43 protein-coding genes, 1 tRNA gene and 1 other RNA gene (1 of these 45 running past the window's edge) are annotated in these 57,671 nt (G+C 60.5%); 34 read left to right on the forward strand and 11 right to left on the reverse strand.

The features are described from left to right. Nucleotides 1–173 precede the first annotated feature (173 nt). From DW024_RS01555 to DW024_RS01570, 4 genes are all read left to right on the forward strand, one after another. Nucleotides 174–1,034 (forward strand): transporter substrate-binding domain-containing protein, encoded by an 861-nt coding sequence (locus DW024_RS01555; protein ID WP_118376813.1) that lies wholly within the window; start codon nucleotides 174–176, stop codon nucleotides 1,032–1,034. Next, nucleotides 1,034–1,687 (forward strand): amino acid ABC transporter permease, encoded by a 654-nt coding sequence (locus DW024_RS01560; RefSeq protein ID WP_006235606.1) that lies wholly within the window; start codon nucleotides 1,034–1,036, stop codon nucleotides 1,685–1,687. Before DW024_RS01555 ends, DW024_RS01560 begins: the two co-directional genes overlap by 1 nt. Further along, nucleotides 1,680–2,444 (forward strand): amino acid ABC transporter ATP-binding protein, encoded by a 765-nt coding sequence (locus DW024_RS01565; RefSeq protein ID WP_117877169.1) that lies wholly within the window; start codon nucleotides 1,680–1,682, stop codon nucleotides 2,442–2,444. Before DW024_RS01560 ends, DW024_RS01565 begins: the two co-directional genes overlap by 8 nt. A gap of 310 nt (nucleotides 2,445–2,754) precedes the next feature. Then, nucleotides 2,755–4,830, forward strand: a complete 2,076-nt coding sequence (locus DW024_RS01570; protein ID WP_118376814.1) for a translation factor GTPase family protein — start codon at nucleotides 2,755–2,757, stop codon at nucleotides 4,828–4,830. A 112-nt stretch (nucleotides 4,831–4,942) separates the two neighbouring features. Here DW024_RS01570 and DW024_RS01575 read toward each other — a convergent pair whose 3' ends face one another. The 3 genes from DW024_RS01575 to DW024_RS01580 form a co-directional block, all read right to left on the reverse strand. After that, nucleotides 4,943–5,908, reverse strand: a complete 966-nt coding sequence (locus tag DW024_RS01575) for a DNA/RNA non-specific endonuclease (RefSeq protein WP_118376815.1) — start codon at nucleotides 5,906–5,908, stop codon at nucleotides 4,943–4,945. Nucleotides 5,909–6,037: 129 nt separating this feature from the next. Further along, nucleotides 6,038–6,313 (reverse strand): substrate-binding domain-containing protein, encoded by a 276-nt coding sequence (locus DW024_RS10175; RefSeq protein ID WP_199576908.1) that lies wholly within the window; start codon nucleotides 6,311–6,313, stop codon nucleotides 6,038–6,040. A gap of 27 nt (nucleotides 6,314–6,340) precedes the next feature. Then, complete coding sequence (locus DW024_RS01580; protein ID WP_199576904.1) at nucleotides 6,341–7,048, reverse strand: LacI family DNA-binding transcriptional regulator; 708 nt, start codon at nucleotides 7,046–7,048, stop codon at nucleotides 6,341–6,343. A 414-nt stretch (nucleotides 7,049–7,462) separates the two neighbouring features. Between DW024_RS01580 and DW024_RS01590 the strand changes: the two genes are divergently transcribed. The 8 genes from DW024_RS01590 (at nucleotide 7,463) to DW024_RS01625 (ending at nucleotide 16,412) form a co-directional block, all read left to right on the forward strand. Then, nucleotides 7,463–8,935 (forward strand): PTS fructose transporter subunit IIC, encoded by a 1,473-nt coding sequence (locus DW024_RS01590; protein ID WP_118376817.1) that lies wholly within the window; start codon nucleotides 7,463–7,465, stop codon nucleotides 8,933–8,935. Between the two features lie 144 nt (nucleotides 8,936–9,079). Beyond that, on the forward strand, nucleotides 9,080–10,348 hold the full coding sequence (locus DW024_RS01595) for a class II D-tagatose-bisphosphate aldolase non-catalytic subunit (protein WP_055251764.1): 1,269 nt from the start codon (nucleotides 9,080–9,082) through the stop codon (nucleotides 10,346–10,348). A 125-nt stretch (nucleotides 10,349–10,473) separates the two neighbouring features. Then, nucleotides 10,474–11,157: a fructose-6-phosphate aldolase gene (gene fsa, locus DW024_RS01600; protein WP_118376818.1), complete on the forward strand. Its 684-nt coding sequence runs from the start codon at nucleotides 10,474–10,476 to the stop codon at nucleotides 11,155–11,157. Between the two features lie 62 nt (nucleotides 11,158–11,219). Beyond that, the gene (locus DW024_RS01605; RefSeq protein ID WP_118376819.1) at nucleotides 11,220–12,050 is read left to right on the forward strand and encodes a transketolase; all 831 of its coding nucleotides are present in this window, start codon (nucleotides 11,220–11,222) and stop codon (nucleotides 12,048–12,050) included. Further along, nucleotides 12,050–12,988, forward strand: coding sequence for a transketolase family protein (locus tag DW024_RS01610; RefSeq protein ID WP_118376820.1), 939 nt, complete (start codon nucleotides 12,050–12,052; stop codon nucleotides 12,986–12,988). The genes DW024_RS01605 and DW024_RS01610 overlap by 1 nt, the downstream gene beginning before the upstream one ends. Nucleotides 12,989–13,000: 12 nt before the next feature. Beyond that, the gene (locus DW024_RS01615; RefSeq protein WP_118376821.1) at nucleotides 13,001–13,453 is read left to right on the forward strand and encodes a PTS sugar transporter subunit IIA; all 453 of its coding nucleotides are present in this window, start codon (nucleotides 13,001–13,003) and stop codon (nucleotides 13,451–13,453) included. A gap of 243 nt (nucleotides 13,454–13,696) precedes the next feature. Beyond that, on the forward strand, nucleotides 13,697–14,347 hold the full coding sequence (locus DW024_RS01620; RefSeq protein WP_118376822.1) for an HAD family phosphatase: 651 nt from the start codon (nucleotides 13,697–13,699) through the stop codon (nucleotides 14,345–14,347). A 364-nt stretch (nucleotides 14,348–14,711) separates the two neighbouring features. Continuing rightward, a complete protein-coding gene (locus DW024_RS01625; protein WP_118376823.1) occupies nucleotides 14,712–16,412 on the forward strand; it encodes an ATP-binding protein in 1,701 nt (566 codons plus the stop codon). Nucleotides 16,413–16,545: 133 nt separating this feature from the next. On the opposite strand, the gene DW024_RS01630 is transcribed toward DW024_RS01625, so the two are convergent. Beyond that, nucleotides 16,546–17,424 (reverse strand): ATP-dependent sacrificial sulfur transferase LarE, encoded by an 879-nt coding sequence (locus DW024_RS01630; RefSeq protein ID WP_118376824.1) that lies wholly within the window; start codon nucleotides 17,422–17,424, stop codon nucleotides 16,546–16,548. Between the two features lie 173 nt (nucleotides 17,425–17,597). On the opposite strand from DW024_RS01630, the gene DW024_RS01635 reads away from it, so the two are divergent. Then, complete coding sequence (locus DW024_RS01635; RefSeq protein ID WP_118376825.1) at nucleotides 17,598–18,248, forward strand: HAD family phosphatase; 651 nt, start codon at nucleotides 17,598–17,600, stop codon at nucleotides 18,246–18,248. On the opposite strand, the gene DW024_RS01640 is transcribed toward DW024_RS01635, so the two are convergent. Further along, nucleotides 18,245–19,378 carry a LacI family DNA-binding transcriptional regulator gene (locus tag DW024_RS01640; RefSeq protein ID WP_233541301.1) on the reverse strand — a complete coding sequence of 378 codons (1,134 nt, stop codon included), beginning with the start codon at nucleotides 19,376–19,378 and terminating at the stop codon, nucleotides 18,245–18,247. The genes DW024_RS01635 and DW024_RS01640 overlap by 4 nt on opposite strands. A gap of 329 nt (nucleotides 19,379–19,707) precedes the next feature. Between DW024_RS01640 and glmS the strand changes: the two genes are divergently transcribed. Further along, nucleotides 19,708–21,555, forward strand: a complete 1,848-nt coding sequence (gene glmS, locus DW024_RS01645; protein WP_118376827.1) for a glutamine--fructose-6-phosphate transaminase (isomerizing) — start codon at nucleotides 19,708–19,710, stop codon at nucleotides 21,553–21,555. Between the two features lie 168 nt (nucleotides 21,556–21,723). Here glmS and DW024_RS01650 read toward each other — a convergent pair whose 3' ends face one another. Continuing rightward, nucleotides 21,724–22,425, reverse strand: a complete 702-nt coding sequence (locus DW024_RS01650) for a GntR family transcriptional regulator (RefSeq protein WP_233541302.1) — start codon at nucleotides 22,423–22,425, stop codon at nucleotides 21,724–21,726. A 193-nt stretch (nucleotides 22,426–22,618) separates the two neighbouring features. Between DW024_RS01650 and DW024_RS01655 the strand changes: the two genes are divergently transcribed. From DW024_RS01655 to DW024_RS01665, 3 genes are all read left to right on the forward strand, one after another. Beyond that, nucleotides 22,619–23,653, forward strand: coding sequence for a YeiH family protein (locus DW024_RS01655; protein ID WP_118376829.1), 1,035 nt, complete (start codon nucleotides 22,619–22,621; stop codon nucleotides 23,651–23,653). 266 nt (nucleotides 23,654–23,919) lie between these two features. Then, nucleotides 23,920–25,137: a helix-turn-helix domain-containing protein gene (locus DW024_RS01660; RefSeq protein WP_118376830.1), complete on the forward strand. Its 1,218-nt coding sequence runs from the start codon at nucleotides 23,920–23,922 to the stop codon at nucleotides 25,135–25,137. A gap of 240 nt (nucleotides 25,138–25,377) precedes the next feature. After that, a complete protein-coding gene (locus DW024_RS01665; RefSeq protein ID WP_147352036.1) occupies nucleotides 25,378–25,797 on the forward strand; it encodes a hypothetical protein in 420 nt (139 codons plus the stop codon). 130 nt (nucleotides 25,798–25,927) lie between these two features. Here DW024_RS01665 and DW024_RS01670 read toward each other — a convergent pair whose 3' ends face one another. Further along, the gene (locus DW024_RS01670) at nucleotides 25,928–26,455 is read right to left on the reverse strand and encodes a nitroreductase family protein (protein WP_117776813.1); all 528 of its coding nucleotides are present in this window, start codon (nucleotides 26,453–26,455) and stop codon (nucleotides 25,928–25,930) included. Nucleotides 26,456–26,745: 290 nt separating this feature from the next. Between DW024_RS01670 and DW024_RS01675 the strand changes: the two genes are divergently transcribed. The 4 genes from DW024_RS01675 (at nucleotide 26,746) to DW024_RS01690 (ending at nucleotide 31,444) form a co-directional block, all read left to right on the forward strand. Next, nucleotides 26,746–27,036, forward strand: a complete 291-nt coding sequence (locus tag DW024_RS01675; protein ID WP_118260475.1) for a CDP-alcohol phosphatidyltransferase — start codon at nucleotides 26,746–26,748, stop codon at nucleotides 27,034–27,036. Between the two features lie 178 nt (nucleotides 27,037–27,214). Continuing rightward, entirely contained in the window at nucleotides 27,215–27,715 is a 501-nt protein-coding gene (locus DW024_RS01680; RefSeq protein ID WP_118376831.1) for a MarR family winged helix-turn-helix transcriptional regulator, read from the forward strand. Further along, the gene (locus tag DW024_RS01685) at nucleotides 27,703–29,439 is read left to right on the forward strand and encodes an ABC transporter ATP-binding protein (protein WP_118376832.1); all 1,737 of its coding nucleotides are present in this window, start codon (nucleotides 27,703–27,705) and stop codon (nucleotides 29,437–29,439) included. The genes DW024_RS01680 and DW024_RS01685 overlap by 13 nt, the downstream gene beginning before the upstream one ends. Before the next feature lies 1 nt (nucleotide 29,440). Further along, nucleotides 29,441–31,444 carry an ABC transporter ATP-binding protein gene (locus DW024_RS01690; RefSeq protein ID WP_118376833.1) on the forward strand — a complete coding sequence of 668 codons (2,004 nt, stop codon included), beginning with the start codon at nucleotides 29,441–29,443 and terminating at the stop codon, nucleotides 31,442–31,444. A 112-nt stretch (nucleotides 31,445–31,556) separates the two neighbouring features. Here the strand turns inward: DW024_RS01690 and cysE are convergent, their stop codons facing one another. Further along, nucleotides 31,557–32,261 (reverse strand): serine O-acetyltransferase, encoded by a 705-nt coding sequence (gene cysE / locus DW024_RS01695; RefSeq protein ID WP_118376834.1) that lies wholly within the window; start codon nucleotides 32,259–32,261, stop codon nucleotides 31,557–31,559. A 224-nt stretch (nucleotides 32,262–32,485) separates the two neighbouring features. On the opposite strand from cysE, the gene DW024_RS01700 reads away from it, so the two are divergent. Together DW024_RS01700 and DW024_RS01705 are read left to right on the forward strand one after the other, a co-directional pair. Next, nucleotides 32,486–33,124, forward strand: coding sequence for a VTT domain-containing protein (locus DW024_RS01700; RefSeq protein ID WP_117640440.1), 639 nt, complete (start codon nucleotides 32,486–32,488; stop codon nucleotides 33,122–33,124). 298 nt (nucleotides 33,125–33,422) lie between these two features. Continuing rightward, nucleotides 33,423–34,475, forward strand: coding sequence for a branched-chain amino acid aminotransferase (locus DW024_RS01705; RefSeq protein ID WP_117582948.1), 1,053 nt, complete (start codon nucleotides 33,423–33,425; stop codon nucleotides 34,473–34,475). A gap of 561 nt (nucleotides 34,476–35,036) precedes the next feature. On the opposite strand, the gene DW024_RS01710 is transcribed toward DW024_RS01705, so the two are convergent. Beyond that, nucleotides 35,037–35,588 (reverse strand): LemA family protein, encoded by a 552-nt coding sequence (locus DW024_RS01710; RefSeq protein ID WP_082421874.1) that lies wholly within the window; start codon nucleotides 35,586–35,588, stop codon nucleotides 35,037–35,039. 211 nt (nucleotides 35,589–35,799) lie between these two features. On the opposite strand from DW024_RS01710, the gene DW024_RS01715 reads away from it, so the two are divergent. Continuing rightward, entirely contained in the window at nucleotides 35,800–36,384 is a 585-nt protein-coding gene (locus DW024_RS01715; RefSeq protein WP_158572110.1) for a TetR/AcrR family transcriptional regulator, read from the forward strand. A gap of 3 nt (nucleotides 36,385–36,387) precedes the next feature. On the opposite strand, the gene DW024_RS01720 is transcribed toward DW024_RS01715, so the two are convergent. Then, nucleotides 36,388–36,477, reverse strand: a tRNA-Ser gene (locus tag DW024_RS01720). Nucleotides 36,478–36,528: 51 nt separating this feature from the next. On the opposite strand from DW024_RS01720, the gene tadA reads away from it, so the two are divergent. The 3 genes from tadA to ffs all read left to right on the forward strand — a co-directional run bounded on the left by tadA (nucleotide 36,529) and on the right by ffs (nucleotide 46,772). After that, nucleotides 36,529–38,310, forward strand: a complete 1,782-nt coding sequence (gene tadA, locus DW024_RS01725; protein WP_118376835.1) for a tRNA adenosine(34) deaminase TadA — start codon at nucleotides 36,529–36,531, stop codon at nucleotides 38,308–38,310. Nucleotides 38,311–38,752: 442 nt separating this feature from the next. After that, entirely contained in the window at nucleotides 38,753–46,582 is a 7,830-nt protein-coding gene (locus DW024_RS01730) for a Spy0128 family protein (protein WP_147352037.1), read from the forward strand. 94 nt (nucleotides 46,583–46,676) lie between these two features. Further along, an RNA gene (gene ffs / locus DW024_RS01735) (signal recognition particle sRNA small type) lies at nucleotides 46,677–46,772 on the forward strand. Between the two features lie 349 nt (nucleotides 46,773–47,121). Here the strand turns inward: ffs and DW024_RS01740 are convergent. Further along, nucleotides 47,122–48,111, reverse strand: coding sequence for an LPXTG cell wall anchor domain-containing protein (locus DW024_RS01740; RefSeq protein ID WP_118376837.1), 990 nt, complete (start codon nucleotides 48,109–48,111; stop codon nucleotides 47,122–47,124). A 209-nt stretch (nucleotides 48,112–48,320) separates the two neighbouring features. On the opposite strand from DW024_RS01740, the gene DW024_RS01745 reads away from it, so the two are divergent. The 7 genes from DW024_RS01745 to DW024_RS01775 form a co-directional block, all read left to right on the forward strand. Further along, nucleotides 48,321–50,192 carry an ABC transporter ATP-binding protein gene (locus tag DW024_RS01745; protein ID WP_118376838.1) on the forward strand — a complete coding sequence of 624 codons (1,872 nt, stop codon included), beginning with the start codon at nucleotides 48,321–48,323 and terminating at the stop codon, nucleotides 50,190–50,192. A gap of 36 nt (nucleotides 50,193–50,228) precedes the next feature. Then, nucleotides 50,229–52,052 (forward strand): ABC transporter ATP-binding protein, encoded by a 1,824-nt coding sequence (locus tag DW024_RS01750; RefSeq protein ID WP_118376866.1) that lies wholly within the window; start codon nucleotides 50,229–50,231, stop codon nucleotides 52,050–52,052. 121 nt (nucleotides 52,053–52,173) lie between these two features. After that, on the forward strand, nucleotides 52,174–52,725 hold the full coding sequence (bilS, locus tag DW024_RS01755) for a flavodoxin family protein BilS (protein WP_118376839.1): 552 nt from the start codon (nucleotides 52,174–52,176) through the stop codon (nucleotides 52,723–52,725). A gap of 839 nt (nucleotides 52,726–53,564) precedes the next feature. Continuing rightward, the gene (locus DW024_RS01760; RefSeq protein WP_255413752.1) at nucleotides 53,565–54,086 is read left to right on the forward strand and encodes a signal peptidase I; all 522 of its coding nucleotides are present in this window, start codon (nucleotides 53,565–53,567) and stop codon (nucleotides 54,084–54,086) included. A 70-nt stretch (nucleotides 54,087–54,156) separates the two neighbouring features. After that, nucleotides 54,157–54,915 (forward strand): SipW-dependent-type signal peptide-containing protein, encoded by a 759-nt coding sequence (locus DW024_RS01765; protein WP_118094324.1) that lies wholly within the window; start codon nucleotides 54,157–54,159, stop codon nucleotides 54,913–54,915. Between the two features lie 88 nt (nucleotides 54,916–55,003). Further along, nucleotides 55,004–55,651 carry a hypothetical protein gene (locus tag DW024_RS01770; protein ID WP_118376841.1) on the forward strand — a complete coding sequence of 216 codons (648 nt, stop codon included), beginning with the start codon at nucleotides 55,004–55,006 and terminating at the stop codon, nucleotides 55,649–55,651. Nucleotides 55,652–55,654: 3 nt separating this feature from the next. Next, nucleotides 55,655–57,671: the 5' end (the start) of a hypothetical protein gene (locus tag DW024_RS01775; protein ID WP_118376842.1), read on the forward strand. It continues 3,455 nt past the right edge of the window; the window shows 2,017 of its 5,472 coding nt (coding positions 1–2,017); it begins with the start codon at nucleotides 55,655–55,657; the stop codon falls past the right edge of the window.

Raw genomic sequence — 57,671 nt, forward strand, 5'->3', positions numbered from 1 at the left:
ACTTAATGTGCTTTCCGTCTTGCGCAGGACTGTAGAGCAGGAAACTTAATTATGCGCCGCTCCCCGTCCGCGCCTGGCAAACCCTCCCTTGTACTCTATCAAGGTAAAGTGTATGATGCTGAACGTTACATGACTCACTTTACTTAACTAAAGTGCCACCAAGGGGGAATACCATGAATACCGATATGTCTCGTCGTCAGTTTGTTGGTCTAGCCGGCTCGTTTGCCACGGTGCTTGGCCTTGGTCTTGTCGGTTGTGGCGGCGGTGCCGGTAAGGGCTCTGCTGCCGGCTCTGCTGCGGCCAAGGATACGAAGGGTGCCGCGGAGTCCAAGAAGCTCGTCGTGGGCTTTGACAAGTCCTACCCTCCGTACGGCTTTGTGGGCGACGATGGCGAGTACGCCGGTTTTGACCTCGATCTGGCTAAGGCCGTTGCCGATAAGCAGGGCTGGGATGTCGATTACGAGGCCATCGATTGGGATGCCAAGGACACGCTGCTCAACTCCGGCGCCATCAACTGCATCTGGAATGGCTTTACCATGGAGGGCCGCGAGGACGACTACACGTTCTCCGAGCCTTACATGCTCAACGAGCAGGTGCTCGTGGTCAAGAAGGACGCGGGTATCAAGAGCTGGGACGATCTTGCCGGCAAGACCGTGATTACCCAGACTGATTCCGCTGCGCAGGATGTGCTCGAGGGCGACCAGAAGGATCTGGCCGCGACGTTTGCCACGCTCGATACCATCGGCGAGTACAACACGGCGTTTATGCAGCTCGAGAGTGGTGCAGTCGATGCCGTTGCCTGTGACCTCTCGATCGCTCAGTATCAGCTTGCCGCCAAGCCCGATGCCTATACGCAGCTCGACAAGCCGCTGTCCAGCGAGCACTACGCCGTTGGCTTCAAGAAGGGCGACACCAAGTCCGCCGATGCCGTGACCGAGTCGCTCAAGGCACTCTACGAGGATGGCACGGTCAAGGACCTCTGTGATAAATATGCAGATTACGGTCTGTCTTTCGATAATTGGGTGCTCAAGTAATGTCTATTCAGGTCATGATGCAGATGCTTGGCCAGGGGTTCTTGGTCAGCTTGCAGCTGTTTGTGCTGACGCTGCTGGGGTCGATTCCGCTGGGAATCCCCGTGGCGTTTATGCGCATGAGCAAAATTGCGCCGCTCCGCTGGATTGCGCGCATCTACATTTCGGTCATGCGCGGTACGCCGCTCATGCTGCAGATGTTTGCCATCTACTTTGCCCCGTACTACGTGTTTGGCATTTCGCTCACGCCCGATTCCAAGTGGACGGCGTGCGTCGTGGCGTTCATCATCAACTACGCCGGTTACTTTGCCGAGATCTATCGCTCGGGCTTGCAGTCCATTCCGCGCGGTCAATACGAGGCTGCCGAGGTGCTGGGCTATTCGCGCGTGCAGACTTTTTTGTACATCGTGATGCCGCAGGTCGCTAAGCGTATTTTGCCGGCGATGGGCAACGAGATCATCACGCTGGTCAAGGACACGTCGCTGGCGTTTGCCATTGGCGTGGGCGAGATGTTCTCGACGGCCAAGGCGCTGGTTGCCTCGCAAGTGAGCATGGTGCCGTTTGCGATTGCGGCGCTGATTTACTGGGTCTTTAACTTTGTGGTCGAGATGCTGCTGGGTGCCGCCGAAAAGAAGCTGGACTATTATCATGACTAACTCAGTGATGAAAATCGAAAGCGCGCGCAAGGCGTTTGGCGGCAATGAGGTGCTCAAGGATATCTCACTCGAGGTAAAGCGTGGCGAGGTCGTGGCGATTATCGGGCCTTCGGGCGGCGGTAAGTCCACGCTGCTGCGCTGTGCCACGCTGCTCGAGACACTCGACGGAGGCTCGCTCTCGTTTGGCGACCTTGCCGTTGCGACGGATGCGGGATCGGGCGCGGTCTATGCGAAGGGCGATGTGCCCAAGCAGGCGCGCTCGCGATTCGGCCTGGTGTTCCAAAATTACAATCTGTTCCCGCACTATACGGTGATGAAAAACATCACCGATGCCCCGATCCGCGTGCTCAAGCGCCCGCGCGAGCAGGCGGAGGCGCGTGCGCGTGAGTTGATTGTGCAGATGGGGCTTACGGGCAACGAGAACAAGGTGCCGTGTGAGCTTTCCGGCGGTCAGCAGCAGCGCGTGAGTATTGCCCGCGCCCTGGCACTCGATCCGGAAATCTTATTCTTTGACGAGCCGACTTCGGCGCTCGATCCCGAGCTGACGGCCGAGGTGCTGCGTGTCATTAAGGACCTGGCGGCGCAGAATATGACGATGGTAATCGTGACCCACGCAATGCAGTTTGCGCGCGATGTTGCCGACCGCGTGGTCTTTATGGACGGCGGTCGCATTGTCGAGGAGGGATCTGCCGAGCAGGTTATCGACCATCCGCGCGAGCAGCGCACGCGTGAGTTCTTGAGCCGTATCGAGGGATAGACTCAGGTATTTACTCAACTATTAATTGAGGCGAAGCCGCCACAGGTCTTACGGTCTGTGGCGGCTTTTTGTTTACATCGGCGGGGTTCAATAATTGCCCCACAAGCTTGTCTCTTCCTCTCGCCGCCTGTATTCATGCGCGTGCCGAAAGGTCTGCATGGACAGCCGCCCGTGAGGGTAGGGTGGTGGCATAGGACATTTGGAGGGTGAGTCGGCTCGGCTGCCGATCATGCTGCTCCCGGGACGGCACCGACCGCGAACTCTCCCCGTTGGCGTCGCGCATTGCGCGCGGCCCTGCAAGGAGGTCATCATGGGTGCTCCCAAGACCGGTAACGTAAGGAACGTGGTGCTCGTAGGCCAAGGCGGGGTGGGCAAGACTTCACTCGCCGAGGCCATGCTCCACCTTTCCGGCAAGACCGCCCGCCTTGGCGGCCACGACGGCACCAAGCCCACGCTCGACTATGACCCCGAAGAGGTCAAGCGTGCGTTTTCCATCTCGACGACCATTGCGCCGATCGACTGGAAGGGTGCTCGCATCAATGTGCTCGATGCCCCGTGCTATCCTGATTTTATCGGCGACGCCTTTGCCGCGATGAGCGTCTGCGAGACGGCCCTGTTTGTGGTCGACGCCGAGGCCGGCCCGCAGCCTACGACGGTTAAGCTCTGGTATGCCGCCGAGGATCTGCGCCTGGCGCGTGCGGTGTTCGTAAACCGCCTGTCGCGCTCCGAGGCCAGCTTTGCGACCACAATGGACCTGCTGCAGGAGCGCTTTGGTATGCGCCTGGGCGCCGTGACTCTTCCCTGGGGCGAAGGCGAGGACTTTGACGGCATCATCGACCTGGTGCGCATGAAGGCGCGCCATTGCAACGGCGCCGAGGCCGTTGAGTCGGAGATTCCCGAGGAGTATCGTGCCCAGGCCGAGGAGGCCCATGACCATCTGTGCGAGCTGGTGGTCGAGGCCGACGACGAACTGATGATGAAGTACTTGGAAGGCGAGGAGACGCTGACGCAGGAGGAGCTTGAAGGCCTGCTGTCGAAGGCGATTGCCGAGCGCATCTTTGTGCCGGTCTTTGCGGGCGATTGCATTAAGGAGCAGGGCGTCAACTCGCTGATGGACGACATCGCGACGTACTTTCCGGCGCCGACCGACTACGGCGAGATGCCGCTCATCGACGGCGATTCGCTTAAGATCTCGAGTGACGATGACCGTCCGGTGGCGTTTGTGTTTAAGACGCTGGCCGATCCGCAGCAGGGTCGCATCAGCTTTATCAAGGTGCTGACGGGTACGCTTGAGCCGGGTCTTGAGCTGATCAACGCGCGCACGCGCAAGGGCGACCGTCTGGCTCACCTGTATGTGATGTGCGGTCGCGACATGTCCGAGGTCGGTCACGCCTATGCCGGCGACATCATCGTGGCGCCCAAGCTGGCGGCCGAGACGGGCGATACGCTCTCCATTACCGGTAAGGTCGAGGCTGCGGCGTTTAAGTTCCCCAACTCTCAGTACCGCATCGCCATCGAGGCCGAGAATCGCGGCGACGAAGAGAAGCTCTACACGTTTATCGAGAAGGCCTGCAAGGCAGACCCGACCATGAGCATCGACCGCGACGAGGAGACTGGCCAGACCATTATCTCTGCCGTTGGTGAGGCACAGGTTTCGGTGCTGCTCAACCGTCTGGAGGACCGCACCAAGGTCGCCGCCAAGAGCGTGCCGATCCGCATTCCGTATCGCGAGACCATCCGCCGCACGGCGAGCGCCCAGGGTCGCCACAAGAAGCAGACCGGCGGCGCCGGTCAGTACGGCGACTGCTGGCTGCGCGTGGAGCCGCTCATTGGGCCCGACGGCACGAGCGACGGCTATGAGTTTGTTGACGAGGTCGTGGGCGGTCGCATTCCGCGCTCGCTGATTCCCGCCGTGGACAAGGGCGTCCAGGAGACCATGAAGGACGGTATTATTGCCGGCTACCCGCTCACGGGCATTCGCGTGGCTGTGTACGACGGTTCGTATCACAGCGTCGACTCCAACGAGATGGCGTTCCGCGCAGCGGCTCGCATCGGCCTGCGCAAGGCATGCGCCGATGCCGATCCAGTGGTGCTGGAGCCTATCGAGGAAATCACGGTGACGATCCCCGAGAGCTACGCCGGCGCCGTGATGGGCGACATCTCGGCCTCGCGCGGTCGCGTGACGGGCATGGAGACCGATGAGCGCGGAGACACCGTGGTCATTGCCCAGGCGCCGCTGGCCGAGCTGACGGATTACTCGACGCGCCTGCGCTCCATCACGCGCGGCACGGGCGACTTCACCATGAAGCCTGCAGGCTATGAGCAGGTGCCTTATGACGTTCAGGCCAAGCTGGTCGAGCGCTATGAGGAGGGCCGAGCTAAGTAACGTGTGGCTTTGTCTGTGCCACGCATGTCGATGCAAGGGCCGCTCTGGGTGATCCGGAGCGGCCCTTTTTGATCCCTAGCGGTTTGCAAATCGGTTCTTGTCGTGGGTAGGGCTAGTCCCCTGAGGCCTGATTGCGGCCGGTGGCGTAGTCGATCTGCACATGCGGTTGCAGGTTATAACAGTACACGTGGAAACACAGCGTCTTGCCGTGATCCTCGACCGATTGGGCCTCAAGGCGCACGCCGCGGCAGAGAAGCTCCTCTTCGTTGTACATGGGAGTGACGCGGTAGAGCACATGGTTGCCCGTGTCGTGGATGTAGCCGAGGACCTGCTCTTCAAACGGCAGCATGCCCGTCTCGTTGAGATAGCGCGTGCCGGTGAGGAGATTCTTGCGATTGGCGTTTTCGCCGCAGAGCGACCAGGCGATGAGGTGGCAACGGTTGTAGAGGCTCTGGCCCGGAATAAAGTCGTAGCGCTGCTGGTGCCATCCGGCGGGGTGGATACGCGAGATATCCCCGCGCTTGCCTTGACCGAGCGACTCGGGACCCGCACAGGCGAGCGCTTTGCGGGTGCGGCCCAAGCTGTCGAGCTTGGAGAACTTCTTAAAGCAGCCCTCTTCGGTAGCTCGTTCGTATTCGTCGAGCGTGAATGATGGCGTACCGAGCGGGTGCGTGCTGTCGGTGCGAAGGGCAACGTAGGGGTTGCCGGCGTAGTCGGGAATGCTGCTGAGATATACACCGCGGGCGCGGTTGAGGTCGGGGTTTTCGACCTCGTCGATGGGGGTGGCGACGCTGTCCGCGGAAGCGTCGTCGCCGGTGTCGGTTGCGACGGAATCGGAGCCATTGCCGGAGTCCTCGGAGCTCGCTGTTCCCGATTCGAGCCGGGCGACCAAGTCCGCTTCGTCGTCGGTACGGCTGGGACTCTCGTTTTGCTTCTCGGCCAGAGCCGCCGCCTGCTCATCACTTTGCGGCGACAGCAACTTGGGCGCCCCATCGAGCGATCCCGTAAACAGCGCAAACCCCAGCACCACGGCGGTGCCGATGGAAAGTGCTTGCTTGTAGGCGGACTTGCGCAACATGGGGGCTCCTGGATGGACGGTTGGGAATCTACTAGTCTAGCAGGAGCCGGCAGAGGCCGTTCTGTCGAACAAATACTTAAGATTTGGGACAAACGCCACTGGTTCATTTGCTTCATATTTGACGTATGGCTAGATCGAGGTGGAGTCGAGCCAGTTGAGCTTGCACTCGAGAATGCGCTGCTCGCCGGGTTGGCTGCTGCCGTCAAGCAAGGCGAGCAGCATCTCGGCCGCCTCCCTGCCTTCCTGGTCGACGGGCTCGATGATCGTGGAGACGGTCGGCGTGGTGAGGTTGGTCCAGTCTTCGCAGTTGAGTCCCAAAAGACCTATTTGCTGCGGAAGTAGATGGGCCATGGGTTGGAGGGCCTTGTAGACACGGGGAAGCGCCCATTGGTTTTGTACGAAGATGAGCGTGCGCTTGGCGGGGTTGAACTTCTATTTAAAGTATTCGGTGAGCTCGTTGATTGACGGCTTGTTGTGATCGATGGGGATGGCTTTGTAGAGCTGCCCATTCGCGGCCAATGCCTCGGCATATCCCTGAAAACGTTCCATGCGAGTGCGCATTTCGGTCATGTTGGCGGCGATGGAAAAGAAGTCTTCGTAGCCGGCGTCGAGAAGCGCCTGCGTGGCATTGTACACGCCGTCGTAGAGGTTGGTTTTGATCCAGCTGGTGCCTGGGCTGTAGATGGCCGCGTCAAAAAAGACGACGGGCTTGTCGGCGCGCTTGATGCGGTCGTGGACTGCCTTGAAATTTGCCGTGGGCTGGATGATAAAACCATCGACGCCCAGTGAGAGCATTTTGTCGACATACATGAGCTCGGTCTCGGGGTTAAAGTTGCTCGTGCAAACGACCGTCTGGTAGCCCGCGGGGAGCATGACCTGCTCCATGCCGTTGAGGACGAGGCCCGCCCATTTGTTGGTGTTATCCAAGATGATGATGGCGATGACGTGGGTTTGCTTGCCGGTGAGCGTTTGCGCTTGGGCGTTGGGAACGTATCCGAGTTCCTTGATGACGCGCGCAATCTTTGCCTGCGTCTTCTCGCTAAGCTTTTCTCGTTTGTCGTTGAGGTAATACGAGACGCTTGCCGTCGAGGTTCCCGCCTCTCGAGCGACGTCTGCGATCGTAACGCGCTGTTTTGCCACAGCGACTCCTTCCGACAGATGAGCATTTTCCAACATGATGACTTTGAGTCTTGGTGAGGGATGCGCTTTGGTGAGCGACTTTTCCTTTCATATGAGTATGCAACAAATGCGGTATATGGGTGGGGTCGAAATTTGTGACCGGCATGCGCATCTGCCGTCTACCGAGAAAATCAAATACTTCTTGACTTTTGAAATCGAGGGTAAAATCGCAGGATTCATTTTTAGTTAAACGCATAACTAAATAGCGTAACCAACGCTCTGACCTGCGCGTTTACCGAAATAAACTGGCATTAAGAAAAACGAGCACCTATATTGGTCTTGTCGAAAAGACAGCAAGTCCAAACGGCAGGGGATGCTCCGGAGGCCTCCGCAAACGGTGTCTTGCGCACGCAACTCTATGAAAAGAGGGAAGTAATGAAGATCGTAGGCGTTGCCGCCTGTACCGTGGGTATCGCCCACACGTATATGGCCCAGAAGGCGATTCAGGATGAATGCTCCGCTCGTGGCATCGAGTGCAAAGTCGAGGCTCAGGGTGGTCTGGGTATCGAGAATGAGCTCACGCAGGAAGACGTTGATTCCGCCGACCTGGTGCTCGAGTCCGTCGACGTGGGTGTCGAGAACGAGGACCGTTTTGAGCAAAAGATGGCCGAGGGCAAGTTCCTCAAGGTCGGCACCTCGGATGTAATCGCCGATCCGGTAAAGATTATCGACCAGGCTGTCGAGATCATCAAGGCGACGGGCGGTGCCGTTGACGCGTCCAAGGCCGAGGCCAAGGCAGAGAAGAAGGCCGTCTCCGCTGCCCCGCAGGCCCCGACACCGGCGTCCAAGCAGTCCATCTTTGCCGATCCTGGCAAGACGCTGCTCAATGCATTCAATACCGGTGTTTCCTATTTTATCCCCATCGTCGTTATCGGTGGCGTGTTCCTCGCCTTCTCGTTGACATCCGGTACTGCCGGTGCTAGCGGTATGGAGGTAACCAACCCGTTGATGGTGAGCCTTAATACCATCGGCATGGCCGGTATTTCCATGATGATTCCGGTGCTTGCGGCATACATCGCCTACTCGATGGCCGGCAAGCCCGCGCTCGCCCCCGGTTTTGTCCTGGGCTACTTGGTCAACAACGCCGTCGTCACCCCGAGCGGCAACAGCGTTTCGACTGGCTTCTTGGGCGCCATGATCATGGCAGTTATCTGCGGTTACTTTGTCCGCTGGATGAAGACCTGGAAGGTCAACAACACCATCCAGACCATCATGCCGATCCTGATCATCCCGATTCTGACCTCGCTTGTCCTGGGCATGGCCTACATCTACATCCTGGCCACGCCGCTTGGCTTTGTGATGGATTGGCTCACCAGCGTGCTCGGTAGCCTGCAGGGCGGCTCCGCCGTCGTCTTGGGCCTGGTCATTGGCGTTATGACCGCCTTCGATATGGGTGGCCCCATCAATAAGACCGCTTCGACCTTTACTATGGCCATCATGGCCTCCGGCATCTATGGCCCCAACGGTATGTTCCGCGTCGCCGTCGCCATTCCCCCGATTGCCTGCGGTCTTGCAGCGCTCATTGCCAAGAACAAGTTCGATGACGCCGATCGCCAGATGGGTATCTCCGCACTGTTCATGGGCTGCATCGGCATCACCGAGGGCGCTATCCCCTTCGCGGTCAAGGATCTCGGCCACACCCTTCCTGGCATCTGCATCGGCTCTGCCGTGGGCGCTGCTCTCGCCGCCTTCCAGGGTATCGACTGCTACGTCCCGCACGGTGGCTTTATCGTCGCCCTTGCTACCAACAACGTCGCGCTGTTCTGCCTGGACATCATGATTGGCTCTGTGGTTGCCGCTGCAATCCTGATTGCCATGAAGCCCACGCTCGATAAGCAGGCCAAGTAAACCTTTAAGGACTCCGGTTGTGCGGAGGGATGGATTTGACTCCGCACAACCGCCCCTACACAACAAAATCCATCTGCACTGATAGGGCCCGCATCTGGGTCCCAGGGAACTTTTGTCAAAAATCCTCTGGAGAAGGAGAACAAAATGTCCAATCTTACCATCCGTCAGGCCGTTCAGGGCATGCTCAAGCTGCAGGATAGCGGCGATCACGCAACCATGGTCGGCATTGGCCCCATGAGCCCCAACCTGATTCAGGCCGTGTTCGAGCTTGCCAAGGACGAGGATTTCCCGCCCATGTTTATCGCCAGCCGCAACCAGGTCGATATGGACGAGATGGGCGCCGGCTACGTCAACGGTTGGGACCAGACGCGCTTTGCCGCCGACATCAAGAAGGTTGCCGACGAGGTGGGTTACACCGGTCCGTACTACCTGTGCCGCGATCATGGTGGTCCGTGGCAGCGCGACGAGGAGCGTAACGCCCACCTGCCCGAGGACGAGGCCATGGAGCTCGCCCGCAAGTCCTTCGTCGCCGACATGGAGGCGGGCTTTGACCTGCTGATGGTCGACCCCACCAAGGACCCCTATCAGATCGGCAAGGTTATTCCGCTCGACGTGGTGCTTCGCCGTACGATCGATCTTATCGACTACCTTGAGCAGTACCGTCGCGAGCATAACCTGCCCGAGGTTGCCTATGAGGTCGGTACCGAGGAGACCAATGGCGGCTTGACCTCTACCGATAAGTACGAGGAGTTCATTTCTCAGCTGCAGCCCGAGCTCGAGAAGCGCGGCTGCCCCATGCCCACCTTTATCGTCGGCCAGACCGGCACCCTTACCCGTTGGACCGAGCAGGTCGGTCACTACAACTTCAAGAACGCTCGCGAGCTTGCCGATATGGCCAAGCGCTACGGCGTGGGTCTGAAGGAGCACAACGCCGACTACCTGGATGACGCGACGCTGCTCGAGCACATCCCGGCTCACGTGACGGCCTCCAATGTTGCCCCTCAGTACGGCACCGAGGAGACCCGCGCTTACCTCAAGCTCTGCGCTACCGAGCAGATTCTGGTCGACAACGGCCTGTGCGACGATCCCTCCGACCTGTATCACACGCTGCTGGTCAAGGCTATCAAGACCGAGCGTTGGCGCAAGTGGATGACCGGCGACGACGTCAACCTGCAGGTTGACGACATCCTGGCCGACGACGAGCTCAGCCTGAAGATTCTGGATGTCTCCGGCCACTACGCCTTTAACGATCCCGAGGTCAAGGAGCAGGTCGAGAAACTCTATCGCAACCTCGCTGCCCAGGACATCGACGGCAAGCGCTTTGTGATCGAGCACATCAAGCGCCCGATCAAGCAGTACGTCGTCGGCCTTAACCTCAAGGGCGTCACGAGCCGCATCGAGAAGGCTCTCTAAGTAGCTTTTCCTACACGACGCCGGGTCCGGGGCATGTCCCAGCTGCGGGCCCGGCACATAGGACAAAGGGACATCCCCTTTGTCCTATTTTTTGAGTTTTGGATTCCTTAGAAGGAGTTTGCACCATGAAGTTCTTTATCGATACCGCCAACCTTGACGAGATCGCCGAGGCCAAGAGCTGGGGCTGCCTGGCCGGTGTTACCACCAATCCGTCCCTGTATGCCAAGACCGGCGGTAAGCTCGCCGACTTTGAGCCCCATATGCTCAAGATTGCCGAGCTCTGCGAGGGTCTGCCCGTGTCTGCCGAGTCTACCGCCACCACGGCCGAGGGCATGATCGAGGAGGGCAAGCGCCTTGCCGCTCTGGCTCCCAACATCGTGGTTAAGCTTCCCGTGTGCGAGGCCGGCCTCGCCGCCTGCCGCGCGTTGGCCGATGCAGGCGTGCGCGTCAACATGACGCTTGTCTTCTCGCCGACGCAGGCCCTCATGGCCGCCAACGCCGGTGCCCGCTACATCAGCCCGTTTGTGGGACGCTTCGACGACATCGCCGAGGACGGTATCTCGCAGCTCGACAACGTTGTGACCTGCATCAAGAACTATGACTGGACTGGCAAGAACGTCGACGACACCGTCGAGATCATCACCGCATCTGTCCGCACGCCCAATCACGTGACCCAGGCGGCGCTGCTCGGTGCCGATATCGCGACCGTCCCCATGGTCGCTCTCAAGAAGTGCCTGCATCACCCGCTGACCGACCAGGGCCTTGCCTCGTTCGAGGCCGACTGGAAAAAGGTCGTCGAGGCACAGTAACGATGGTTCTGCCGGCCCAGCATTTGTTATGCCGGGCCGGCGTGCTCAAGAGAGGAAACTCCATGACCGATCAGGATCTGGCCAAGATTGCCAATGAGGTTCGCCGCGGTATTGTCACGGGTGTCCACGCCGCCAAGTCGGGGCATCCGGGCGGATCGCTTGGCGCTGCCGACATTATGACCTACCTCTACTTTGAGGAAATGGATGTCGACCCGGCGAATCCGAGCCGCGCCGAGCGCGATCGCTTTGTGCTCTCCAAGGGACATTGCGCTCCGGCACTCTATGCCGTGCTCGCCGAGCGCGGGTTCTTTCCCAGGGAGGAGCTCGAGACGCTCCGTCATATCGGCAGCCGCCTGCAGGGCCATCCCAATATGAATGACACGCCGGGCGTCGACATGTCTACCGGATCGCTCGGTCAGGGTATCTCCGCCGCGGTTGGAATGGCACTCGCCGCAAAACACTGGGGTGACAGCTACCGCGTCTACACGCTGCTGGGCGACGGTGAGTGCGAGGAGGGCCAGGTGTGGGAGGCGGCAATGTTCGCCGGCAACCACGACCTGGATAACCTTGTCGCTATCGTCGATCACAATGGCCTGCAAATTGACGGCAGTATCGATGAAGTTAACTCGGCTATGCCGCTTGCCAACAAGTTCCGCGCCTTTAAGTGGCATGTGATCGAGCTTGCCGACGGTAACGACATGGCGCAGATTGCAGCCGCCTTTGCCGAGGCCCGCAAAGTGAGCGACTCGCCCGTGGCCATTATCGCCGAGACGGTGAAGGGCAAGGGCGTCTCCTTTATGGAAAACCAGGTGGGCTGGCACGGCAAGGCGCCCAACGATGAACAGTTTGAGCAGGCCATGGCCGAGCTCGCAGCAGCAGGGGAGGAGCTCTAATGGCAGACGTCAAGAAAGTCGCCACGCGCGTTAGCTATGGCGAGGCACTTGTCGAGCTGGGCAATGAGCGCGATGACTTTGTGGTTCTCGATGCCGACCTGGCCGCCGCAACGCAGACCGGTAAGTTTAAGGCTGCGCATCCTGAGCGCTTCTACGATGCCGGCATTGCCGAGAGCAACTTGATGGGGCTCGCCGCCGGCATTGCGACCACGGGTCACGTCGCCTTTGCGAGCACATTTGCCATGTTCGCCGCCGGCCGCGCGTACGAACAAGTGCGTAATTCCATCGGCTATCCGCACCTCAACGTCAAAATCGGCGCCACGCATGCGGGTATATCGGTCGGTGAAGACGGCGCAACGCATCAGTGCTGCGAGGACATCGCGCTCATGCGCACGATCCCGGGTATGACGGTGATCGTTCCCGCCGATGACATCGAGGCTCGCGCTTGCGTGCGCGCCGCCTATGAGTTTGAGGGACCGGTCTACATGCGCTTCGGCCGCCTGGCAACACCGGTCATCAACGACCGCGAGGACTATGAGTTCAAGATTGGTCGCGGCGTGATCGTGCGCGAGGGGTCCGATGTGACCATCGTCGCTTGTGGCCTCATGGTCGCCGAGGCGCTTGAGGCTGCCGAGGCGCTCGCTGCCGATGGTATCGACGCCGAGGTCATCAACATGCACACGATCAAGCCGCTTGATGAGCGCCTGGTGGTTGCCAGCGCCAAGAAGACTGGTCGCGTGGTCACCGCCGAGGAGCATTCGATTATCGGCGGTCTTGGCGAGGCCGTGGCCTCGGTGCTCGCGGAACAGCATCCGGTGCCGATGCGACGCGTCGGCGTGCGCGATGTATATGGCGAGTCCGGCCCTGCGGTCGATTTGCTGCACAAGTACGGTTTGGACGCCGACGGCATCGAAGCCGCGGTCAGGTCCGTGTTGTAAGGAAGGTTTTCCATGGGGTTTGTATCTGCCAACCAAGTGACGATTGGCTACGCTGCCGCCTCGCGCGAGGACGCGCTGCATTATCTGTCCGAGCAGGCTGTTGAGCTTGGTTTTGCCGATGACGCATCTGCTGTAGAGGCGGCTTTTATTGCTCGCGAAAACGAGGCCGAGACTGGTCTCGTCGCCGGTTTTGCCGTTCCGCATGCCAAGAGCGATGCGATCCATATGCCGGGCGTGTCCGTGCTCAAGCTGTCCGAGCCTGTTGAGTGGCCGAGCTTTGATGGCGTGCCCGTCGATGTGGCGCTCGCGCTGTACGTGCCCGCCGGCGAAGCGGGAACCACGCACCTGCGTCTGCTCTCCAAGGCTGCCGTGATGCTGATGGATGCCGGCTTCCGTGACAAGGTGCGCGAAAGCGCCGATCCCGCCGAGATCGCGGAGCTTATTAACGCCGGGCTCGAGGGCTAGGTGCAACCAGCCCGCTCAATCTATTGATCCTTCTCCAAGGAGCAGGGCCGCGACGCTATAGGCGTCGCGGCCCTGTTTGCGTTTCCCCAGATAAAACCTGCCAAAATAAACCTGTCCCTTTTTGGCAGGTTACGTCATAAAGCTTCTGTCTATGTAACGAAAGTACAATATGATATATACGTTATATACAAGTTTGTGACGTGCAGTAGATTTGCGGCAACGCAAGCCGATGAAGGGGTCGATATGATCAAGGCTGTCATTTTTGACATGGACGGAACGCTGGTCGATACCGAGCGTTTGGACATGAGGGCATGGAAGGTGGGCGCTGCCGAGCTGGGGGTTGCGATTGATGATGCGCTGGTCCACCAGTTTATCGGTCGCTCGATGCCTGATGTCAGGGACATCCTTGAGGAGCATTACGGCAGCCGCGAAATCGTCGAGACGGTCGAAGCCCACTACAGGGATGCTCTCGACGAGATGGTCAAGACCGATCTGGAGCTTAAGGCCGGCGCCGCCGAGTGCCTGGACGAGCTGCTGGCTGCGGGCTATCACGTGGGTCTTGCGACGTCGTCGCGCCACGTTGCGGCCGAGCGCAACCTTAAGACGGTCGGCCTCTTTGATAGGTTTGAGACGGTGACCTGCAACGAGGACACCCTGAACGGCAAGCCCGATCCCGAGATCTACCTGCTCGCCTGCGAGCGCGCGGGCTTTGCTCCCGAGGAGTGCGCCGTGGTCGAGGATTCCCGCAACGGCTGCGTCTCGGGCATCACGGCCGGCTGCCACGTCTTTGCCGTTCCCGATATCGTGCCGCTGCCGCAGGACGTGGCGGACGGCTGCGAGACGGTACTCGATACGTTGTTCGATCTGGGGGCGGCGGTCAAGGCCGTGAGCTAAAGGTATGCGCCGAGGTTGATGACGGTAGCTTCGGCGTGGCCCCGCTTGCGTTTTCCCAGATAAAACCTGCCAAAATAAACCTGTCCTCTTTTGGCGGGTTGGCGGGGCAATGCCCGCCGCAACTTAGGACACGGTTGGGATGTGTACGCTTTAAAGAGCGGCGCCCATGGTTAGAGAGATTACGCTTGTCTCTCTAAATGTCTCTCTAAAGAAAAAATCGGTTAGAGAGATGGCCTTAGGTAATCTAGCAGTGAATTCGATACATCTCTCTAAATATCTCTCTAAAAGAAGGTGCTCATCTCTCTAAAGTTAGAGAGATATACTAAGCTTTAGAGAGATAAATCTATTGTTTTAGAGAGACGGAATGCCAATGCTGTTGGATGAACCTCTTGGCCTTATCGTTGAGCGCCTTCGCAGGCGGGGGACCGATGACGCATCGGTAGAAGTTAAAGCCTGCACGAATAAATTGAGTGCAGACGTATGGGAGACAGTGAGTGCTTTTGCGAACACTGCGGGCGGGCTCATTATTTTGGGCCTGAACGAAGCCGAAGGATTTGTTCCTTCTGCCAACTTTGCTATCGACAGGGTGCGCGACCAGTTTGTTTCGGGTATCGGAGACGGAGGCTCAGCGGCGGTGGTGACCCATGCGCCGCGGTATGAGCTTGATCGAGGCGAGGTCGACGGACTCCAGGTACTTCTGGTGCGCATCTTTGAACTTGAGCTCAAAGCGAAGCCATGCTATATCGGCGTGCGCGGCGTGCAGAACGGTAGCTACAAGCGCGTGGATGATAAAGATATCAAGATGTCGCCCGCTGAGCTATATGAGCTACAGAGTGCGTTGCTTCCGAGTGATGCAGACGGTACGGTGGTTTCGGAGGCAACAGTCGAGGATTTGGATCCGGATGTCGTGCGGTCCATTATCGCAAATCGCCGGCTGCAGACCCCGCGCGTTTTGCGCGGGGCCGATACGCTGGAAAAGCAGCTGGCCAGACTCAATATCACTACAAAGGATGGGGATGTGAAGCTCGCGGGGCTTCTGTCGGCGGGAATTTACCCCCAGCAGTTCTATCCCAAGCTGATGATCGATGTCGCCGTTCATTCCGATGTGGAAAAATCTGCTCCTGGGCAACCCCGGTTTATTGACCGCCAGTTGTGCGATGGCCCGATTCCGGCTTGCATCGAAGATGCCCTCGCTGCGATCGGACGAAACTTGCGCAAAGCGGCGATAGTGCGAGGCGCTGGTAGAATGGAAGATTGGGAAGTACCCCAGGAGGTTTTGCGCGAGGCCTTGGCGAATGCCTGCATCCATCGAGAGTATTCGCCCATGTTTGTGGGGCAGGCCGTGAGCGTCGATATCTACCCAGACAGAATAGAGATCAAAAACCCCGGCGGGCTTTGGGGCGGAAAGACGGTGGACAATCTTGCGGACGGGGAATCGCGCTGCCGAAACCCAAAGCTCATGAGTCTGATGGGGGCGACGCCGTTAGAGCATGCTGAGGGGGCCGTTGCGGAAAGTCAGGGATCTGGCATCCCGGCTATGATTCGCGAGATGGAGTCTCGTTCGCTTGGCAGGCCGAAATTTATCGTTAAGGCCGATTCGTTTACGGTACTGCTTTCCCGGCACGGGGCGGAGCTTGCTGAAAACCGCATGTGGATTCAGGGCAATGTGGACACCGAACTGACGCATCGCGAGGAAACATTACTCATGTTTATGCGGGGGCATGGGTGCGTATGCGATGTTCAAAAAATACGAGAGGCTTTGAAGTGGGATTCGGATGACATTCGCCTGATCTGCGGGGACCTTGTCGATAAACATGTCCTGTCAAAATGTGGCAAAGACGCGTTTGAAATTATCGATATGAGCAGAGAATCGTCAGCTTCGACGGCGGATAGGATCCTGGAGGCTCTCAGCGCCGGAATGGATATGACGGCGCGAGAAATAGCGGTTGCATCGGGGGTCAAGATTTCGTCCGTCCGTTACCATCTGCCAAAAATGGCGGATAAAGGACTCATTGAAGTAATGGGTTCATCGACGAGCCGCAACCGCCGCTATCGGAAGAGGTAGATGCAGCCGAGTTGCCTCTCTAGTGTCTCTCGAAGTTAGATGGATACTAGAGAGGCGGTGGCTCCGCGATATTTCCCCAGATAAAACCTGCCAAAATAAACCTGTTCCTTTTTGGTAGGTTAAACGGCGTAACTTAAAGATTCATGTTGCCGTGGATGTAGGGGGTGACCTCGGGGGAGATATGGCCGCAGCCTAGGTTACGCAGGGCAGATTCGATGGCGGCGGGAAGTGGGGCCTTGCCCTCGTCGTTGACCGCGGTGCTGCCGAGGGCGGCGATCTTGGCGACGTCTGCCGGCGCGGCCTCGATATGCATGCAGCCGCCGACGAGGCGTGCGCGGACCTGGTCCAGGCCAAGGTCGTGCAGGTAGTCCTCGCAGGCGCGGATTACATCGACCTTCTCGCGCGTGAGCTCCTCGCCCGTGGGGACACGCGTGGCCAGGCAGGCTCCTGCCGGCAGGTTCCAGACGGGGTATCCCCAGGCGCGCAGCAACTCGCGCTCCTCGTCCTTGGTAAAGCCGACCTCCATAAGCGGCGAGCGCACGCCGAGCTCCTGGGCGGCGCGCATGCCGGGGCGGTAGTCGCCGCGGTCGCTTGCGTTGCTGCCGTCGATGACGGTGGGAAAGCCCAACGACTTGGCGTGGTTGACGATGGCGGTAAAGCCGGCGCGCTTGCAGTGGTAGCAGCGGTCGGCATCGTTGCAGGCTACTTGGGGGAGCCGCAGCTGATCGACCGAAAGATTGAGCACGGGGAGCTTAAAATGCGGCCCCTCATTGGCCTGCCCGTCAACGGACCGCTCAAACGAAGCCTGCTCGGGCGTGCCGATGAGCGGCGTGGTGAGGTGGACGAGAAGCGTGCTGGCGGGCATGATGCGGGCGCAGACCGCGGCCAAAAAGCTGCTGTCGACGCCGCCGGAAAAGCCGATGGCGACGCGTCCGTATGCCAAGAGCAGCTGCTCGAGTGCTGTGAGTTTGTCCTGAAGCCCCTCTGCAGGTGCGGTGGTGTCTGAAAGCATGAATCGATCCTTGCCGTTGAGTACTCGGTCGAAAACTATAATCCTACCGAGCCGCTTGTCATAAGACTTCTATCTATGTAACGAAAGTGCAATATGCTATATACGTTATATACAAGTTTACAGGTGCGGTAAAGTTGCGGGAGTACAGCAGCGCGAAGAGATGGGGGACCGATATGATCAAAGCTGTTATTTTTGACATGGACGGAACGCTGGTCGACACCGAGCGTTTGGGTATCAAGGCGTGGAAGGCGGGCGCGGCCGAGCTGGGATTCGCGATTGATGATGCGCTGATCCATCAGTTTATCGGTCGTACGCTGCCCGATGTCATGGGCATCCTTGAGGAGCATTACGACAGCAGCGAAACCGCTGAGGCAATCTATCGTCGCCACAAGGAGATTCGCGACGAGATGGTCAAGACCGAACTGGAGCTTAAGGCCGGCGCCGCCGAGTGCATAGACGAGCTGCTGGCTGCGGGCTATCACGTGGGTCTAGCGACGTCGTCGCGCCTCGTTACGGCCGAACGCAACCTTAAGATGGTCGGCCTCTTTGACAAGTTTGAGACGGTGACCTGTGGCGAGGACGTCGCGCACGGCAAACCCGATCCCGAGATGTACCTGCTCGCCTGCGAGCGCGCGGGCTTTGCTCCCGAGGAGTGCGCCGTGGTCGAGGATTCCCGCAACGGCTGCGTCTCGGGCATCACGGCCGGCTGCCACGTCTTTGCCGTTCCCGATATCGTGCCGCTGCCGCAGGACGTGGTGGATGGCTGCGAGGCCGTGCTCGATACGCTGTTCGATTTGCCGGCCGCGGTCAAGGCCGTGCGCTAAAGGTAGGCGCCGAGGTTGATGTCGGTTGTCGGGGCCATGGCTTGGCCCGTCGGGCGCTGCTCGGCCTTTTGGGTGCTTACGCGCTCGAGCAAGAAGGGACGCACGAGCTCCTGACGGTTAATGTCCTCGCTGGCCGTGACCGTGGTGACGGTGCGCGCGGCGGAGCCGATGCGGACTCGTTTGGTCTTGGCGACAGGCTTATCCTCGATCTGCTCCATGAGCAGCTGCACACCCTTGCGGCCAATTTCGTAGCCCGGCGGTGCCACGGTGGTAAGGGGAACCGACCCGCTCCATGCAAGGGGGTTGCCGTCGCAGCCGGCCACGCGAACCTGCTCGGGAACGGAGATGCCTTTGTCGGTCAGCGCCGAGATAACGCCCGAGGCCAATACGTCGGTCAGGCCGATGACAAAATCGGGGCGCTCGTCAGCAGGGCGCTCGGCGATCTGGGCACCGATGCCGTAGCCGTCGGCAGCGGTATTCCATTCGCCGGCGTCGATGACTTCGATCTTGATATCGGGGTGCAGGGCAAGGGCCTTGTGAATGCCAAGCACGCGCAGGGTGAGCTGCATAAATGCTGCTCGACCTACAACGACAATATGGCGTGCGCCGCGGGCGATGGCGAGCTCGGCGATTATGCGACCTTGAGCTTCGTTGTCGGCGGCCACGTAGTAGCCGGGCTCGGAACAGTGGATGTCCAGATGGACGATCGGCACGGGCATCTTGGTCATAGCGGGGTGCCAGTCGGGGGATGCCATGGGCTGAACCATGACGCCGGACATCTGCGTGCCCATAAAATAGCGCAGGTAATGGTCCTCGAGAATATCGTCGTTATCGGCATTGGCGATGAGCAAGTCATAGCCGTGCTTGCGTGCCTCGTTGTGGGCACCGCTGGCGATTTGGAGCGAAAAGCCGTGATCGAGACGGGGGAGGACAAGGCCAAAGGACTTAGTGGTGCCGCCGGCCAGCTGGCGAGCGCTTTGGTTGGGCAGGTAGCCAAGGCGATTGATGGTCTCGTTGATGAGCTTGAGGGTCTCGGGGCGCAACTTTTCGGGGTGGTTGAGCGCGTTGGATACCGTGCCCAGCGAGACTCCCGCCTCGCGCGCGACGTCGCTGATTTTTACCTTTGCCATAGCGGCCCCTTTGATGCGTTTCAAGTACAAGCCAGATTGTAGCATCGCCCGCCCCTGGGGTGTCAAAACCTGCCAATTAGGGACAGGTTTATTTTGGTAGGTTTTATCTGCGGAAACGCCGTTGCCAGCGCGACCACCACAAAGGTGCCTGTCCCCTTCGTGGTGGTTTGGACCGGCTGGGCATGTGTGCATCGGGTGGTATCTAAGTTGAGATACCACTTCTGGTATATCAGCTTGCGCTTGCGTGAGTACAATACTCGAACGTTATACGTCTCAGCGCCCCCTGTGCGTGGACGTCTTGCAGTCACGCGAACGAAGGGATTTATCCTATGTGCGGAATTGTCGGCTACACCGGCTCTGATATTGCAAAGAACATCCTGGTCACAGGCCTTAAGCGTATGGAGTATCGCGGCTATGACTCCTCGGGCGTCGCGCTCGAGGTGGGCGAGGGCGCCGCGGCGCACCTCGACGTTATCCGCCGCGTGGGTAAGGTTGCGGGCCTGGAGAGCGAGCTTTCCAATATCGATAGCGACGCAACCTGCGGCATCGGTCACACCCGTTGGGCCACCCACGGCAAGCCTTCTGTCGTTAACGCTCATCCCCACACCAGCTGCGACGGTCGCATCGCCATCGTCCACAACGGCATTATCGAGAACTTCGCCGAACTGCGCGAGGAGCTGGAGGGCCGCGGCCATCACTTTAAGAGTGAGACCGATACCGAGGTCTTCGCGCACTTAATCGAAGAGGCCTATGCCGAGACACACGACCTGATGGCTTCTGTGCGCGAGGCCTGCACCCACGTGGTGGGCGCCTATGGCTTGGCCGCCGTGTGCGCCGACGAGCCCGGCGTGATCGCCGTTGCCCGCAAGGACTCCCCGATTGTGGTCGGCGCGGGCGAGACCGGTTCCTACGTTGCCTCCGACGTCATCGCGCTTATCGACGCCACCCGAGATGTCGTGGTGCTCGAGGACGGTCAGTTTGCCAAGCTTACACCTGCGGGCGTCGAGTACACCGACGAGGCCGGCAATGTCATCGAGCCAAAGGTCACCCACATCGATTGGGATCTGGACATGGCCGAAAAGGGCGGCTATCCCGACTTTATGCTCAAGGAGATCCACGAGCAGCCGCGCGTCGTGCGCGACACGCTGGTGGGTCGCATGACCCCTGCCGGTGAGCTCGATATCGACGAGCTGGGCCTTTCGCTCGAGGAGCTCAACGATATCGACCGCGTGTATGTGATTGCCTGCGGCACCAGCTACCATGCCGGACTCATCGCTAAGAACCTTATTGAGGGCTGGGCTCGTATTCCTACCGAGGTCGAGGCGGCAAGCGAGTTCCGCTACCGCAACCCCATCATCACGCCGACGACGCTCGTCGTGGCCGTGTCCCAGTCGGGCGAGACGGCCGACACCCTTGCCGCCATTCGCGATGCGCGCATCAAGGGCGCCAAGGTCTTTGGCATCACTAACGTGGTGGGCAGCCCGGTGGCGCGCGAAAGCGATGGCGTCATCTATACCAAGGCCAACAAGGAGATCGCGGTCGCCTCGACCAAGAGCTTCATCGGTCAGGTCGTTAGCCTCACGCTTTTGGCCCTGCTGCTGGCGCAGGTCAAGTACCGCCTGACCACCAAACAGGCACGCATGATGTTCCGCGAGCTTTCCGATACGGCCGAGCAGATCCAGTGGATTTTGGACACGCAGACCGAGGCCGTGCACGAGGCCGCCCTGCTGTGCAGGGACGCGCAGTCGGCACTGTTTGTGGGCCGCGGTATGGGCGCTGCCATCTCCTACGAGGGCGCGCTCAAGCTCAAGGAGGTCAGCTACCTGCACGCCGAGGCGTATGCTGCCGGCGAGATGAAGCACGGCCCCATCGCGCTGATCGATCCGGGCTTCCCCGTCATCGCCGTGGCCACCAAGAGTGCCACCTACGACAAGACCGTGTCGAACCTTATGGAGTGCAAGGCGCGCGGTGCCAAGGTCATCGTCGTTGCCACCGAGGGCGACGAGGAGATCAACAAGATCGCCGACTGCATCATCCGCGTGCCGGCCGTCCGCGACGTGTTCAGCCCCATCACGGCGAGCGTCCCGCTGCAGCTGCTCGCTCGCGAGGTCGCTATCTTGCGCGGTTGCGATGTTGACCAACCCCGAAACCTCGCCAAGAGCGTCACGGTAGAGTAGTGGATGTTCCGGCGTTCTAGCGACCAAGGCCCGGCTCCGCATCATCAGACGGAGCCGGGCCTTTATGTGCGGAGAAACCACCACAAAGGTGCCTGTCCCCTTTGTGGTGGTTTTGGCGGGTTAGCGGAGTTTGCTGGTTTCGAAATAAACCTGTCCCTTTTTGGCAGGTTAGCGGAGCTTGCTGGTCTCGAAGTACTCGGGATATTGATCCAGAACTTCGGTTTGGTTGCGGAACATCATGTGCAGGTGCTTGCTGACCAAAAAGCTCGCTTCGATGGGGTCGCGACCGGCGATAGCGCGGCGAATCTGCTTGTGCTCGTTCACGATGTCCTGATTGTCGAGAACCTGCGTGGCGGCGCGCAACCAGCGGAAGCGCTCAAGGTCGGCATTGGTCTCCTCGAGCCACGACCACACGGTGCTGCGGCATGCGATGCTAAAGATCATGCGATGCATGAGGTTGTCGCTCAAAAAGAAGCCTATGCGATCCTCTTCGGCCATCGCCTTTTCCTGCAGTGCGATGGTGCGGTCGAGCTGCTCGATGCCTGCCGAGGTGGCACGGGCGCAGCACTCCACAATCACCTGCTTTTCCAGGTGCTCGCGAATGTAGCAGGCGCTTTCGGCAAGGGTGAGGTTGATGGGCGAGACATAGGTGCCGCTTTGGGGCACGGTGCGCACCAGGCCCTCTTGCGCCAGACGCACCAGCGCCTCGCGCACAGGGGTGCGCCCCATATCCAGGTCGTCGCAAAGCTGCTTGACGCCCAACTTTTCGCCCGGCTTGTAGTCCAGGTAGACGATTTTGCGTCGAATGGTGTGGTAGGACTGGTCCTGTAGGCTCGTTTCCTGCTCGCCGACGTGCATCGATTCTTCCATAGTGCCTCGCAACTGTTCTATCACACTCATATATCAGCTGTTAATTATGCCGCGAATCAGCTCTCCGTGGTTGGTAATTCGGCTGTCGTCCGAGAACTATTGCGGCATCTTAGCCTTTGTTTGCGCAGGGCTGTGCTCAATATTGCCGTATCATAAGCCGTCGCAAACGTGAAATAGAAAGAAGGAATCCCATATGCAATTGGCGAATATCGCACTCGAGCGCTGGAAGGGTGTCTTGTTCTGCCTGGTCATCGCCATCCCCGCGACGTTGCTCGGCAAACAGGTTGAGGTGGTTGGCGGGCCGGTGTTTGCCATCCTCTTTGGTATGGTCCTGGCGCTCGTCTTTCCCAAGAATCGTCGCGAACAGCTTGCCGCCGGTGTCACCTATACGTCTAAAAAAGTCTTGCAGTACGCGGTAATCCTGCTTGGCTTTGGCATGAACCTCTCGCAGATTCTGTCCAAAGGCGCTCAGTCGCTGCCGATTATCGTGGCGACAATCTCGACTTCGCTTGTCATTGCCTTTGTGCTCTGCCGCGTTATGAACGTGCCGAGTAAGATCGCGACGCTTGTGGGTGTGGGCTCGTCGATTTGCGGCGGTTCTGCCATCGCCGCGACCGCGCCCGTCATCGATGCCGACGATCGCGAGATTGCCCAGGCCATTTCGGTCATCTTCCTGTTTAACGTTATCGCGGCGCTCGTGTTTCCGACGCTCGGCGGTATGCTCGGGCTGACAGACGAGGGCTTTGGCCTGTTTGCCGGCACCGCCATCAACGACACCTCGTCCGTAACGGCTGCGGCGAGCGCCTGGGACAGCATGCATCCCGGCGCCAATGTGCTCGAGAGCGCCACGGTGGTCAAGCTCACCAGAACGCTGGCCATTATTCCCATCACGTTGGTCCTCGCATGCTGGCAGATGCATCTGGCGCGCAAGGCCGGCGGTGACGCCAAAAGCACGTTCTCCCTTAAACGCGCGTTTCCCATGTTTGTGCTGTTTTTTGTGCTGGCGAGCGTGATCACTACGGTGCTTCAGCTTCCTGCATCCATTACGGCGCCCATCAAGGAGCTGTCGAAGTTCTTTATTGTGATGGCCATGGCGGCTATTGGTTTTAATACCGATATCGTCGAGCTGGTCAAAAAGGGCGGCAAGCCCATCGCGCTGGGCTTTTGCTGCTGGATTGGCATTGCGTGCATGAGTTTGGGAATGCAACACGTACTGGGAATCTGGTAGAGAAGTAGCCAGTTTGCGTGTTGGCTGCTGGTGGGCGCATTCTCACGGTGGAGCGATAGGAGCTCTTGCGGGTATGGCTTGTCCGCAGGTTTATAAGTCCCGAAGAGCTCTTATCGCCCCGCCAGGATGGCGATGCGGGGCAACACCTATACTCGCAGGACGGCGCTTTCTGCCCTATAGTGTTTGGTGAGCAATATCGTTCAATTTTGAAACACTCGGTCGTACGACCGTCGGCGGCTGTACGTCGCCGCGGACAGGGGCAAATCATGGATAGCGATGCCAAGCTGAACATCTTGACCGAGGCCCTGGCTGCTGCTGGGGCCTCGGCATTGGCAATCGATGCGCGTGGGGACGTCGCGATCTCGACCATGAACGACGCGGCGCTCGAGTGGGATGTGGCGGCTTTTGTCGCTGAGCGCCTCGACCGTTTAGGAGACGGCGCGCGTCTGGTTATGGGGCGTGCGGGTACGCGCCTGAGCCTGACCGTTCGCCCCACCGACAAAGAGGGCGGGGGCCTTTGGGTCGTCGTGGTCCGCGAGGTGCGCGGCGCCGCGGCGCATGCGGGCATCGAGTGGCTCAACGCCGACGAAGTTGAGGCCCGCTACGAATCGAGCGCGTACGGCATCGTTGAAGGCGCCGCTGCGGTAGCCGCACCGGTTGCCGAGAGCTATGCGCGCGGGGTGCCCCTTATGCTCGAGGGCGAGTTGGGCGCGGGTCAGGTCGAGATTGCCATGCGCCTCTATCTGGATGGCCCTTTTGCCGATCAACCCTTTGTTTCCGTCGCGCTCGATGAGCTCACCGAGCGCGGTTGGCGTCATGTGCTCAAAAGCTCCGAATCGCCGCTGTTCCAAACGGGGCTGACCCTTTGCATTGAGGGCTGGAACGCGGTTGGCCCCCAGCGCCTCCGCGAGCTCGTTTCCACGATGGCCGACACCGCGTTGGCGACGCGCTGCCATGTGGTGCTGACGGCGAATGACATGCCGGGCGGCAGCGAAAGTGATCAAGCCGCCTTTGTGACCGAGCGTTTCGCCTGTGCGGTGAGCGTGGCGCCGGCGATTGCCGAGCAGGGAGCCGCGTCGACGAAGGTTGCGCGCTATTTGGAATATCTCGCTGATGCATTTGGGACGGCAGCACCCACGCTGTCCGCCGCGGCGACGAAGACGCTCGATGCTTACCGCTGGCCGCGCAATTATCTGCAGCTCCGCGAGGTCTCGGAACGACTGTATATATTGGTGGGGGCGGGTGCGGTGGAGCGCGCGGTGGCGGAGGAGGTGCTCGCCCAGGAGGACGTCATCAAAACCGCAACCTTTGGCGCTCCAACGCTCGACAGCGACCTGTATATCCTGCGTCCACTGGCCGATACCGAACGCGACATTGCGCGGCTGGTCGTAGGCTACCTTCAGGGCAACCGGACCCGCGCTGCCGAGGTGCTGGGGATAAGCCGCACGACCCTGTGGCGCTTGCTGAAAGACGACAACCGCTGAGCGAGGCGCCCGTGACCGCGTGCGGCGCGTGTGCTACAGTCCAAAGCAGTAATGTTTCGATTGCGTTACGGCGTGCGGGGGCGTATGGCGGAGACTTCAAAACCAAACCGGAATAGACGGAGCGCGGCTCCAGTTAACCGCCGCACGACGTCCCGGACGTGGGGCAAGCGCGCGTCGGGGTTCGACGGTTCGTTCAAGCGCACCAAATACGGCTATCCTTCGGCAAGCGCTCGCTTGGCCATGCAGGCCGAGTCGTCGCTGCGGGGGCGCAAGCGCGTGGTGGGCTCTAAGCTCAAGCACGACGGAACGCTGGGCTATATCAGCCGCGGTGCGGCTCGCCGCAGTGGGCTCAATCCTGCTGGCTGGCATCGATATGTGCCGATTGCAGTTGTTGTTGCGGTGGTTGTCATCGCGCTCGCGGCGCTTGGTTACGCCGGCGGCGGGGCCAATCTGGACGCAATGTTTAAGTCGCCCGAGCTCGCGCATGCAGGCACAGAAGTTGTCGAAGGCGTTCAGACCCAGACGGGCGTCGCGCCCCAGCGCGGTATCGTTGCGGCTGCCTCCACCATCGCCGATGCGCAAAAGGACGAGGACGAACAAGACGACGGCGCCGAAACGACTCACACGAACGAAACGACGACAACTCCATCGGCAAGATAAGTTGCGAGCGGGATAGCAAATTTGGGACGGGGCCTTTTGGCTGTCCAAGTGCCAGATGTCACCAGCGACGCACCCGATGCCAGTCACCAACAGCGAGCGGCCCGCGTAGCGTCAGCGGGTCCGCCGTTCGTTAGAACGGCGGAACATACACCACGTTGTCGCGGCGGGGTTTGGCCCCGGGGAGTGCGTCCTCGGCGTAGCCCAGAATGCAGTTGCCCACACCGCGCAGACTTCCGTCGGTGGGTAGACCCCACTTGGCCAGCAGTTCCAGTCCCTCGGGTGAGTCAAAGACCTCGTGCGCGCGGTGGATCCAACACGAATCGACGCCCAGCGCATAGGCTGCGTTGAGCAGGTTGCCCATGGCGAGCGAGCCGTCTTCCAGGTGCGTGGGCACACTGCGGTCGACGAGCACCACCACAACGGTTTTGGCGCCGTAGAAGGGATCTCCCTCGCTGCCCATAACTTGGGCGTTGAGCTGCGAGAGGCGCTCGACGGTTGCGGGGTCGGTAACGGCGACGAACGTGACCGGCTGACGTCCCATGCCGCTGGGCGCGTACTGGCCTGCCTCGATAATGCGTGCGAGCTTTTCTGCCTCGACGGGGCGATCGCTGTAGTTACGGCAGCTGCGGCGATGGATGAGCGCTTCGATGGTCTCCATGTGTCCTCCTGACGTTGGTTTCGATGCCTCGTTCTTACCCGCCGAACCAAAACCGTAATCGCGCCGTCGGCCTCAAACAATGCAAGCCACCAATCGGAAAAGTTGGCTTGCATAAAACTGGGCCAGAATGTGATAAACCGGTGGGATGATTAAACGTTTTATCCCGTCTACCCTGCGGTTTTTTACCACTTGCCTAAATGATGCGCGCATAAGCTCTGATAAAGGTTTTACTAAAGGAGTACCAACGTTTATCAGCGCGCCATGGTGGCGCCGGGCCAGGAGGTAACATCATGTTCCAGGCTGGAGATGTCGTCGAGACCGACTTCGAAGGATTTCTGAAGCTGCTGCGTTCCAAGACGCGCGCTTTCGTGTCGATCAACGATCACGAGTACTACATCACGCACACCGATGGCTATTGGCGTGTTCAGGATTGCGAGGCCCTCAACGATAAGGGCCACTTTACTGACTGCTCCGAGCTGGTCAACACGGTCTGCGAGGTCGTCGAACTGCCGTGGATCTGTGGCAAGAGCCTGCACGACAGCTTCTCGGGCGCCACGGTCTACGAGGCCGTCGCTGCGTAACGGCCAACAATCGATATTTTCTTGCAACCGCCGGCGCCGCCCCCGCGCCGGCGGTCTTTTTGTCGATATGCCTATGTAGAGCTTACCATATATAACGAGCTTATTGACGATAGTCAAAACTCGGACTAATGTAGAGATGTAAATTGGTCAAAACTCGGACAATCGAATGGTGGGATAGATGAATAGTGCGGTTACGCTGGTCGATTTCGACCGGATGCTCAATGGACTCGACCATATCTATTCGGAGTTCTCGCGCGCCTGCGGTCTTTCGGATTGCGCCTATTGGATGCTCGTCGACACGAGTGCAGCGGGTGGAAGCGTTGCCGTGAGTCGGCTGACGAGTGAATGGTTCTACAGCAAAAAGACCATCAATTCGGCAATCAAGACGCTTAGGGCGCGAGGGCTTGCGACGTTGGAGTTTGCCGAGGGCAGTCGTAAGAACAAGGTTGTGCGACTGACCGCAGAAGGTATGCAGTTTGCCAAGCGCTACGCGTTGCCGGCGCAAAAAGCCGAGCAACAGGCATTCGAGGCGCTCGAGCCGTGGGAACAGCGCGAGATCATGCGCTTGGTCGGTAAGTTCTCCCATGTTCTTAACGAAGAGTGCGAGGCATTTAAACGGCAAGTTGCCGCCGAGAACGAGGCTGACGATAAGGGCGAGGGGGAGACATGCGACTCTTAATGAGGTTTATGAGGCCGTACCGCGGTCTGATCGCGGTGACGCTGCTGGTGCTGCTAATCGACAACGTCGGTACGCTGCTCGTGCCCACGATGTTGGCGAACATGGTCAACACGGGCATCACGACGGGCGACGTCGATTACATCTTGCGCAACGGTCTGTACATGCTCATCGCGACCGGCATGGCCAGCGGTGGTGCGGTGCTGGGCTGTTATCTTTCGGCCCGCCTGGCGGCCAACGTGGCCTGCGATATCCGCAACGCCGTGTACGACAAATCGCTCGAGCTGTCCGCCAGCGACTTTGAGCGCTTTGGCACGGGTTCGATGATCACGCGCTCGCTCAACGACATCAACGTGATCCAGCAAGCGATCCTGCAGACGATTCAGCTGGTGCTGCCGGTACCGTTCTTGGCCGTGGCGGGCATCATCTTTGCCTGGTTTATCGATCCTGCCATGGGCACGCTGCTGGGCGTGGTCGTTGCGATCGTGCTGGTGGCGGCGGTCTTTACGGTGGCTAACGCCGCGCCGATTTTTATGCGCCTTCAGAGCTTTATCGACCGCATGAACGTGGTGCTGCGCGAGAACATCGTGGGCGTGCGCGTCATCCGCGCATTTAACAAGGAGCGCCACGAGGAGCAGCGCCTGGACGAGGTGTTTAGCGATTACGCGGCCAACGCCATCAAGGTCAACCACCTGTTTGTGGGCCTCGATAGCTCCAGCTTCTTTCTGATGAACATCGCCGAGGTGGCGGTGCTGTGGGTGGGCGGCAACCGCGTGGGCGTCCATGCCATGCAAATCGGCAGCATCTCGGCCGTGCTGGAGTACGCGATTCTGATCCTGTTCTTTGTGATGATGGCGCAGATGGTGGTGCTGACGCTTCCGCGCGCCGCGGCGTGCCTCAACCGTGCGCAGCAGGTGCTCGAAATCGAGCCGAGCATTGTGGACGGCAAGGCTACGCTGGGCAACGGGGCGCCTGAGTCCGCAGACGGCGCCGACGCGGTGGCCGTGTTCGACCACATGTCGTTCCGTTTTGACGATGCCGACGAGGACACCCTGTGCAACCTGAGTTTTGCCTGCCGCCGTGGACAGACGACCGCGATCGTGGGCTCAACGGGCTCGGGCAAGTCAACGGTGGCCAAACTCTTGCTTCGCTTCCACGATGCCACGAAGGGCGCCATTCGCCTGAACGGCGTCGATCTGCGCGACCTTTCGCAAGACGACATCCGCGGGCGTATCGCCTATGTGCCGCAGAAGGCATGGCTGTTCTCGGGTACCGTGGCAAGCAATCTGCGCTTTGGTAACGAGGGTGCGACCGAGGCTGACATGCTCCATGCGCTCCAGGTTGCCCAGAGCACCTTTGTACTCGATCAACCGCAGGGGCTCGACACTCCGGTGGCGCAGGGCGGTACGAACTTTTCGGGCGGCCAGCGCCAGCGTTTGGCAATCGCCCGCGCACTCATGAAGCGCGCCGACCTGTATATCTTCGACGACAGTTTTTCAGCCCTGGACTTTAAGACCGATGCGGCACTGCGCCATGCGCTGCAGGACGAGACGTGCGATGCCGCGGTGCTCATCATCGCCCAGCGCATCTCGACTATTTTGCATGCCGATCAGATCGTGGTGCTCAAGGACGGCGAGATCGTGGGCCTGGGCACGCACGACGAGCTCATGGAAACCTGCGAGGTGTACCGCGCTATCGCGGAATCGCAGATGAAGGGAGGTGAGTAGCATGACCGAGGAGCTCAAGAAGCAGGGCATCGCCGATGACGCCGCGGTTGCAGAGACAGTCGAGGAGACGGGCGCCACGCCCGGCCTGGACGAAGCCGCCAAGGCTGCAGCCGAACGCGAGGCTCGCCGCCAAGCGCTCTACGAGGAAAACGAACGCGCCGAGGACGAGCGCGCCCGCGCTGAGGCAGAGCGCATGCGCGATGTGGGCGACGAGGACGAGGACGAGAAACCCAGTGACACCTGGGCGACGGTGCGCCGTCTGTGGAGCGAGGCCGCCGGCGATCACTGGCGCTTCTACCTCGTGTTCGCGAGCATCGTGTTCTACGCCATCTTTAACACCGCGGCGCCGGCGTACAGCGCCCGCGTCATCGATGAGCTGTGGGGACACGTGAAGCTGGCGTTTGCCAACGACACCACCTTCAGTATCACTTGGGAGAACTGCGGCAGGACCATCTTCATCTACTTTATGATCTGGACGGCCGCCGCCTCGTTCTACGCGCTCCAGAGCTTTTTGATGTCGAGCGTGGCCGAACGCCTCAACCTGCGCCTACGCAACCGCATCGCACAAAAGCTCAACCGCCTGCCGCTTGCCTACTTTGACGCGCATCGTCCCGGCGAGGTCGTCAGCCGCGCGACCAACGACTTGGACAAGATGTCCGAGAGTATGCAGCGCGGATTGCTGCAGCTGCTGGTGTCGATCGGTACCGTAGTGGGCGCCGTGAGCGTGATGTTCGTGTTTAGCGTGCCGCTCACGCTCGTCTTTTTGTTCTTTACGGCGCTTTCGCTGCTGGTGACGAAGGTCGTGTCGCGCCGCACGCACGATGTGACGGGCGAGCGCCAGGAGTGGGTATCCAAGATTACGAGTGCGGTCGAGGAGGGCTACTCGGGCCGTCTGGTGATCCGTGCGTTTAACCGCGAGCGCCAGAGCTCTGCCGAGGTACACGAGGCTTCGAAGGAGCTGGCGCGCGTGAGCACCAAGGCCGACTTTATGATTAACGCCGTCGGCCCTGCGGTGCGCTTTATCGGCCGTTTGGCGCAGATCGTGATTGCGCTGGTGGGCTGCAGCATGCTGGTTGCCGGGCATATGACCGTCGGCGTGTTCCAGGCGTTCTTCCAGTTTATCTACGAGGCGTCCGAACCCATGACGCAGTTGTCGTTTACCTTTAACTCGCTGCAGAGCGCGCTGGCGAGCGCAGAGCGCGTGTTCGACCTGCTCGATGAGCCCGAGATGGAGGCCGATCCGCAGCCGGGCGAGGCTGCCAAGCTGCCGGGCAAGGTGGAGGGCCGCGTCGCTTTTGAGCACGTGCGCTTTGGCTATGCGCCCGACAAGCCGCTCATGCGCGACGTGTCGTTTGCCGCCGAGCCGGGTCAGAAGATCGCCGTGGTGGGAACCACGGGTGCGGGTAAGACCACGCTCATCAATCTGCTCATGCGCTTCTACGAGATCGACGGCGGCCGCATTACCCTCGACGGTGTGGACACGAGCCGCATGGACCGCGGCGAGCTGCGCCAGCAGTTTGGCATGGTGTTGCAGGACGCCTGGCTGTTCGATGGCACCATTGCCGAGAACATCGCCTATGGCTGTCCCGAGGCGACGCGCGAGGAGATTGTCGCGGCCGCACGTGCCGCTCAGGTCGACTTCTTTGTGCGCACTATGCCGCAGGGCTACGACACACGGGTGGCTAACGATGCCGAGAGCATCAGCCAGGGCCAACGTCAGCTGCTGACCATCGCGCGCGTGCTGCTCAACAACCCGGCGATCCTCATCCTGGACGAGGCGACGTCGAGCGTGGACACGCGCACCGAGCTTGCCATCGGCCACGCCATGGACGCGCTCATGCGCGGGCGCACGAGCTTTGTGATCGCGCACCGTCTGTCGACGATCGTCGATGCCGACCTCATCCTGGTCATGGATCACGGCAATATCATCGAGCAGGGTACGCACAAGGAGCTGCTGGCTGCCGAGGGCGCTTACGCCGACCTCTACCTAAGCCAGTTCGCATAAGGTGACAAAGGGGCAGTCCCGCATGTCGCATCGAAAAGAAGGCGCGCCGGGGGCGGATTCCCTGGCGCGCCTTTTGCGTCGGTGCCGATGTTGTTTTGTGCCGCTCGCGTTCCTAGTGCTCGTCCACGAGCTTGGCGACGAGGGCCTTGAGCTCGGCCACCTCTCGCTCGAGTTCCTTGACGCGGCGGGCATTCTCGGTGATGCCCTGGCGGTTGAGGGCGCTCTGCTCGGCGGCGTCATCGGGCATGTACTCGCGATGCTGCTTGGCATCGAAGCTTTCTTCGAACACGCGGCAGCCGTTGCGCTTGATGATGCGACCGGGCACGCCCACGACGGTACAGTTATCGGGTACGTCTTTGACGACGACCGAGTTGCCGCCGATCTTGACGTTGTTGCCGATGCGGATGTTGCCGAGCACCTTGGCGCCTGTGCCCACAGTGACGTTGTTGCCCAGGGTGGGGTGGCGCTTACCGGTCTCGTTGCCGGTACCGCCGAGCGTGACGCCCTGGTAGAGCACGCAGTTGTCGCCCACAATGGTGGTCTCGCCGATGACGACGCCCATGGCATGGTCGATAAAGAAGTGCTTGCCGATCTGCGCGGCGGGATGAATCTCGACGCCGGTGATATGACGGGTGAGCTGCGAGAGCACGCGGGCGAGCGAGCGATGGCCGTGCTCCCAGAGCCAGTGCTCGGGCACGTGATTCCACTTGGCGTGAAGACCGGGGTACGAAAGGAAAATGACCAGGCCATTTTGCGCAGCGGGGTCCTGCGCCTGGACGGTCTTGATGTCCTCGCGAATGGTATTGATAAAGCTCACCGGCCGCCCTCCCTCAGCGCCATGGCAATGCGATTCAATAAAGTATAGCGATTCGCTAGGGATTAGGAAGAGCAATCTTTCACGGCTTTGCGTGACAGGTGTCAGTTATGCAAACTTGCTGGTAATGGGGTCATGCTTTTGTGGGGTTGCGCACGAGGGGGCGCCGCAACCGTATACTGGTCAACTTGGACGTATCCGCGCCCACAACTGAGAGGTTTTACTTCATGGGTTTCATCAATTTTATCGCCGAGCTGCTCAAAGACCCGCGCACCGCGATTGCCAGCTGGATCGCCGCCGGCCCGCTTATGGCCTACGGCTGCGTGTTCCTGATCATCTTTATCGAGACGGGCGTGGTGTTCTTCCCGTTCCTTCCTGGCGATTCGCTGCTGTTTGCTTCGGGTTTCTTTGCCCACAACGGTGGCTTTAACATCGTGGCGCTTCTGGCCGTCGCATGGGCGGCTGCCATTTTGGGTGATCAGTGCAACTTTATGATCGGCCACTTCTTTGGCAAAAAGATCATCGCTTCGGGCAAGGTCAAGGCCATGACGCCCGAGCGCATTAAAAAGTCTGAGGACTTCTTGGACAAGTGGGGCCACCTGGCCATCTTCTTGGGTCGCTTCTTCCCATTTATCCGCACCTTTGTGCCCTTTATCGCCGGCATGGGCGGCATGCACTGGCGCAACTTTGTCATCTTTAACGTGCTGGGCGGCATTACCTGGTCGACGGTCTTCACGCTGCTGGGCTACTTCTTTGGCGGTATTCCCTTTGTGCAGGAGCACTTTGAGCTGCTGATTATCGGCATCGTCGCCGTGTCGATCATTCCGACCGTGGTCGGCATCGTCAAGGCCAAGCTGGGCAAATAGAGCGCTTAGCCTGAATCGGCGCGCAAACCGTGTAGTTGAGGCCCGTCATCGCTTGCGGTGGCGGGCCTCTTTAGTGCCGTTCAAATGAGAATACTTTAGTTAGTTAAAGAAAAACGTTTTATCCGACGCGTGCGGGGAGTACAATCTCGTGCATGCGAATCGACGTGCCATCGGCTTTGATGCTGTTCGCGTGTCCCGTCCGGCTCTACGCTCCGGGCGTGCGACGTTGCGACGCGGTCGGCCCCGGTCCTTGCGTGCGGGTTCGCGAGTATGCAACTGTGTATGTAAGGAGCGACATATGACTGTCGAGAAGAAGGATATCGATTGGGGTAGCCTCGGCTTTGGCTACATGAAGACCGATTACAGCTACGAGGCTCATTGGAAGGATGGCGAGTGGGACGAGGGTGGCCTGACCACCGACCACACCCTGCACGTCTCCGAGTGCGGTGGCATCTTCCATTACTGCCAGGAGGTCTTTGAGGGCCTGAAGGCCTACACCGCCGAGGACGGCAGCATCGTCTGCTTCCGTCCCGACATGAACGCCGAGCGTATGTACAACTCTGCCCAGCGCCTCGAGATGCCCCCGTTCCCCAAGGACAAGTTTGTTGAGGCCGTCAAGCAGGTCGTTTCTGCCAACGCCGCCTGGGTTCCGCCCTTCGGCTCCGGCGCGACCCTGTACGTGCGTCCGTTTATGATCGGCTCCGGTGACGTGATCGGCGTGGCTCCCGCTCCTGAGTACACGTTCCGCATTCTCGTGACCCCGGTCGGTCCGTACTTTAAGGGTGGCCTCAAGCCCGTCAAGCTGCGCGTTTCTGAGTATGACCGTGCGGCACCGCACGGCACCGGCAACATCAAGGCCGGCCTCAACTACGCCATGTCCCTCAAGCCCACGATGGAGGCCCATCGCGAGGGCTATGCCGAGAACCTGTATCTCGACTCCGAGTCCCGCACCTATGTCGAGGAGACCGGTGGCGCCAACGTCCTGTTCGTGAAGGAGGATGGCACGCTTGTCGTTCCGCAGTCGCACACTGACTCCATCCTGCCCTCCATCACCCGTCGCTCGCTCGTTCAGGTTGCTCAGGACCTGGGCATAACCGTCGACCAGCGCCCCGTCGAGTGGGCCGAGGTCAAGGCCGGCACCTTTGTGGAGTGCGGCCTGTGCGGCACCGCCGCCGTCATCTCCCCGGTGGGCGAGATCGACAATAAGGTTTATGGTGCCGATGAGACCGTGACCTTCCCGGCTGGCTACACCGAGATCGGCCCTGTGATGAAGAAGCTCCGCGAGACCCTGACTGGTATCCAGTCTGGTGCTGTTGAAGATAAGCACAACTGGGTCTATACCGTCGCGTAAGCTGCCATAGCTGTTCGGCCCGAGGGCAACCTTCCTTTCCGGCGCGTCCTCGGACATGAAAGAACCTCCGCTGCGCACTTCGTGCGGCGGAGGTTCTTTCGTCCTGCGGAGTGCGCCGGAAAGGAAGGTTGCCCTCGGGCCTGCGTTACCTCGGCGCTGCCGTTACGGGCAATATAGATCTGAATTAAAGATGGCGCATGGCCTTTTAGGCCGCGCATTTGTTTTGGTTCGCGCCATGTGGGGGTGGTGGCGACGTGCATTTTTGCGAGTATTCTGCAATCGAAGGCCCCTGCATACCGACCTCGGGCAAAAAATCGGGATTTCTCGATGTTTTCTACGAATGATGGGCGGGGTTATGGGCTGACAGCGTTTGATTTGCAGGGATATTTGCGCTCTTTGGCATTTATCGCGGCGCCCGAAGCCCTTGGTTATGTTGAATACTCCTAAAAATGCACGGCGCTTAGAGGGGGACCTTCGCGAAAAAGGAAACCGCCCCGTCGAAGTATGCATTCGACGGGGCGGTTTATGCATTTGGCCGATTAAAGATGCGCTGTCAAACTACTAGAACTTGACGGTCGGGGCCTGGCGGGCTGCTTCGGCGGCCTCGAAGCCCTGGCGCTCCTTAAACTGGAAGATGCCGGCAAAGATGACAGCCGGGAACGTCTGGATGGCGTTGTTGTAGCTGAGCACGCAGTCGTTGTAGCTCTGGCGTGCATAGCTAATCTTGTTCTCGGTATCCTCGAGTGATGCCTGCAGCTGCGTAAAGTTGGTGTTTGCCTTCAGATCGGGGTAGGCCTCGGCCACGGCGAAGAGCTGGCGTAGCGCACCGGTCAGCACGTTGTCGGCCTCCATCTTGGCCTCGGGCGTGGTGGCCTTGACGGCGGTGTTACGCGCGCTGATCACGGCGGAGAGCGTCTCTTGCTCGTGCTTGGCGTAGCCCTTAACGGTCTCGACCAGGTTGGGGATCAGGTCGTTGCGGCGCTGCAGCTGCGTATCGATGTTCTGCCAGGCGTTATCGATGCGGTTACGCTTGGTGACCATGTTGTTGTAGATGCCGGCGATGGCGCAGACAATCACAATGACAACAACGATGCCGATGATGACGGTAATCATGATGTCTCCGTTTCGAATGGCCGCGGCGGCATGCGCCAGCTGCCGTTGGTATAACGCTACTAGTATACCCGCAACGTTTTGCCGTGCCGAACTTTCCGGTAAGCGTTATGTTTTCGGCGGGGTCGGCACCGGGGTAAAACGCGCGAGGTACAGGTGTAAGATATGCGACAGATTGACGAGTGTTGTCTTTGCCCTGAGGATGGCGATACCAGTGGACCTTCGCATTAAGAAAACCTACCGTGCCCTGTTCGATGCTTTCACCGAGCTTCTCGAGGAGCATCGTTTTGAGGACCTGACGGTTGCCATGCTGTGCGACCGCGCCATGATTCGCCGCACGACGTTCTACAAGCACTTTCGCGACAAGAACGATTACTTTGCCTTTTATATCGATGAGCTCATGTCCGGCTTGCCGCAAAAACAGCCCGATGAGGCCGGCACAGTGTCTGCCGAGGACGTGCGCGCGCTCCGGCACGCGATTTTGGACGATGCCATGGGCCTGATTCTGGCCCATGAGCAGCTCATGGACAACATTTTGGCGAGCAGCATGTCGGGAATGCTGACCAACGTTATTTGCGACCGCATTGCCCGCTCCATCCGCGAGCGTGTGATGAACGTGCTTGCCGAGGATGCCCTGGCCCCCGTGTCACTCGAGACGACGTCTGAGTTTGTCGCCGGCGGTATTATTCGACTTTTCACGATATGGTGGGAATCGGGCCACGATCTTGAGCGTCGACCCGAGATGGCCGACGTGGTCGATGCGCTGTTTGAGCGGACCATGACGCCGGTGCATCACTAAAAGTGGCGGAGAGAGGGGGATTCGAACCCCCGGAACGCTCTCGCGCTCAACGGTTTTCAAGACCGCCGCATTCAACCGCTCTGCCATCTCTCCGTGAGTCGTAATGATAGCATCGTTTTGGATTTGCAACAGGGGAGGCGAACGATGACGAGCACCGGAATCGATGAGAAGTTCATGTGTGAGGCGCTGGCGGAGGCGCGTGCCGCCGCGGCGGTGGGCGAGGTGCCGATCGGTGCCGTAGTGGTGCGCGCGGGTGAGATTGTCGCGCGGGCGCATAATCGCCGCGAGCTCGACCAGGACCCTTCGGCGCATGCCGAGTTTGCGGCCCTATGCGCCGCCGCTCAGTCGCTCGGTCGTTGGCGCCTTTCCGATTGTACGGTCTACGTGACGCTCGAGCCCTGCTGCATGTGCGCGGGGCTTATGGTTAATGCGCGCGTGGGGCGCTGCGTGTACGGCGCGGCCGATGCTAAGGCGGGCGCTCTGGGGTCGCTATACGACCTCAATGCCGATTCGCGCCTGAATCATCGGTTTAATGTGACGGCTGGGGTCTTGGCGGATGAATGCCGCGAGCTGCTGAGTAGCTATTTTGGCGGTCTGCGCGCGGCGGGCGGCGCTGATTGCGGTTGTGGGGCCAATCTTGACGCACACGCCGCTCACGCCGCAGCGTTTGCGGGTGCCGGTGAGGATGCTGGCGCGGCGGTTGACTTTGGTCCTGCGTGCCGCCGGCCCCGCCGTGTGCTGCTGGCGATCGACTCCTTTAAGGGCAGCGTGTCGAGTGCGCAGGCGGAGGCGGCGGTTGCCGAAGGCGTGCGCCGCGTTTGGCCCGATGCCCAGGTGGCCGCGTTGCCGCTGGCAGATGGTGGCGAGGGAACGCTCGATGCCGTTGCCGCATGCGGTGGCGAGCTTGTGACCTGTGAGGTGGCAGGTCCCTTGGGCAAGCGCGTGTCTGCCCGGATGCTGGTGGACGGCGAGCACGAGTCGGCTGTAATTGAGATGGCCGAGGCGGCGGGTATTGGGTATTCACCCTGCACGGAATCGGCGGCGCTGGTTGCTACAACCTATGGCGTGGGCGAGCTCATGCTTCGCGCAGTCCGTGCTGGGGCAAAGACTATCTATATTGGTCTGGGCGGCAGTGCCACCAACGACGGTGGCGCCGGCATGCTGCAGGCGCTGGGCGCGCGTCTTGTCGATGACCGTGGCTGCGATATCGCGCCGGGGCTCGCGGGCCTTGAACACGTGGCGAGTATCGATTTGGCACCGGCGCTACGGGCACTGAATGGCGCTCGTATCGTTGTGCTTTCGGATGTCGAGAACCCACTCGTGGGGCGTCGCGGCGCGCTTGCGGTGTTCGGCGGACAGAAGGGTCTGCCGGCTGATGATGCCGAGGCACTTCACAGGTACGACAGTTGGATGGTCGGCTACGGCCGCCTGCTCGATACGGCGATTGCCGGAGCTCGAGCCCAGGGGTTGTTGCGCACACCTGAGGGCGCACGGACATTTGGCTCGGTGCTCGGCGTGCCCGGTGCCGGTGCCGCCGGCGGCCTGGGTGCCGCGCTGCTGGCGCTCGGCGCGGAGCTGCGTTCGGGCGTGGAGACGGTGCTCGATCTGATTGGGTTTGACGAGCGCGTGCGCGATGTCGACCTGGTCATAACGGGCGAGGGCAATATGGACGAGCAATCCGCCGCCGGCAAAGCGCCGGTGGGTGTGGCTCGCCGCGCCAAGCGATATGGCAAGCCGTTGGTCGCCGTCGTGGGCGGTCGCGCTGTCAACCTGGATGCGGTATATGGGCAGGGTATTGACTTGGTTTTGCCGATCTGCCGCAAGCCCATGGACCTGGAGCGGGCACTCGATTCGCAAGAAGCCACAACCAACCTCATCTGTGCCGGCGAGTCTGTTGCGCGAGCCTACGACCTCGGCCGCATCTAGAAAAGTAGTCTTTTTGCACTTCAGGTGTTGACGCCGCCATTTATGTGCCATTAGTAGATTGCTCTTCGTTCAGTTGTTCGCCAATTAATCATGCCAATTAATTACCATTTCGGGCGAAGACGTGGATTATCTCCATGATGGGCCTCTTTGGTCATAATGTTGTCTTTAACTGTCCTTAATCAATAGATCGCTCGTGGGAAGAGAAGGCGACACCAGAGGGGGAGAAGGGAATTGGAGAGGAAAGTTTTCGGCGGGGGGGGGGGGGGGGCAGAGAGTCGCTGCTCTCTGCCTTGCGCTGGTTCTCGGCTTCGGATGTTTATCCGTTGGCGCGACGGCCGGTGTCGCATATGCGGCCACGGAATCGCGGACTGCGTATACTGCGGAGGAGTTTGAGATCACCCAGGACGGCGTGACCTATTCGTGCGAGACCACGGATAAGGGCATGGCGGAAATCACAGGTATTGTTGCCGACGACAGTGTGACCGCGGTGAGTGTGCCCAGCTCCATCGAGCATGGTGGCCAGACCTACAAAGTCACCAAACTTTATTTCTCGTCTGGTATCGTGGCCAAGAACGTTGAGCAGCTGACGCTTCCCGACACGCTCGAAAAAATGTACGGAGGGAATTTCCGGAGGTTCGCAAAGGTCAAGGAGCTCCATATCCCTGGCTCCATCAAGAACTTCGCTTGCTCGCTGCAAAACGCTGGCTCGCTCGAAAAGCTCTATTTCGATGAGGGCGTCGAGGAGATTAGCGCCAACATGATGGTCTATGGCTGCAGCAACCTTTCGGAGATCGATCTCCCCTCAACCCTCAAAATGATTTCGGGCTCGGGCGCCTTCGAGGGGGCTACGGCCCTCACAAGCATCGAGTTTCCAAAAGATGTCGCCTTCTCCGACACCATAACGGGCGTGTTCGAAGACTGCACGTCTCTGACAAGCGTGTCGTTGCCCGCTTCGGTTACCAAGATCCCCTCGCACATGTTTGACGGATGCACCTCTCTCACGTCCGTCACCGCGCTGAGCGAAATCGAGTCCATCGGGGATGGGGCGTTTCGGAATTGCTCGAGTTTAACCGGGATCGATTTCCCGGGCACATTGACGAGCATCGGATCCTCTGCTTTCCAGGGGTGTGCCAGCCTGGTGAGCGTGCCCAATCTAAGCAAGGTAACAAAGATGGGCTGGGGGGCGTTTTACGAGTGCAAAAAACTGCAGGCGTCCGTGGATCTGTCCTCGCTTCAGAACATTCCGGACAATGCGTTCTGCTACACGCCGGTTAAGATCGTGGGGCTCTGCGACAGCCTGAGAAGTATCGGTGACTGGGCCTTTATCCAGAGCAACGTTGCCGTCCAGCTCCCCAGGACACTTGAGAAAATTGGCAACTACGCCTTCTATTACGGCACGTTGCCGGAGCAGTTTTCCATTCCGGATTCCGTGACTTCCGTTGGCACGGCAGCCTTCTCGGGCGTAGATGGCGTGAAGGATGTGACGATCGGGCGCGGCCTCACCAAAATACCCTCGGGTATGTTTGACGGCAGCACGGTTCAAAAGATCACAATCGAAAACAGCATGGACGACATCACCGGCTCGGAGAACCTCCCGTTCTTTGGCGTCGATATCGTCTACACGCGCGAGTCCATCGATGACGGCGTCGGCGATACCGTGAGCAATGACAGCACCAAGACCCTTCAGGATCTGGTCAACGAGGCCCCCGATGGCAAGGAAACCGTCATCACCCTGAAAAAGCACGTGAAGCTCGGCTCCACGCTCACGATTCCTGCCGGGAAGATGATTAAGATCACGTCGGATAAGCCCTATACCATCTTGGCAAAGAAAAGTGGCGTCTCTGTATTGGTCAATGTTGCCGAGAGGGCGTCCCTCGAGCTGTCAGGGAAAGCGTCCCTGAGAGGCCGTTACAACAAGGGCGCCATTATTTCTAGCAGGGGAGCAGTTGTGCTCTCTGACGAGGCCGTCGTGTACGACGGCACCACGAGCAGTGATAACGCGGGCGCCGTCGACGTGTCGGGAGAAAATGCCTCGCTTACCATGACGGGCGGCGTTATCGAGCAGTGCGAGCTGCGCCATTCGTATTGCGGTGCCGTTCGCGCGTCCAGTGGCGCTCATGTAGTTATGAGGGGTGGCGTTATCCGTAACAACGGAGTCGTTACCGGGGCCACCAATTGCTATTGGCTTACATCTTCTGGCGTCATTTTGTGGGGCGATGCTCGCTTTGACATGAGCGGAGGCCGCATCGAGGGCAACAACGGTTATCGAGGCAGTGCGGTGCTTGCGTACGGCCAGGGTAAGGGCGAAAACCAAAGAGCCAAGTTCACGATGACTGGTGGCCAGATTTCCGGCAACAGGAGCAGTAGGCTGGAGGCGGCCTACGATCCTTCCGGAGCAGTTCATATTGAGGGCAACGCCGAGTTCACCATGACGGGTGGAGAGATTAAGAACAACGTTGTGTCTGGCAAGGGCAAAGGCAAAGGCGGCGGAGTGTGTGTGGTTGACCCGGGCTGCCAGGGCGGCGAAAAGGGGAATACTGCTTTCACCATGCAGGGCGGATCCATATCTGGCAACTCCGCTTCCGCCGGCGGAGGCGTCTATACCTATTCGAATGACGTCACGCTCAGCGCGGGCGAGATCAAGGGCAATACTGCTTGGAGCATGGGTGGCGGCGTGTATAGCGAAGGCAACGAGTATCTTGGCTATAGTACGCTCCATATCGAAAACGCTCTCGTTGTTGATAACCATGCGGATAAACAGGGCGGCGGCATGTGGTTCTGCCCGACCGGAGATGCCAAGGTCTACGTCCAGGACGGCGGCCTGATCGCCAGGAACACGGCTGGTGAGGCGGGAGACGACTTTGTCTTCACCGGCTTCAAAGACGCCAAATACAAACTGACCTTGGCCAACCGCGCTCCGGGCGGCGGAAAGGTCAGCTGGTACAGAGACGGTGGGCTGTTTAACCCCGAAGGCACTTATGCGGCAACAAACCCCGAAATCCCGCGATTCTCGCCCGGTGGTGACAACGGCGAGCCCCTGTCCTTTACCGACGCCACGCCGAACGTCGCGCTTAAATCTGTGATGAGCGAGGATGCGTATAACCTCGGCGGCGGTCAGACGTCGCTGACGATCTCTGGCAATATGGCGCCGTTGGGAGGCGGCATCGGCGCCAACGGCGGTGTCGTCATCGGTAAGTCCGAGAATATCGACATTCCCATTAAAAAGGTCTGGGAGAACCCCAGGATTCCCCATCCTGATGAGGTCAAAGTAAATCTCAAGAACGGCGATACCGTCATCGATTCGATCACCCTGAGCGAGTCCAACGGCTGGAAGGGCTCCTTCGAGGGCCTGCCCAAGTACTCCGAGTCCGGCGCCGTGATCGACTACACCGTGGCCGAGGACCCCGTCGAGGGCTACAGCTCCAAGGTCACCGGCGACGCCGAGCGCGGCTTCACCGTGACCAACGCCTCCACGGCCAAGGTCTCGGTGCCCGTCGAGAAGAAGTGGGTCGGCCCGGCGGCCGAGAAGGCCACCGTGCGCCTGCTCGCCGACGGAAAGGACGCCGGCGAGTCGATCGAGCTGTCAAAGTCCAACGGCTGGAAGGGCTCCTTCGAGGGCCTGCCCAAGTACTCCGAGTCCGGCGCCGTGATCGACTACACCGTGGCCGAGGACCCCGTCGAGGGCTACAGCTCCAAGGTCACCGGCGACGCCGAGCGCGGCTTCACCGTGACCAACGCCTCCACGGCCAAGGTCTCGGTGCCCGTCGAGAAGAAGTGGGTCGGCCCGGCGGCCGAGAAGGCCACCGTGCGCCTGCTCGCCGACGGAAAGGACGCCGGCGAGTCGATCGAGCTGTCAAAGTCCAATAGCTGGAAGGGCTCCTTCGAGGGCCTGGCCAAGTACTCCGAGTCCGGCGCCGTGATCGACTACACCGTGGCCGAGGACCCCGTCGAGGGCTACAGCTCCAAGGTCTCCGGCGACGCCGAGCGCGGCTTCACCGTGACCAACGCCGTGAAGACGGGCGAGCTCGACGTCTCCAAGACCGTCGCGGCGCGCGAGGGCCTGGCGGTCGACGCGGGCAAGATATTTAAGTTTGTGGTTGAGGCCACCGATGCCGCGGGCCGCAAAGTATCCGGCGCCTACGGTGACGCGACGTTCGAGGACGGCAAGGCGACCCTCAAGCTCAAAGATGGCCAGACGGCGAGGATCACGGGGCTGCCCGCGGGAACCGCCTACACGGTGACCGAACGTGCCGCCGATGGCTACAAAGCCGCGGTGAACGGAGTCGAGGGATCTAGGGCTGATGGCTCCATCTCGGCCGATCAGGTCGCCTCCGCTGCCTTCACCAACACCTTCGACCCCGCCCCCGCCACGGCGTCCGTCCCCGAGCTCACCAAGGTGCTCGCAGGAGGCCGCAAGCCCGGCCTCCAGGAGGGGGAGTTCACCTTCGAGCTCTCCCTCACCGACGGTGCGGGCAATGTCCTCGAGGGCTACCCAATCGAGGCGAAGAATGACAAGGACGGCAAGGTTTCCTTTGGCGAGCTCAGCTTCACCAATCCGGGCACCTACCACGCGACCGTGACCGAGAAAGCAAGCGGCGATGTCCTGATTGAGGACGACGCGCATGCCTACACCTTCGACATCGCGGTGACTCAGACCGGTGCCGGCCTTAAGGCCGAGATCTCCAACGAGCGGGGCAAGAAGACCTTCACCAACACCTTCACGCCGCACGACAACACCAAGACCGTCACCAAGGCGAACGCCTCGGGCGCCAAGGTCGATGTGGATGGCAAGCCGGTGGGCGTGGGCGATATCCTCACCTATACCATCGGCTGGGCCAATAACAGCGTCGACGACAGGGGCGCCGCGCAGGCGGCCGACGTGACGGTGACCGATGTCCTGCCCAAGGGCGTTAACTATGTTGAGGGTTCTGCCGACGGTGCCGCCTACGACGCCGCGACGCGCACCCTTACCTGGTCGCTCGGCGAGCAGGCTGCGGGCGCCACGGGCACGCTCAGCTTTGACGTGAAGGTCTCCGCCGAAGCCGCCGTGGTCGACGACATCTCCAACACCGCCACGGTCAAGGTGGGGGAGAACGAATCCCAGACCAACACGACCCACAACAGCGTGTCCCGCGAGGGCAGCCTCACCGTCAAGAAGACGGTCGTCGGCGGCGACAGCCAGCGCGAGTTCGGCTTCACGGTCGCGCTGGCCGACGGGGACGGCGAGCCCGTCTCCGGCACCTTCGGCAAGGGCGAGCACGCCGTGACGTTCGCGGACGGCAAGGCGAACTTCACGCTTAAGGATGGCGGGGAGAAGATCATCTCCGGCCTACCCGTGGGCGCGCACTATACCGTGACCGAGGATGCCGCCGAGGGCTACGCGACCACGGCCGAGGGGGCCGAGGGCACCGTGACCGAGGCAGGCGCGACTGCAGCGTTCACCAACACGTACGGAACGGCCACCGAGGGCAGGGACGTCTCCACCGCGGGACTCTTCACCAAGACGCTCGAGGGCCGCGACTGGGCGGAGGGCGATAGCTTTCAGTTCGCGCTCACGGGCGAGGGCGGCGCTCCCATGCCCGATGGCTCTGCCGACGGCTCCAAGACCGTCAGTGTGACGGCCGCCGCCGGCACCAAGGCGGGCGATAGGGTCGCCTTCGGCTTCGGCCCCATCCGCTACATGCTCGACGACATCAAGGACGCCGAGTTTGCCGAGGTCGGCGGCAAGCGCGTGCGCGCCAAGACCTTCACCTACACGGTGCGCGAGGTCAGGCCCGATGACGGCTCCGCCATCGCCGGCGTGGCCTACGACGACCACGTCGCCACGATGACGGTGACCGTGACCGACGACGGCTCCGGCAACCTCACGGCCACGACGCCCGCGATCGCGGAGGTGAGCGGCGGCGACTTCGTCAACACCTACACGACCGAGCTCGACTACTCGGCCCGCGCGGGAGTGCGCCTGTCCAAGACGCTCTCCGGCCGCGCCATGGAGGCGGGGCAGTTCGCCTTCACCGTGACCGCGGACGCTGAGACGGCCGCCAAGCTCGGCCTCAAGACCGACAAGGACGCCTACGCCGTGGCCGCGGCTGACGATGGGAAGGCCGACCTGGTCGACCTCATCGGCGCTGCTTCGGGCAGCGATGTGAAGTTCACCGACGCCGACGCGGGCAAGACCTACAGCTTCACCGTCACCGAGACCAAGCTCGGCGGCGAGGGCTACACCAACGACACCGTGCCGCGCACGGTGACCATCGCGCCCGCCTACGATACCGCGACGGGCAAGCTCATGGTCACGACCACGGTTGCCAAGGACGGCGTCGAGGTCGCCCGCAGCGAGGTCTCCACGGCAGATGACGCCATGGCGACGCCCGCGCCCGTGACGGTCGCGTTCCAGAACTCCTACGAGGCCACCGGAACGCTCGGCGGCGAGGGCGGCGCGGTTATCAACGCCACCAAGACGCTGGCGGGCCGCGCCGCGGCGGCGGGCGAGTTCTCGTTCTCCGTCCGCGATGCCCAGGGCGACGTGGTCGCGACTGCGGCCAACCAGGCCTCCGGCGACGGCGAGGCCGCGGGGCTCGCGTTCTCGCCCATCGCCTACACCACCGACTCGCTTAAGCAGATGGTGGCGGACGGTACCGCCACCAAGGCCGCCGATGGCTCCTGGGTCATTCCCTATACCGTTTCCGAGGACGGCACGGACCGGCTGCCCGCGGGCGTGACGGCGGCCGTGTCGAGCTTCGGCATTACGGTCAAGGTGACCGATAACGGCAAGGGCGGGCTGGATGTGGTCGTGGTCTATCCCGAGGGATCCGACGGCACGCTGTCGTTTGTGAACGGCTATAGCGCCGGCGAGGCGACGGTCGACATCGCGGGCACCAAGACGCTGGCGCTCCGCCAGGCCGGACTCGGCCTCACGCAGGCCGACATCGCGGGCAGGTACACCTTTAAGATCGAGCCGCTGGACGGCGCGCCCGCACCGGTCGACGCCTCCGGCAAGACGGTGACCGAGGCGACCAACGACGCCGCCGGCAACGTCGAGCTGGGCCACGTCACGTTCAGGCAGCCGAGCGACCTCGATGGCGTCGAGATCGACGGCGACGGCCTGCGCACCAAGACGTTTGCCTACCGGGTGAGCGAGTCCGGTTCGGTCGACGGCGTGGTCAATGACCCGACGGCAACCAGGACCTTCATGGTCAGGGTGGTCGAGGACACCGCCGCGGGCACGCTTGTCGCGACGGTCCTGCCCGCAGAGGGCACGCCCGAGGGCAGGGGCGCGTTCGAGTTCACCAACACCTACGGCGTGAACCCGACGCCGAGCTCCGTCACCGACCAGATCAAGGTGAGCAAGAAGCTCAAGGGCCGTGACCTGGCCGAGGGCGAGTTCGAGTTCCAGCTGGTCGAGCTTGTCGCCGACGGCAGCGAGAGCGTCGCGGCGACGGGCAAGAACGCCGCCGACGGCACGGTCGCGCTCAGCCCCGTTACCTACACCGCGCCCGGCGCGCACAGCTACGAGCTGCGCGAGGTCGCCGGCACGGCGGGCGGCGTGACATATGACAGGGCGACGTACCGCGTGCGCACGACGGTCACCGATGCCGGCAACGGCACGCTCGCCGTCAAACACGAGCTCATGGATGCCGAGGGCAATGCCGCGAACGACACCTCGGTGACCTTCACCAACGGCTACCAGGCCGCACCCGTCACCCTCAAGCTGGGCGCCGCCAAGGTGCTCAAGGGCGCCGAGCTCAAGGCGGGCCAGTTTAGCTTTGAGCTCAAGGGCCGGGACGGCAAGGTCATGTCGACCGCCAAGAATGCCGCCGACGGCAGCGTCGCGTTCGATGCGCTGACCTTCAAGCGGGCCGGCACCTACACCTTCACGGTGAGCGAGGTCGACGACGGCCAGGCGCACGTGACCTACGACAAGGCGGTGCACAAGGTCGTCGTCACGGTGAGCGACGAGGCGGCAGACGGCACCAAGACGGGCTACCTGTCGGCGAAGGTCTCCTACGAGGGCGACGCCAACACGCCGCCAATCTTCACCAACAGCTACGCCGAGAATCCCGGGACCCCCGAGAACCCCGGCACGCCGGGCGGTGGCTCGGACGGCGGTTCAGATAACGGCTCCGGCAGCGGCGCTAGCGGCGACGGCTCCAAGGGCGGCATGCCCGACACCGGCGACCGCAGCTTGCCGGCGGCCGCGCTCGCGGTCATGGCCGGCACCGGCGCGCTGGCCGCCGCGGGCGGCGCGGTCCTGTACCGCAGGCGCCGCTAGCGATATGGACGAGTGGGGCGAATCCATCCGATGGGTTCGCCCCACTTGCCGTGGCGGGCGGGAGCAGGTAAGATATACCGAGCGCCTAGCGCGTTCGATGGGTTCGGATGACGACATGTTCCGAATCTGGTCAGGTCCGGAAGGAAGCAGCCATAAGGAGCCTCTGTCGGGCATCCGAATCCATCGAGCGCACGGGCGCTTTTTTGGTGCCGCGATGCGGTCCCGGTGCCGGCGGGCTGTTTGGTGTCTCGCTGGTCCTCGGCTTTGCCTGCGGGATCGCTCGACTACCAAACAGCCCGCCGGCACCGGGACCACTTCGTCCAAAAATCACCCGTAAAGGCGCGTTAGCCTAATTAAATCTATCCCTTAAGGAATACTGCTCGTTGGCGTTGTTTGGAGTGCGGTGGCGATGTACTTCAAGAGACGGCGGCATTACCATTTGTTTTTACAAGCAAAGAGGTCCGTTTCCCTAGGTTGGGGAAACGGACCTCTTTTTGTCTCTGGGCTTGTGGATTGGTGAAGGCAGAATGCTCTGGCAGCTACTTTGAGTTCTTGATGCGGCGTACACCCGCGGTGGCTATTCCGAACCCTGCGGCGGCGATTCCTGCGAGTGTGATTGCGCTCGGCGCTGCGTCGCCCGTGTTCGCGAGCTTGCCGGCGGTCGTATCTGCTTGCTTGGTGGAGCTCGATGGAGCGTATTTGCCGGTCGCGGGCGAGCTGGCGGGCTGTGCCGTTTCGGCCGGCTGCGCTGAGCTGGAGGGTTTTGTCGTATCGGCGGGTTTCGTTATCTCGGGCGAGGTGGACTTGTCTGCCGCGGCCTTTGCCTCTTCGTATGCCTTGCAGGCGTCGTCATAGGCCGCTTGCGCCTTTTCCAAATCGCCGAGGAGCGCATCTCGCTTGGCTATGTCCTCATCGATGTGGGCTTTGGCTTCCTCCGCCTCACTTTCGGAATCCTGAACCTGTCTTTCCTGGCTTTCGAGCCGGCGTCGGTAGGAGTGAAGATCATCTTCACAAGATTTCTCTCGCCTTTCTGCCGACATGATCTCACGTCGCAACTGCTTAATATGCTCTTTAGTAGCTGTGCTGGGCTCCTCGTTGCCGAGTGCTTCAAGTGCCTTATCTAATTCTGCCTGAAGGCCGCTTGTCCGGCTGTGGGCCTCATCGTATTTGGCTTGGGCTGCATCGACGTTCGCTTGCATGGCGGGAAGGCGTTCCCTCCGTTTGGCGGCTTCCGCCGCCACCATGTCGTAGATCTCTTGAAAAGCGGCAATGTCATCATCGATTGCCGCAAGTTTCTCGGGACTTGCGGCAACTTTTGCGGCCTCGAGGTTTTTGAGCGCTTCCTGCATGGCTGCATACGCTTTTTCTTTTGCGGTGGCCGCATCTTCCGCCTGCAAGGCAACTGCACCGGTGGGGGAACTGGTTTCCGCCGCGATCGCCGTTGCGGGGGCGATTCCCGCGACAAGTGCCGCGGAAAGGGCGATGCCCACGGTTGCGCGTCTTGCACTTCTTGCGAGAATGTCGTTCATCTCGGCACCTCATTTCAAGGGTCGGCGACTAACTTGGTAGCACTAATGTAAGTATACCAAGCGATTGGCCCGCCACTGGCTGGGTGTGCGCGTATGCTCCTCTGAAAACTGAATCCCGTTAGAAATGACGAGTTGTTTACGCTTCTTTTGGGGTGGCGGTACTATCATGGTTCGAATTGAATGTGGATGATGATAGGGAGCGCCTATACATGATTGAGTTGCTCAGGCGTTTTGGTGGTAAGTTTCGCCGATATATGGTGATCGGCCCTGCGTGCAAGTTGATCGAAGTGATCTTTGACCTGCTGACGCCGCTGGTGATTGCCCAGATGATCGATAAGGGCATTGGCTCGCACGACGTGGACGCCGTCGTCCACTACGGCATGGTGCTTGCCGCCATGGCCGTGATCGGCATCTCGTTTACGCTCGTCTGCCAAAAGATGGCGGCGCTCACCTCGCAGGGCATGGGTACTGACATTCGCGGCGCACTCTACCAGCACATCAACAAGCTGAGCTATGCCGAACTCGATCGCTTTGGCACGCCGTCGCTCATCACGCGTATCACCAACGATGTCAACCAGGTGCAGCTTGCCGTGGCGCTGGGCGTGCGCATGCTCATCCGCTGGCCCTTCTTGGCGGTGGGCTCTATGTGCGCGGCCCTTGCCATCGACCTTAAGCTCGGCATGATCTTTTTGATTTGCACGCCCGCCATCGGCCTGGTGTTTTGGTTTGTCATGGCGCGCTGCATTCCCTACTACAAGCAGCTGCAGGCAAAGCTCGACCGCATCGCGCTTATCTGCCGCGAGGGGCTTTCGGGCGCCCGCGTTGTTCGCGCCTTTGTGCGTGAGGACCACGAGCGCGAGCGTTTTGCCCAAGCCGCCGATGACCAGGCCAATACCGCCATCGCGGTGGGCAAGCTCTCGTCGATCCTTAACCCCGTTACGTTTTTGGTGATGAACCTGGGCGTGTGCGCCATCCTGTGGGTGGGCGGCATCCAGGTCAACGTGGGCGAGCTTACGCAGGGCCAGGTCATGGCGTTTGTGAACTACATGACGCAGACCCTGACCTCCATCGTGTACGTCGCCAACCTGGTCGTGGTCTTTACCAAGGCGAGCGCGAGTGCTTCGCGTATCAACGAGGTGCTCAACTGCGTGCCGAGCATCACCGACGAGGGCAACGAGCCGGTCGCACTGCCCGAGCCGAGCGCGATGGGCAACGCTGTTCCGGTTCCCGCGTTGAGCTTGAGTCATGCGAGCTTCTCCTTTGGCGCTGGCGCTGCCAACGCCGTCAACGATGTGACCCTGGAGCTCCCGCTGGGCAAGACGCTTGGCATTATTGGCGGTACGGGCAGCGGCAAGTCCACGCTCGTCTCGCTTATCCCGCGCCTGTACGATGCGGGCACCGGCAGTGTGAGCGTGATGGGCGCCGACGTGCGCACCTGGCCGCTCGATCAGCTGCGCCATGTGGTCGCGACCGTTCCGCAGCGAGCGTCGCTGGTGAGCGGCACCATCCGCAGCAACCTGACCTGGCGTGACGAGTCGGCGACCGACGAGGAGCTCTGGGCGGCGCTCGACATGGCGCAGGCGAGCGAGTTCGTGCGCAACAAGCCCCAAGCCCTGGATGCCCCGGTCGAGGCGGGCGGCAAGAACTTTAGCGGCGGTCAGCGCCAGCGCCTGACTATCGCGCGCGCCTTAGTGGGCTCGCCGCAGGTTCTGATCATGGACGATTCTGCCTCGGCGCTCGACTTTAAGACCGACGCGGCGCTTCGCCACGCCATCCGCGAGCGCAGCGTGCGCGGTGCCGCCGAGGGCGGGCTGCCGCTCACGACCGTCATCGTGAGCCAGCGCGTTTCGACCGTGCGCGACGCCGACATGATCTGCGTGCTCGATCACGGTTCGGTCGCGGGCCTGGGCACGCACGATGAGCTGTACGCGACCTGCCAGCTCTATCGCGAGATTTGCCAGTCGCAGCTGCGCCGCGAGGAGCTCGAGGGCCAGCAGGGGAGCACGACGCCCACGCCCACCCCAAGACTCGCGTCCGCTCCGACCGCCCCCGCATCCGTCTGCGCAAAGGAGGGCTGCTAAGTGAATCCGTACACTTCCTCCGGTTCGGTCGCCACGATGACGGCCAACGTGTCCGGCAACGATAACCTCAACGACCTGGGTGACGGTCCGCGCCAGCCCGGCGACCCCGAGCGCTATCCCGCCGGTGCGGTGACTCGCCGCCTGCTGGGCTATGTTCGTCCGCACCGCGTCTCGTTTGCAGCGTCGTTTGTGAGTGCCGCCGTCTCGGTGATCCTGCAGCTCTACACGCCCATCCTCATTGGCGAGGGCATCGACCTGATCGTTGCCGCGGGCCAGGTGGACTTCGATGCGCTGCTGCCGCTCGTTACCAAACTCGCGCTCGTCGTGGTGGGAGCAGCGTCCTTCCAGTGGCTGCAGGGCTATTGCGTCAACCGCCTGTCCTACGAAACGGTGCGTGACATGCGCGTGGAGGCAAGTGACAAGCTCAGCCGCATGCCGCTCAGCTTTATCGACAGCCATGCCCACGGCGACCTTATGAGCCGCGTGGTCAATGACGTCGACCAGGTGGGCGACGGTCTGCTGCAGGGCTTCACGCAGCTTTTCACCGGCGTTATCACCATCGTGGGCACGCTCGCGTTTATGCTCTCCATTAACCTGGCCATGACGCTCGTGGTGGTGCTCGTCACGCCGCTTTCCATCTTTGCGGCCGGCGCCATCGCCAAGCTTTCCAACAAGAGCTTTACGGCGCAGCAGCGTATTCAAGGGCAGCTCGGTGGTCATATCGAGGAGTACGTAGGCGAGCAAAAGCTTGTCGACGCCTTTGCCTATGGTCCCAACGCCCAGCAGCGCTTCGATGCCCTCAACGCCGAGCTGTATACGGCAGGTGAGCGCGCGCAGTTTATGGGCTCGCTTTCTAACCCCGGCACGCGCTTTATCAATAACATCATCTACGCTGTGGTCGCCGTGATCGGCTGCGCGGGCGTGATCACGGGCGTGCCGGCGGCGCTCACGGTGGGCGGCGTGCAGATCTTCCTGTCCTACGCCAACCAGTACACCAAGCCGTTCAACGAGGTCACGAACGTCATCACGCAGATCCAGATCGCGTACGCCTCGGCGCGCCGCATGTTCGCGTTGCTTGATGCGCGCGAGCAGGAGCCCGACGCGGCGGATGCCGTGGAGCTTGTCGCCCCGCAGGGCGAGGTGACCTTTGAACACGTGGACTTTAGCTATGTGCCCGACCGCAAGCTGCTGCAGGATATCTGCATCGAGGCCAAACCCGGTACGCGCTTTGCCCTCGTCGGTCCCACGGGCTGTGGCAAGACGACGCTCATCAATCTGCTGCTGCGCTTTTACGATATCGATGCTGGGCGCATCGCGGTCGATGGTCGCTCCTCGCGTGACTACACGCGCGCGAGCCTGCGCTGCGCCTTTGGCATGGTGCTGCAGGACACCTGGCTGTTCGAGGGCACGGTGGCCGAAAACATTGCCTACGGTTGCCCCGATGCCACGCGCGAGCAGATTGTCGAGGCCGCCAAGCGCGCACGCGCGCACAAGTTTATCGTGCAGCTGCCAGGCGGCTACGATACGGTGATCGGCGAGGACGGCGGCACGTTTAGCCAGGGTCAAAAACAGCTGCTGTGCATCGCGCGCGTCATGCTTACCAACCCAGCTATCTTGCTGCTGGACGAGGCCACCTCGAGTATCGATACCCGCACCGAGCTGCAGGTGCAGGCGGCATTTGACGAGCTCATGGCCGGTCGCACCAGCTTTGTGGTGGCGCATCGCCTGTCAACGATCCGCAACGCCGACTGCATTCTGGTCATGCGCGACGGCCAGATTATCGAGCACGGCACGCATGACGAGCTGCTAGCGGCAGGCGGCTTCTATGCCGAGCTTTATCGTAGCCAGTTTGCCCAGTAGGGCCCAGTAGGGGCTGCCGATTAGCGGCAGATGGTTTACATCTGCGTCGATAGTACTAAGATATGCTTTTAATAAATTGCATTAGTGGCTATAGTTTTGGGGGAAACGAGGTAACGTGACTATGACGTGCGCTTTGGTGGTCAACAGCAAGAGCGGTAATACCAGGATGGTTTCGGGCGCGATCAAGCGCGCTCTGCAGGCTGCGGGCGTTGAGTTTGTCCATGCCGCGGCGTTGAGCGACGATGCGGATGCAGGTCAGGTTGCGCTCGAGGCGCAGGGCGCCTGCGCGGCCGACACGGTGCTCGTCGGTTTTTGGTGTGACAAGGGCGCGTGCACGCCTTCGGTCGCGGCGTTGCTCTCCGCCTTGCACGGTAAGCGCGTCTTCCTGTTTGGCACCTGCGGTTTTGGCGCCGACCAGAGCTACTATCAGCAGATTATTGATCGCGTAACTTCCAATTTGGCTGGGGATGCCGAGCTTGCGGGCTGGGCGATGTGCCAGGGCAAGATGGGCCCCGCGGTCAAGCAGCGCTACGAGGCCATGCTCGAGCAAGATCCCGACAACGCCCGATTTAAGATGCTGCTCGACAACTGGGTTGCCGCGAAGGACCATCCCACCAAGGAAGATCTGGACCATATGGCGGTGGCGGCCAAAAAGGCCGTGCTGGGCGAGTAGGCGTGTCGCCTCGCGCTCGAGATAACACAAACGTGAAAGCCTCGAAATTCTCGAGGCTTTTTTCGTGACACGAGGGCGCCCCTTTATTGATGGAAGGCCTAATAAGCTGATTGTTCTATGCCCGGATGTGTGCGGAGTGGGATGGGATTTCCGGATGGGTGGGGTTGCGGAAGCTGCGTCCCGGAATTTGCCTTTGGAATGGGATGCGGTTTCCCGTTGAGGGGCTCTGTGGAAACCGCATCCCAGTTTTCGGCCGAGAAATGGGATGCCGTTTCCGGTTGAGGGCCTTGGCGGAAAGTGCGACCCGGAATTTGTGATCGAAGCGGGATACGGCTTCCCAACGGGGCCACAAGCGGAAGCTGCATCCCACTCCGGACGTGAATTCTGGGACACGGTTCTCAGAGGATTATGGGCTGCGAACTACATGGGGCTGTCATAAAACTCCGGCAAAGGGGGGTCGGAAATAAATGACACTTCCAGTAGTTTATTTTAATGTGGGGGGGGGTACCATTATTTTAGTTTCGCAAAAAAATAATCCCTCTATGGGGAAGTTGCGTAGGGGGTTAGTCACAGATATTGGATAAAGCAGACCAATTTGGGGATAAATGACCACTTACGCCAAAATTAGTAGCATTTAGCGACAAAACATTGAAAAATGTGTAGCACATCGCTATGTTTTTATTACGAAAAGATTCCAAATTGGCTTATTTCGGACTCACTTTTCAAGCGCCTTGCGGTTCCTGTTGAAACTTGCTAACCTTTGGATGGGTCGAATAGGGCCTCAAGGGGGATGAATTATCACTTTGGCTGCGCGTAGACTCAAACGATTTATTGCACTTTTGAGTAGCTTGGCGTTCGCGCTTGTCATAGCCCTTGCCGTTGTTTCTTTTGTGCCTCGCGCATTTGGATACACACCCTTTGCTGTGCTTTCGGGCTCTATGGAGCCCGAGTTTCCCGTCGGCTCCATGGTGTTTGTTCGCCAGGTTGAGCCAGTGGATATTGCCGTGGGTGACAATGCAACCTTTTACCGATCGGACGGTGCCGTGGTGACGCACCAGGTGTACGAGATCGACCCTGTGGCGCAGATGATCGGCACGCAGGGAATTGCGAACAAAAATGCAGACGGAAGCATCATGCACGATGCCGAGCAGACGCCTTTTTCGAGTGTTATCGGCACTGTTTCCTTTTGTGTCCCTTACCTGGGCTTCGTCAACGCATATTGCACGACGATGCCCGGTTTGCTTGTTGTGGTGGCCGTTCTGGCGCTGCTGATCGCGGCGTCGATAGTGCTCGATCGGATGGTTCCCGACGAGCCTGCGGGCAAGCATACCCGCGTGCATGCGAGGGAGCGGCGTTCATAGCGGCAGGGAAAAGCGTCGGCGGCGGTAGGGGCCGTTGCCGGGGAAAACGATTCTCGAAAGGAAGAGAACGATGGAAAACAAGAAGAAAAAGCGCTACGGCATCATTGCCGCCCTGTTGCTGTTGGTGCTGGCCGCCGGCGTGGGAACGTATGCATGGCTGACGGCGCAGGAGCACATTGACAACGTGTTCACGGTGGGTAGCTTTGGCCACCCGGAAAACAAGCCTGATCCGACCGATCCCGAGAAACCGGACCCCGATAATCCGAACACTGAAAAGGCCTACCTGTTCGAGACCCAGTGGGTTGCCAACTCCAAGATGGTTCCTGGCGCCACTGTGGCCAAGAACCCCAATGTCGGCATCAAGGCTGGCTCTGATGATGCATACGTATTCATTTACGTAAAGAATGCCATCGTCAAGCCTGGCACCAGCCTTGAAAAGACCCCGTACTTTACGCTCAAAAATACGAATTGGAAGCCCGTTGAGGGTCAAGTCAAGACCAACCAATCTGACAACTCTGGCAACCAGTACGTGAGCGGTCTGTTTATGTACTCCAAGAACCCTGCCGCAGAGAACCTGCCTGCAAAGCTCGAAGCCAACAAAGCAGCGCAGGACGTTTATACCGATGAGCTTTTCACTGCCGTGACGATTCCCTCTGCCATGAACAACACCGATGTTGTCGAGACTACTACTGACCCGAAACAGGCTCCCACGATGACGGTCTCTGCCTACATCTTTGGCGCGGGCCAGAATGGCACCGAGCAGGGTGAAAATGCTGACGCGCAGAATGCCCTTAAGCAGGCCAAGGAATGGGCTAAGACTCAGGCTTAATCCCCCCCACCGAGATCCCGGCTCGCTCCCCATCCCCATTTTCGGGCTGGGATCTCGGTCCCCCTTTGATTGACGACTGGCGAACGTAATGCTCAATAATCTTTCCGACAATCAGAAACGCACCTTGGCGCTTGCCGCGATGGCGCTGTTGGCCCTGGCGTGCCTGTGCGGCACGCTGGCTTTTACCGTTGATATGGTTCCGGCGAACAACGTTCTATCGTTTGGCAGCGTGAAGGTACGAGTCTGCGAATACACCCTCAACGAGCAGGGCGAGGAGATTCCGTTTGAGCCCAACGAGCACGGGGACTATCCCGACACCAAGGCTGGGGGCTCTGACATCAGCCGCATAGTGCGCGTGGAGAACGTCGGCGCGCAGCCTGAGTACGTTCGCGCGCGTCTGCGCATGACGTCGGTGGCGCCCGACGGTTCGAGCGCGGACGCCTCGGGCAACGTTGCCTTTAACGTGAACGCGGGCGAGGGGTCCCCGTGGATCGATGGCGGCGATGGGTGGTACTACTACCGCGGATTGGCTGGGCGTGGCGGCATGCTCGACCCCGGCGCCATGACGGAGAGCCTCATGGATTCGCTGCGCTTTGTGGGCGACTACAACGAGGCCGCGCGCGGTGGCTCATTCAAACTCGATATCGACGTTCAGGCCGTGCAGGCCAAAAATCAGCAGGCAAACGATACCGTCCTCGACGTGCTTGACGTCGTGGGTTGGCCGGAGGCGAACTAGCCCATGAAGATTAAGATCGTGAACCGAGGCGTGCTCGGCAGGCTGGTTGCCGTGGCGGCGATCGCCTTTTGCTGCGTTATGGTGCTGCCGGCGGCAGTGCATGCCGAGGATGTGCCCGAGGCCAAAACCGAATTCCACATCAAAAACGAGGCTGACTTTTTGGCGTACGTGGCGCTGTCGCGCGAGCGCGATACGTCCGGCTGGCACGTTTATCTCGATAACGATATCGTGCTTAATGATGACGACATGAAGACCATTGTCTCGCACACCGTTAAGCATCTGTCGTTTGGCAACAAGGAGCATCCGTTTAAGGGCGTGTTCGATGGTCAAAACCACACCGTTGAGGGCCTGAACTACGATAAAGACGCTTTTGACCCCGAGCGCGATACGGGATTTTTTGCCGAGACCAACGGTGCCACCATCAAAAACTTCCTGGTCAAGGACGCCAACGTGTGGGCGGACTTCCGCGGTGGCATTATCGTGGGCAAGGCCGTCAATACGCGCTTCGAAAACGTTATGGTCATGGAGAGCACGCTGCACGTGACCTGCGCCAACAATGCTCTCAACCTCATTACCAACGCAGGCTTTGAGGGCGGTCTCATCGTCGGCGAGCTCGACGGCTGCACCCTCTACAACTGCGAGGTCCGTGGCGGCCGTGCCGTCAACAATGCGACCTCGGGCGTGCAGGCGCTCGGCGGTGAGGGTCTGTATATGGCGGCGTTTGCCGGCTACGTTACAAATTCGACGATTGAGTACTGCCGCGTGACGCCGACGCGTAAGGACGACGGCTCGATTGCCGAGAAGGGCATGACCGACGTCACCAATAAGTACGACGTGGCCATTGGCGCCCTGGGCGGCAACAACGTGTATGCCTCGGGTTTTGTGGGCTGTATGGCGGGTGACGCCAAGATTATCGACTGCTTCTCGACGGCGCAGTGCTACAGCTATGCCGCGTCGTACGTGGGCGTCGTCGCCGTGACGCGCGCGTGGACGGGTGGCTTGGCGGGTCGTATTCTAACCGAAAAGGGCAACGAGCTCGTCCGAAGCCATTTTGCGGGTGACTTGAGCTCGCGTCAGTATAATCCCATCGCCGTGATCCCCATCATTCAAAACGATGTGAACCTGGGCGGTATTGCTGCGCGCGCCAACAAGGGTGACGCCACGGTTACCGAATGCTACTTTAAGCCGAGCGTGAGCCTAAACGGCAGCAGCCAGGGCAACCCTGCCAAAAAGAAAATCCCCTCGTTTGGCGGCGACGGCATCATCAAGGGCGATGGCTATGGTCCGTGGGATGACGAACGCTACACCACGCGCGAGCTGTGGGAAGAGCACGACTACGACTTCTGTGCCGGCACCATGCGCTCGACCGCTAACGACAAGGCCCTGGGTGCCCCGCACCCCAATGAGTGGGCGATGGATTACAAGCTGAAAATTCCCGTGCATGGCCAAAGCGTTAAGGCGACGATCGATTTTCCCGGTGCGGGCACCGCGACAATCGAGAAGACCAAACTTGGCAAAGACCAGGCGACCTCGGATCCGTACGCCTTTGCCGTGAGCGCCGTGCTGGCGGGAACGGCCCAAGGCCTGGCCCAGGGCGATACATCGGTAACGTTTAAGCAGGATACCTCCGCAAAGCCAGAGGGTTTGACCGAGGCCAACGGCGGCTACCGCTTTATGGGCTGGTTCCGTGAGCCCGGAGTCAATGTGAACCGTATCGATGCCGATAACGCCTGGTTTAACGGCAAGACCGATGCCGATGCCGTTAAGGCTGGCAAGCAGGTCCAGAAGAACGAAGCGCACGAGATAACGTCGAGCTATACCGCCGATAACGCGAAGGGGGCCGAGGCCTTTAAGGGCAACGACCTGTTTATTGCTTCGTACGAGGCGCAGGTACTGTTCTATAACGTCAAGGGCGAGACGCTCGCGTGGCAGAGCGGCGAGGAGCACGACAAGTCGACGGACTGGTACCGCTATGGCGTCGGTTTAACGCCGGCTGCCCCTGCGGACCGCGGCACTCTTT

Source organism: Collinsella sp. AF37-9 (genome assembly GCF_003475115.1).
Classification (GTDB): domain Bacteria; phylum Actinomycetota; class Coriobacteriia; order Coriobacteriales; family Coriobacteriaceae; genus Collinsella.

Bases quoted from the DNA above. Each gene is read 5' to 3' on its own strand.
- DW024_RS01555 (WP_118376813.1), top strand. From the start codon at position 174: ATGAATACCGATATGTCTCGTCGTCAGTTTGTTGGTCTAGCCGGCTCG.
- DW024_RS01560 (WP_006235606.1), top strand. From the start codon at position 1,034: ATGTCTATTCAGGTCATGATGCAGATGCTTGGCCAGGGGTTCTTGGTC.
- DW024_RS01565 (WP_117877169.1), top strand. From the start codon at position 1,680: ATGACTAACTCAGTGATGAAAATCGAAAGCGCGCGCAAGGCGTTTGGC.
- DW024_RS01570 (WP_118376814.1), top strand. From the start codon at position 2,755: ATGGGTGCTCCCAAGACCGGTAACGTAAGGAACGTGGTGCTCGTAGGC.
- DW024_RS01575 (WP_118376815.1), bottom strand. From the start codon at position 5,908: ATGTTGCGCAAGTCCGCCTACAAGCAAGCACTTTCCATCGGCACCGCC.
- DW024_RS01590 (WP_118376817.1), top strand. From the start codon at position 7,463: ATGAAGATCGTAGGCGTTGCCGCCTGTACCGTGGGTATCGCCCACACG.
- DW024_RS01595 (WP_055251764.1), top strand. From the start codon at position 9,080: ATGTCCAATCTTACCATCCGTCAGGCCGTTCAGGGCATGCTCAAGCTG.
- fsa (WP_118376818.1), top strand. From the start codon at position 10,474: ATGAAGTTCTTTATCGATACCGCCAACCTTGACGAGATCGCCGAGGCC.
- DW024_RS01605 (WP_118376819.1), top strand. From the start codon at position 11,220: ATGACCGATCAGGATCTGGCCAAGATTGCCAATGAGGTTCGCCGCGGT.
- DW024_RS01610 (WP_118376820.1), top strand. From the start codon at position 12,050: ATGGCAGACGTCAAGAAAGTCGCCACGCGCGTTAGCTATGGCGAGGCA.
- DW024_RS01615 (WP_118376821.1), top strand. From the start codon at position 13,001: ATGGGGTTTGTATCTGCCAACCAAGTGACGATTGGCTACGCTGCCGCC.
- DW024_RS01620 (WP_118376822.1), top strand. From the start codon at position 13,697: ATGATCAAGGCTGTCATTTTTGACATGGACGGAACGCTGGTCGATACC.
- DW024_RS01625 (WP_118376823.1), top strand. From the start codon at position 14,712: ATGCCAATGCTGTTGGATGAACCTCTTGGCCTTATCGTTGAGCGCCTT.
- DW024_RS01630 (WP_118376824.1), bottom strand. From the start codon at position 17,424: ATGCTTTCAGACACCACCGCACCTGCAGAGGGGCTTCAGGACAAACTC.
- DW024_RS01635 (WP_118376825.1), top strand. From the start codon at position 17,598: ATGATCAAAGCTGTTATTTTTGACATGGACGGAACGCTGGTCGACACC.
- DW024_RS01640 (WP_233541301.1), bottom strand. From the start codon at position 19,378: ATGGCAAAGGTAAAAATCAGCGACGTCGCGCGCGAGGCGGGAGTCTCG.
- glmS (WP_118376827.1), top strand. From the start codon at position 19,708: ATGTGCGGAATTGTCGGCTACACCGGCTCTGATATTGCAAAGAACATC.
- DW024_RS01650 (WP_233541302.1), bottom strand. From the start codon at position 22,425: ATGGAAGAATCGATGCACGTCGGCGAGCAGGAAACGAGCCTACAGGAC.
- DW024_RS01655 (WP_118376829.1), top strand. From the start codon at position 22,619: ATGCAATTGGCGAATATCGCACTCGAGCGCTGGAAGGGTGTCTTGTTC.
- DW024_RS01660 (WP_118376830.1), top strand. From the start codon at position 23,920: ATGGATAGCGATGCCAAGCTGAACATCTTGACCGAGGCCCTGGCTGCT.
- DW024_RS01665 (WP_147352036.1), top strand. From the start codon at position 25,378: ATGCAGGCCGAGTCGTCGCTGCGGGGGCGCAAGCGCGTGGTGGGCTCT.
- DW024_RS01670 (WP_117776813.1), bottom strand. From the start codon at position 26,455: ATGGAGACCATCGAAGCGCTCATCCATCGCCGCAGCTGCCGTAACTAC.
- DW024_RS01675 (WP_118260475.1), top strand. From the start codon at position 26,746: ATGTTCCAGGCTGGAGATGTCGTCGAGACCGACTTCGAAGGATTTCTG.
- DW024_RS01680 (WP_118376831.1), top strand. From the start codon at position 27,215: ATGAATAGTGCGGTTACGCTGGTCGATTTCGACCGGATGCTCAATGGA.
- DW024_RS01685 (WP_118376832.1), top strand. From the start codon at position 27,703: ATGCGACTCTTAATGAGGTTTATGAGGCCGTACCGCGGTCTGATCGCG.
- DW024_RS01690 (WP_118376833.1), top strand. From the start codon at position 29,441: ATGACCGAGGAGCTCAAGAAGCAGGGCATCGCCGATGACGCCGCGGTT.
- DW024_RS01700 (WP_117640440.1), top strand. From the start codon at position 32,486: ATGGGTTTCATCAATTTTATCGCCGAGCTGCTCAAAGACCCGCGCACC.
- DW024_RS01705 (WP_117582948.1), top strand. From the start codon at position 33,423: ATGACTGTCGAGAAGAAGGATATCGATTGGGGTAGCCTCGGCTTTGGC.
- DW024_RS01710 (WP_082421874.1), bottom strand. From the start codon at position 35,588: ATGATTACCGTCATCATCGGCATCGTTGTTGTCATTGTGATTGTCTGC.
- tadA (WP_118376835.1), top strand. From the start codon at position 36,529: ATGACGAGCACCGGAATCGATGAGAAGTTCATGTGTGAGGCGCTGGCG.
- DW024_RS01730 (WP_147352037.1), top strand. From the start codon at position 38,753: ATGGCGGAAATCACAGGTATTGTTGCCGACGACAGTGTGACCGCGGTG.
- DW024_RS01740 (WP_118376837.1), bottom strand. From the start codon at position 48,111: ATGAACGACATTCTCGCAAGAAGTGCAAGACGCGCAACCGTGGGCATC.
- DW024_RS01745 (WP_118376838.1), top strand. From the start codon at position 48,321: ATGATTGAGTTGCTCAGGCGTTTTGGTGGTAAGTTTCGCCGATATATG.
- DW024_RS01750 (WP_118376866.1), top strand. From the start codon at position 50,229: ATGACGGCCAACGTGTCCGGCAACGATAACCTCAACGACCTGGGTGAC.
- bilS (WP_118376839.1), top strand. From the start codon at position 52,174: ATGACGTGCGCTTTGGTGGTCAACAGCAAGAGCGGTAATACCAGGATG.
- DW024_RS01765 (WP_118094324.1), top strand. From the start codon at position 54,157: ATGGAAAACAAGAAGAAAAAGCGCTACGGCATCATTGCCGCCCTGTTG.
- DW024_RS01770 (WP_118376841.1), top strand. From the start codon at position 55,004: ATGCTCAATAATCTTTCCGACAATCAGAAACGCACCTTGGCGCTTGCC.